This window comes from uncultured Agrobacterium sp. (assembly GCA_913777615.1).
Taxonomy (GTDB): domain Bacteria; phylum Pseudomonadota; class Alphaproteobacteria; order Rhizobiales; family Rhizobiaceae; genus Agrobacterium.
On the sequence record CAJYTK010000020.1, the window covers coordinates 1 to 55,406 of the forward strand.

The 55,406-nt window shown below is 58.5% G+C and carries 60 protein-coding genes and 1 tRNA gene (1 of these 61 running past the window's edge); 21 read left to right on the forward strand and 40 right to left on the reverse strand.

Annotated features, from left to right (window positions below; translation table 11 throughout):
- Positions 1-257: 257 nt before the first annotated feature.
- Positions 258-740: an Hsp20 family protein gene (locus QZ862_RS17535; RefSeq protein ID WP_296013917.1), complete on the reverse strand. Its 483-nt coding sequence runs from the start codon at positions 738-740 to the stop codon at positions 258-260.
- Between the two features lie 519 nt (positions 741-1,259).
- On the opposite strand from QZ862_RS17535, the gene QZ862_RS17540 reads away from it, so the two are divergent.
- Positions 1,260-2,201 (forward strand): alpha/beta hydrolase, encoded by a 942-nt coding sequence (locus QZ862_RS17540; protein WP_296101176.1) that lies wholly within the window; start codon positions 1,260-1,262, stop codon positions 2,199-2,201.
- Positions 2,202-2,219: 18 nt separating this feature from the next.
- Here the strand turns inward: QZ862_RS17540 and hisN are convergent, their stop codons facing one another.
- Together hisN and QZ862_RS17550 are read right to left on the reverse strand one after the other, a co-directional pair.
- Positions 2,220-2,996 (reverse strand): histidinol-phosphatase, encoded by a 777-nt coding sequence (hisN, locus tag QZ862_RS17545; protein ID WP_296101177.1) that lies wholly within the window; start codon positions 2,994-2,996, stop codon positions 2,220-2,222.
- A gap of 349 nt (positions 2,997-3,345) precedes the next feature.
- Positions 3,346-4,230, reverse strand: coding sequence for an N-formylglutamate amidohydrolase (locus QZ862_RS17550; RefSeq protein WP_296040327.1), 885 nt, complete (start codon positions 4,228-4,230; stop codon positions 3,346-3,348).
- A gap of 180 nt (positions 4,231-4,410) precedes the next feature.
- On the opposite strand from QZ862_RS17550, the gene cpdR reads away from it, so the two are divergent.
- From cpdR to QZ862_RS17605, 11 genes are all read left to right on the forward strand, one after another.
- Positions 4,411-4,773: a cell cycle two-component system response regulator CpdR gene (gene cpdR / locus QZ862_RS17555; RefSeq protein WP_027675545.1), complete on the forward strand. Its 363-nt coding sequence runs from the start codon at positions 4,411-4,413 to the stop codon at positions 4,771-4,773.
- Positions 4,774-4,854: 81 nt separating this feature from the next.
- Positions 4,855-4,929 (forward strand) — tRNA-Val (locus tag QZ862_RS17560).
- A gap of 227 nt (positions 4,930-5,156) precedes the next feature.
- A complete protein-coding gene (locus QZ862_RS17565; RefSeq protein ID WP_274103088.1) occupies positions 5,157-5,417 on the forward strand; it encodes a hypothetical protein in 261 nt (86 codons plus the stop codon).
- 59 nt (positions 5,418-5,476) lie between these two features.
- Positions 5,477-6,403, forward strand: coding sequence for a metalloregulator ArsR/SmtB family transcription factor (locus tag QZ862_RS17570; protein WP_296101178.1), 927 nt, complete (start codon positions 5,477-5,479; stop codon positions 6,401-6,403).
- Positions 6,404-6,575: 172 nt separating this feature from the next.
- Positions 6,576-8,087 (forward strand): alpha-N-arabinofuranosidase, encoded by a 1,512-nt coding sequence (locus tag QZ862_RS17575; protein ID WP_296101179.1) that lies wholly within the window; start codon positions 6,576-6,578, stop codon positions 8,085-8,087.
- Between the two features lie 44 nt (positions 8,088-8,131).
- Positions 8,132-9,232, forward strand: coding sequence for a sn-glycerol-3-phosphate ABC transporter ATP-binding protein UgpC (ugpC, locus tag QZ862_RS17580; protein WP_296101180.1), 1,101 nt, complete (start codon positions 8,132-8,134; stop codon positions 9,230-9,232).
- Positions 9,225-10,148, forward strand: a complete 924-nt coding sequence (locus tag QZ862_RS17585) for a sugar ABC transporter permease (RefSeq protein WP_296101181.1) — start codon at positions 9,225-9,227, stop codon at positions 10,146-10,148. The genes ugpC and QZ862_RS17585 overlap by 8 nt, the downstream gene beginning before the upstream one ends.
- Complete coding sequence (locus QZ862_RS17590) at positions 10,148-10,996, forward strand: carbohydrate ABC transporter permease (RefSeq protein ID WP_296076324.1); 849 nt, start codon at positions 10,148-10,150, stop codon at positions 10,994-10,996. The genes QZ862_RS17585 and QZ862_RS17590 overlap by 1 nt, the downstream gene beginning before the upstream one ends.
- 95 nt (positions 10,997-11,091) lie before the next feature.
- Complete coding sequence (locus QZ862_RS17595; RefSeq protein WP_296013933.1) at positions 11,092-12,411, forward strand: extracellular solute-binding protein; 1,320 nt, start codon at positions 11,092-11,094, stop codon at positions 12,409-12,411.
- Between the two features lie 194 nt (positions 12,412-12,605).
- Positions 12,606-13,859, forward strand: coding sequence for an acetylglutamate kinase (locus QZ862_RS17600; RefSeq protein WP_296013935.1), 1,254 nt, complete (start codon positions 12,606-12,608; stop codon positions 13,857-13,859).
- A gap of 14 nt (positions 13,860-13,873) precedes the next feature.
- Complete coding sequence (locus QZ862_RS17605) at positions 13,874-14,260, forward strand: ACT domain-containing protein (protein WP_296013938.1); 387 nt, start codon at positions 13,874-13,876, stop codon at positions 14,258-14,260.
- Between the two features lie 42 nt (positions 14,261-14,302).
- On the opposite strand, the gene QZ862_RS17610 is transcribed toward QZ862_RS17605, so the two are convergent.
- Positions 14,303-14,443, reverse strand: coding sequence for a DUF2256 domain-containing protein (locus tag QZ862_RS17610; protein ID WP_296101183.1), 141 nt, complete (start codon positions 14,441-14,443; stop codon positions 14,303-14,305).
- Positions 14,444-14,638: 195 nt separating this feature from the next.
- On the opposite strand from QZ862_RS17610, the gene QZ862_RS17615 reads away from it, so the two are divergent.
- Complete coding sequence (locus QZ862_RS17615) at positions 14,639-15,211, forward strand: DedA family protein (RefSeq protein ID WP_296101184.1); 573 nt, start codon at positions 14,639-14,641, stop codon at positions 15,209-15,211.
- A gap of 33 nt (positions 15,212-15,244) precedes the next feature.
- On the opposite strand, the gene QZ862_RS17620 is transcribed toward QZ862_RS17615, so the two are convergent.
- From QZ862_RS17620 to QZ862_RS17670, 11 genes are all read right to left on the reverse strand, one after another.
- Complete coding sequence (locus QZ862_RS17620; RefSeq protein ID WP_296101185.1) at positions 15,245-15,856, reverse strand: hypothetical protein; 612 nt, start codon at positions 15,854-15,856, stop codon at positions 15,245-15,247.
- A 14-nt stretch (positions 15,857-15,870) separates the two neighbouring features.
- Positions 15,871-16,101, reverse strand: a complete 231-nt coding sequence (locus QZ862_RS17625; protein ID WP_296040267.1) for a hypothetical protein — start codon at positions 16,099-16,101, stop codon at positions 15,871-15,873.
- Positions 16,064-16,498, reverse strand: a complete 435-nt coding sequence (locus tag QZ862_RS17630) for a hypothetical protein (RefSeq protein WP_296101186.1) — start codon at positions 16,496-16,498, stop codon at positions 16,064-16,066. The genes QZ862_RS17625 and QZ862_RS17630 overlap by 38 nt, the downstream gene beginning before the upstream one ends.
- Positions 16,495-17,082, reverse strand: a complete 588-nt coding sequence (locus QZ862_RS17635) for a lysozyme (protein WP_296101187.1) — start codon at positions 17,080-17,082, stop codon at positions 16,495-16,497. The genes QZ862_RS17630 and QZ862_RS17635 overlap by 4 nt, the downstream gene beginning before the upstream one ends.
- The gene (locus QZ862_RS17640; protein ID WP_296101188.1) at positions 17,045-17,290 is read right to left on the reverse strand and encodes a hypothetical protein; all 246 of its coding nucleotides are present in this window, start codon (positions 17,288-17,290) and stop codon (positions 17,045-17,047) included. The genes QZ862_RS17635 and QZ862_RS17640 overlap by 38 nt, the downstream gene beginning before the upstream one ends.
- Positions 17,291-17,442: 152 nt before the next feature.
- Positions 17,443-19,107 (reverse strand): hypothetical protein, encoded by a 1,665-nt coding sequence (locus QZ862_RS17645; protein WP_296101189.1) that lies wholly within the window; start codon positions 19,105-19,107, stop codon positions 17,443-17,445.
- A 14-nt stretch (positions 19,108-19,121) separates the two neighbouring features.
- Positions 19,122-19,538 (reverse strand): hypothetical protein, encoded by a 417-nt coding sequence (locus QZ862_RS17650; protein WP_296101190.1) that lies wholly within the window; start codon positions 19,536-19,538, stop codon positions 19,122-19,124.
- A gap of 144 nt (positions 19,539-19,682) precedes the next feature.
- The gene (locus QZ862_RS17655) at positions 19,683-21,347 is read right to left on the reverse strand and encodes a hypothetical protein (RefSeq protein ID WP_296101191.1); all 1,665 of its coding nucleotides are present in this window, start codon (positions 21,345-21,347) and stop codon (positions 19,683-19,685) included.
- A 135-nt stretch (positions 21,348-21,482) separates the two neighbouring features.
- Entirely contained in the window at positions 21,483-23,627 is a 2,145-nt protein-coding gene (locus tag QZ862_RS17660) for a hypothetical protein (protein WP_296101192.1), read from the reverse strand.
- Positions 23,617-25,098, reverse strand: a complete 1,482-nt coding sequence (locus QZ862_RS17665) for a hypothetical protein (RefSeq protein ID WP_296101193.1) — start codon at positions 25,096-25,098, stop codon at positions 23,617-23,619. Before QZ862_RS17665 ends, QZ862_RS17660 begins: the two co-directional genes overlap by 11 nt.
- A 17-nt stretch (positions 25,099-25,115) precedes the next feature.
- On the reverse strand, positions 25,116-27,209 hold the full coding sequence (locus QZ862_RS17670; RefSeq protein WP_296101194.1) for a hypothetical protein: 2,094 nt from the start codon (positions 27,207-27,209) through the stop codon (positions 25,116-25,118).
- An 11-nt stretch (positions 27,210-27,220) separates the two neighbouring features.
- Here QZ862_RS17670 and QZ862_RS17675 point away from each other — a divergent pair, with 11 nt between their 5' ends.
- Complete coding sequence (locus QZ862_RS17675; RefSeq protein ID WP_296040240.1) at positions 27,221-27,493, forward strand: hypothetical protein; 273 nt, start codon at positions 27,221-27,223, stop codon at positions 27,491-27,493.
- A gap of 166 nt (positions 27,494-27,659) precedes the next feature.
- Here the strand turns inward: QZ862_RS17675 and QZ862_RS17680 are convergent, their stop codons facing one another.
- A complete protein-coding gene (locus QZ862_RS17680) occupies positions 27,660-30,083 on the reverse strand; it encodes a hypothetical protein (protein ID WP_296101195.1) in 2,424 nt (807 codons plus the stop codon).
- Positions 30,084-30,415: 332 nt separating this feature from the next.
- Between QZ862_RS17680 and QZ862_RS17685 the strand changes: the two genes are divergently transcribed.
- Together QZ862_RS17685 and QZ862_RS17690 are read left to right on the forward strand one after the other, a co-directional pair.
- Positions 30,416-31,021 carry a hypothetical protein gene (locus QZ862_RS17685; protein ID WP_296101196.1) on the forward strand — a complete coding sequence of 202 codons (606 nt, stop codon included), beginning with the start codon at positions 30,416-30,418 and terminating at the stop codon, positions 31,019-31,021.
- Between the two features lie 104 nt (positions 31,022-31,125).
- Positions 31,126-31,689, forward strand: a complete 564-nt coding sequence (locus tag QZ862_RS17690) for a hypothetical protein (protein WP_296101197.1) — start codon at positions 31,126-31,128, stop codon at positions 31,687-31,689.
- A 40-nt stretch (positions 31,690-31,729) separates the two neighbouring features.
- On the opposite strand, the gene QZ862_RS17695 is transcribed toward QZ862_RS17690, so the two are convergent.
- The 13 genes from QZ862_RS17695 to QZ862_RS17755 all read right to left on the reverse strand — a co-directional run bounded on the left by QZ862_RS17695 (position 31,730) and on the right by QZ862_RS17755 (position 43,433).
- Positions 31,730-32,248, reverse strand: coding sequence for a hypothetical protein (locus QZ862_RS17695; RefSeq protein WP_296101198.1), 519 nt, complete (start codon positions 32,246-32,248; stop codon positions 31,730-31,732).
- A gap of 3 nt (positions 32,249-32,251) precedes the next feature.
- The gene (locus QZ862_RS17700) at positions 32,252-32,710 is read right to left on the reverse strand and encodes a hypothetical protein (RefSeq protein ID WP_112953551.1); all 459 of its coding nucleotides are present in this window, start codon (positions 32,708-32,710) and stop codon (positions 32,252-32,254) included.
- Complete coding sequence (locus tag QZ862_RS17705; RefSeq protein WP_296101199.1) at positions 32,707-35,322, reverse strand: ubiquitin-activating E1 FCCH domain-containing protein; 2,616 nt, start codon at positions 35,320-35,322, stop codon at positions 32,707-32,709. The genes QZ862_RS17700 and QZ862_RS17705 overlap by 4 nt, the downstream gene beginning before the upstream one ends.
- Before the next feature lie 4 nt (positions 35,323-35,326).
- The gene (locus QZ862_RS17710) at positions 35,327-35,908 is read right to left on the reverse strand and encodes a hypothetical protein (RefSeq protein ID WP_112358587.1); all 582 of its coding nucleotides are present in this window, start codon (positions 35,906-35,908) and stop codon (positions 35,327-35,329) included.
- A gap of 72 nt (positions 35,909-35,980) precedes the next feature.
- Positions 35,981-36,430: a hypothetical protein gene (locus QZ862_RS17715; protein WP_296101201.1), complete on the reverse strand. Its 450-nt coding sequence runs from the start codon at positions 36,428-36,430 to the stop codon at positions 35,981-35,983.
- Complete coding sequence (locus QZ862_RS17720; protein WP_112953544.1) at positions 36,423-36,866, reverse strand: Bbp16 family capsid cement protein; 444 nt, start codon at positions 36,864-36,866, stop codon at positions 36,423-36,425. Before QZ862_RS17720 ends, QZ862_RS17715 begins: the two co-directional genes overlap by 8 nt.
- 26 nt (positions 36,867-36,892) lie before the next feature.
- Positions 36,893-37,888, reverse strand: a complete 996-nt coding sequence (locus QZ862_RS17725) for a major capsid protein (protein WP_112953542.1) — start codon at positions 37,886-37,888, stop codon at positions 36,893-36,895.
- A gap of 3 nt (positions 37,889-37,891) precedes the next feature.
- Positions 37,892-38,602, reverse strand: coding sequence for a hypothetical protein (locus tag QZ862_RS17730; protein WP_296101202.1), 711 nt, complete (start codon positions 38,600-38,602; stop codon positions 37,892-37,894).
- Positions 38,580-38,876 (reverse strand): hypothetical protein, encoded by a 297-nt coding sequence (locus QZ862_RS17735; protein WP_062439578.1) that lies wholly within the window; start codon positions 38,874-38,876, stop codon positions 38,580-38,582. The genes QZ862_RS17730 and QZ862_RS17735 overlap by 23 nt, the downstream gene beginning before the upstream one ends.
- Positions 38,873-40,588: a portal protein gene (locus QZ862_RS17740; protein WP_296101203.1), complete on the reverse strand. Its 1,716-nt coding sequence runs from the start codon at positions 40,586-40,588 to the stop codon at positions 38,873-38,875. The genes QZ862_RS17735 and QZ862_RS17740 overlap by 4 nt, the downstream gene beginning before the upstream one ends.
- 1 nt (position 40,589) lies before the next feature.
- A complete protein-coding gene (locus QZ862_RS17745) occupies positions 40,590-40,805 on the reverse strand; it encodes a hypothetical protein (protein WP_296101204.1) in 216 nt (71 codons plus the stop codon).
- A gap of 405 nt (positions 40,806-41,210) precedes the next feature.
- Positions 41,211-42,722, reverse strand: coding sequence for a terminase (locus QZ862_RS17750; protein ID WP_296101205.1), 1,512 nt, complete (start codon positions 42,720-42,722; stop codon positions 41,211-41,213).
- Between the two features lie 165 nt (positions 42,723-42,887).
- Complete coding sequence (locus QZ862_RS17755) at positions 42,888-43,433, reverse strand: terminase small subunit (RefSeq protein ID WP_296101206.1); 546 nt, start codon at positions 43,431-43,433, stop codon at positions 42,888-42,890.
- Positions 43,434-43,592: 159 nt separating this feature from the next.
- On the opposite strand from QZ862_RS17755, the gene QZ862_RS17760 reads away from it, so the two are divergent.
- Positions 43,593-44,117, forward strand: a complete 525-nt coding sequence (locus QZ862_RS17760) for a hypothetical protein (protein WP_296101207.1) — start codon at positions 43,593-43,595, stop codon at positions 44,115-44,117.
- A gap of 530 nt (positions 44,118-44,647) precedes the next feature.
- On the opposite strand, the gene QZ862_RS17765 is transcribed toward QZ862_RS17760, so the two are convergent.
- From QZ862_RS17765 to QZ862_RS17805, 9 genes are all read right to left on the reverse strand, one after another.
- The gene (locus QZ862_RS17765; RefSeq protein WP_296101208.1) at positions 44,648-45,784 is read right to left on the reverse strand and encodes a Fic/DOC family N-terminal domain-containing protein; all 1,137 of its coding nucleotides are present in this window, start codon (positions 45,782-45,784) and stop codon (positions 44,648-44,650) included.
- A gap of 377 nt (positions 45,785-46,161) precedes the next feature.
- Complete coding sequence (locus tag QZ862_RS17770) at positions 46,162-46,722, reverse strand: hypothetical protein (protein ID WP_296014303.1); 561 nt, start codon at positions 46,720-46,722, stop codon at positions 46,162-46,164.
- Positions 46,719-47,129: a hypothetical protein gene (locus QZ862_RS17775; protein ID WP_296101210.1), complete on the reverse strand. Its 411-nt coding sequence runs from the start codon at positions 47,127-47,129 to the stop codon at positions 46,719-46,721. The genes QZ862_RS17770 and QZ862_RS17775 overlap by 4 nt, the downstream gene beginning before the upstream one ends.
- The gene (locus tag QZ862_RS17780) at positions 47,126-47,764 is read right to left on the reverse strand and encodes a hypothetical protein (protein WP_296101211.1); all 639 of its coding nucleotides are present in this window, start codon (positions 47,762-47,764) and stop codon (positions 47,126-47,128) included. Before QZ862_RS17780 ends, QZ862_RS17775 begins: the two co-directional genes overlap by 4 nt.
- Positions 47,757-48,248 carry a DUF1376 domain-containing protein gene (locus QZ862_RS17785; RefSeq protein WP_296014308.1) on the reverse strand — a complete coding sequence of 164 codons (492 nt, stop codon included), beginning with the start codon at positions 48,246-48,248 and terminating at the stop codon, positions 47,757-47,759. The genes QZ862_RS17780 and QZ862_RS17785 overlap by 8 nt, the downstream gene beginning before the upstream one ends.
- Positions 48,241-48,447, reverse strand: a complete 207-nt coding sequence (locus QZ862_RS17790; protein ID WP_296101212.1) for a hypothetical protein — start codon at positions 48,445-48,447, stop codon at positions 48,241-48,243. Before QZ862_RS17790 ends, QZ862_RS17785 begins: the two co-directional genes overlap by 8 nt.
- 331 nt (positions 48,448-48,778) lie before the next feature.
- Positions 48,779-48,910, reverse strand: coding sequence for a hypothetical protein (locus QZ862_RS17795; protein ID WP_296101213.1), 132 nt, complete (start codon positions 48,908-48,910; stop codon positions 48,779-48,781).
- Positions 48,907-49,137, reverse strand: coding sequence for a hypothetical protein (locus tag QZ862_RS17800; RefSeq protein WP_296101214.1), 231 nt, complete (start codon positions 49,135-49,137; stop codon positions 48,907-48,909). Before QZ862_RS17800 ends, QZ862_RS17795 begins: the two co-directional genes overlap by 4 nt.
- Entirely contained in the window at positions 49,130-49,645 is a 516-nt protein-coding gene (locus QZ862_RS17805) for a hypothetical protein (protein ID WP_296101215.1), read from the reverse strand. Before QZ862_RS17805 ends, QZ862_RS17800 begins: the two co-directional genes overlap by 8 nt.
- A gap of 84 nt (positions 49,646-49,729) precedes the next feature.
- Here QZ862_RS17805 and QZ862_RS17810 point away from each other — a divergent pair, with 84 nt between their 5' ends.
- Both QZ862_RS17810 and QZ862_RS17815 read left to right on the forward strand, forming a co-directional pair.
- Positions 49,730-50,329, forward strand: coding sequence for a LexA family transcriptional regulator (locus tag QZ862_RS17810; RefSeq protein ID WP_296014315.1), 600 nt, complete (start codon positions 49,730-49,732; stop codon positions 50,327-50,329).
- A 435-nt stretch (positions 50,330-50,764) separates the two neighbouring features.
- A complete protein-coding gene (locus QZ862_RS17815; RefSeq protein WP_296101216.1) occupies positions 50,765-50,932 on the forward strand; it encodes a hypothetical protein in 168 nt (55 codons plus the stop codon).
- A gap of 67 nt (positions 50,933-50,999) precedes the next feature.
- Here QZ862_RS17815 and QZ862_RS17820 read toward each other — a convergent pair whose 3' ends face one another.
- Positions 51,000-51,383, reverse strand: coding sequence for an acyl-CoA thioesterase (locus tag QZ862_RS17820; RefSeq protein ID WP_296014318.1), 384 nt, complete (start codon positions 51,381-51,383; stop codon positions 51,000-51,002).
- Positions 51,384-51,725: 342 nt separating this feature from the next.
- On the opposite strand from QZ862_RS17820, the gene QZ862_RS17825 reads away from it, so the two are divergent.
- Positions 51,726-51,932, forward strand: a complete 207-nt coding sequence (locus QZ862_RS17825; protein ID WP_296014319.1) for a hypothetical protein — start codon at positions 51,726-51,728, stop codon at positions 51,930-51,932.
- A gap of 63 nt (positions 51,933-51,995) precedes the next feature.
- Here the strand turns inward: QZ862_RS17825 and QZ862_RS17830 are convergent, their stop codons facing one another.
- Positions 51,996-53,756, reverse strand: a complete 1,761-nt coding sequence (locus tag QZ862_RS17830) for an ABC transporter ATP-binding protein/permease (protein WP_296101284.1) — start codon at positions 53,754-53,756, stop codon at positions 51,996-51,998.
- A gap of 414 nt (positions 53,757-54,170) precedes the next feature.
- Between QZ862_RS17830 and QZ862_RS17835 the strand changes: the two genes are divergently transcribed.
- Positions 54,171-55,406: the start of a transglutaminase family protein gene (locus QZ862_RS17835; RefSeq protein WP_296101217.1), read on the forward strand. 2,094 nt of this gene lie beyond the right edge of the window; only the first 1,236 of its 3,330 coding nucleotides appear in the window; the start codon lies at positions 54,171-54,173; the stop codon falls past the right edge of the window.

The following is a 55,406-nucleotide window of genomic DNA, read 5'->3' on the forward strand; positions in this document are numbered from 1 at the left end:
CCCGAAGGGCCGGTCATCTTTCCGCGAGGCTCAAAGGCGATCGGCTCGACCGTACCTTTGGGTATGCCCTTCGCCAATCGCCTTTGCCCTGACGAAAACCTGCTCCGGCAGAACGTTTCTATTTAACAAGGAAACGCTCTAAGGCGGCTGAGCGCGGCACGAGGCTCACGCCAGAGTGAGCTTCGCCCATCCGTAGACGCAAAAAAAGACGGCCCCCTTGCGGGAGCCGTCTTCTCATACTGCGCTAACCTCGAGGTTTAGTTCACCTGGGTTGGCGTTACCTGTGCCTCGATCTGCTTCGGTGCGTCCGAGACGTCGGTCGCAATCGCGATGCGGCGCGGCTTCATGGCTTCGGGAATGTTGCGAAGAAGGTCGATGTGGAGAAGACCGTTTTTCAGCGAAGCATTCTGCACTTCCACATGGTCGGCAAGCTGGAAGCGGCGCTCGAAAGCGCGCGTGGCAATGCCGCGATAGAGGAAGTCGCCCTCGGATGCCTTGGTGTCTTCGGCCTTCTCGGCCTTGACGGTCAGCACATTGGCGCGGGATTCGATGCTGATTTCGTTTTCATCGAAACCGGCAACCGCCATGGTGATGCGGTAGGCATTCTCGCCGGTGCGCTCGATATTGTAGGGCGGATAGGCCTGTGCCTGCTCGGGCTGGCCGATGCTGTCGAGCATCGAGAACAGGCGGTCGAAACCGACAGTGGAGCGGTACAGGGGGGAAAAATCAACGTGACGCATGGTGTCCTCCTTAGAAGCGACTGTTTGCGGTGGCGGCTCTCCATCCCATTCTGGCGATGAGAGAGACCTGGATACGGCCCCGTTCTGGCGACCGTGAGCAATAGGTGGGAATGCTATTTTGTCAGTTCAAGAGGAAAAATTTTCGAGATCGCATCACCTGAATGACGGCTGAATACGAGGTTCCGGATGCGTTCATTTTCGCACCGCTAGAAACGTCTCATCGAAGGCAACTTCGAGGGCGGAAGAGCATCGTCCCTTCTCCTTCCGTCCGACTGGCCGGAACCGCGACTGCTAAGACCGACGGTTCCGGCAATTTTTCTGATGGCGCATATTTCCTTTGACGCATGCGGGCGCTCAACCTATCCCCTTCAGATATCTCTACGGCATCGGCCCGGAAATCGGATTCGATTTTCACAAAACACGATGCGTAGATTTAAAGAGGATAGAGCGTCCTTTGTGCGTGTAAAAAAGCCGCAGGACGCTCTCGTGCGACCACGATTTGCCCCAGGCAGGATATCGATGACCGAAGCCATTCTCCATGAGACCAAAGGCAATACCGTGCCCGGCAACCACCATATCGGAATTTTCGAAGGTCAAGGCGGGAAGAAACTGCGTTATGCGATTTTTCGCTCGGAACAGACGGTCGCGCGCGGAACCATCGTGCTGCTGCACGGCCGCAATGAAACGATCGAGAAATACTTCGAGACAATCCGCGATCTGACGGCGAAGGGCTTCTGGGTCGCGACCTTCGATACGCGCGGCCAGGGTGGTTCGGAGCGGTTATTGAAAAAGGCGGATGCCGGTTACGTGCGGCGCTTTTCCGATTATCAGAAGGACGTGTCGCTGTTTCTGGAACAGGTCGTGCTGCCGGACACGCGGCTGCCGTTCTTCCTCATGGCGCATTCCACGGGCGGCTTGATCGCCTTGTCCATGGCCCCGCAACTCTCCAATCGCATCGAGCGCATGGCGCTCTGCTCGCCCTTTATCGCCCTGAGCGGCCAGTCCGTTTCGCCACGATGGGTCAAGACGATTGCAACAGCGCTGACCCTGACGGGCTTCGGCGGCAAGCAATTGGGCAAAGACCAGCGAGAGCGGGATTTCGACGGCAACCCGCTGACATCCGATGCCGAGCGCTTCGCCCGCAACATCGCCATGATCGGTAGCCACCCGGAGCTTTTCATCGGCAGGCCGACCGCTCGCTGGGTCTATGAGGTGATGAAGATCATGCCGAAAGTGACGCGGCAGGATCACCTTACCCACATCACCATTCCAACTTTGTTGTTGGCGCCGGTTCTCGATACCATCACGCCCTATGCGGCGCAGGAGGAATTGTCGCGCAATTTCCGGGCAGCGCAACTCATCCCGGTGATCGGCGCGCGCCACGAACTCTTCCAGGAACGCGACATCTATCGTGCTCAGGCGCTTGCGGCGATCGACGCCTTTTTCGCGCCGGAGGAATAAACCGGACTGGACAGAAGATCAGAGCCCGGAAAGCAGCGCGAGCGCCTCTTCATGCACGGCCTTGCTGCCTGCAGCGATGATCCGCCCTGCCTCTTCTGGCCGTGCGCCATCCCAGGTGGTGATGATGCCGCCTGCCTGTTCGATGATCGGGATGAGCGCACCGACATCATAGGGCTTCAGGCCGGATTCGATGACGAGATCCACATGGCCGGCAGCCAGCAAAGCATAGGCATAGCAATCCACGCCATAGCGGAACAGGCGAACCTTATCCTGCACCTTGCCGTAACGCTCGGCCTCCGTTGGCGTGAAGATATGGGGCGAGGTGGTAAAGAGAATGGCATCCGAAAGCGACCGGCAGGCCCGCGTCCTGATCTCTTTTTCGCCCTCAGGCCCCTTGTACCATGCCTTCTCCCCATCGGCGTAATAGCGCTCGCCGGTAAAGGGCTGGTCCATTAGGCCCATTCTGGCGCGACCGCCGGATTGGAAACCGATCAGCGTTCCCCAGACCGGCACGCCTGAAATGAAGGCGCGGGTGCCGTCGATCGGATCGATCACCCAGACATGCTCGCGGTCGAGCCCGATGCTGCCATGCTCCTCGCCAAGGATGCCGTGATCGGGAAAACGCTCGGTGATCAGTGCGCGGATTGCCGCTTCGGCTGCTTGGTCGCCCTCCGTTACGGGATCGTAACCGCCGGCCTGCTTGTTATCGACAGCGATACCGGTGCGAAACCGGGGCAGCGTCTCAGCCTTGGCGGCATCGGCGAGGCGGAAGAAGAAGTCGCGATCTGGCAGCATGAAAATCCCCGGCATCTGTAATTGGCTGGAGGATCACATAGCGCGGTTCTGCGCGACTCGTCCACTCTCCTTACGTGAGGCACCTATTGCCTGCAGAATAGGCATGCCCATGAAATGCCAGTCCACCATACATGCAAACACTTAAATGCTGCCTATAATTTATACAGGTAATTATAATGATTGACAATTGTGCATTTTTTTCTAGGATGGGCATCACAGTCTTTGACTGTAAATACCCTCCTTGGGTGTTTCCTCCCTAGACTTAACCGCGCGAAGGCGCGGTTTTTTTTTGCGCTCAGCCCAGAGCGGCGCGAGACGTCCAGGCGTCCTGTTCGGGATGAAAGAAGCTTTATTCGGCCGCAAAGGCCATATCGATCACATATTCCGAGACGAAACCCGCCATCTGACGCATGAAGATTCCCAGGGCCGATTGCATGGCCGGGAAATCCGCCGCCTTCAGAAAGGTCTTTTCGTCCACATAGAGTGCGCGATTCACCTCGATCTGCAACGCATGCAGCGAGCGGATCGGCCGGCCGTAATGCTCGGTGATGAAACCGCCGGCATAGGGCTTGTTGCACACGGCGTTGAAGCCAAGCTCTTCAAGGAAATGCAGGGCCGCGCGGGAAATCTCCGCAGAGGCGCTAGTGCCGTAACGATCGCCGATGATGATGTCGGGGCGGATGTTCGATCCGGCAAGGCGGATATTGCCAGGCATGGAATGGCAGTCGATCAGCACCGCCATGCCATGCGTGGCATGGGTGCGCGAGACGAGGCGGCGCAGGCACGCATGGTAGGGCTTGTAGATGCCCTCGACACGCGACAGCCCCTCCTCCACCGATAGGCGGTGCGCGTAGATATCCATGTTCTCCGCCACGATGCGCGGCACGGTGCCAAGACCGCCTGCAACGCGCATGGAGCCGATATTGGCGTAAGATGGCAGTGCGCCGTCGAACATGCGAGGATCGAGCTCATAGGGCTCGCGGTTGACATCCAGATAGGCGCGGGGGAAATTGGCCTTCAGCAGCGGCGCGCCGATATCAGGAGCGCACGCAAAAAGCTCATCGACGAAACAATCTTCCGAACGGCGAATTTCGTAGGAATCGAGCCGCGAGGATTCAAGAAAGGAAACGGGGTAACAGCGGCCACTATGGGGTGAATTATAGACGAAGGGAATGCTGTGCACCGCTGGCTCGCACACCTCGAACAGCTCATATTCGCCCGTCACCCAGTCCATGCCGTCCCGTTTACCATGTCATAATTCTGCCAGACGCATCATGTTGCCAGTTGCGCCAGTGCAAGTCCATACTGGCAGGCAGTCACCCTCTCGTGATTCTACCATTCACATGATATTTACTCCGACAATGGTACAATCGCGATAGGGTATCCCAATAATTCTGTAGTTACGGTCACTTATATGGTTCAGAAAATTCTTCTCGCCGAAGACGACAATGACATGCGCCGCTTCCTGGTTAAGGCGCTTGAAAAGGCCGGATACAAGGTCTCGTCCTTCGATAATGGTGCAAGCGCCTATGATCGGCTTCGCGAAGAGCCTTTCTCACTGCTTTTGACCGATATCGTCATGCCGGAAATGGACGGCATCGAGCTTGCGCGCCGCGCCACCGAACTCGATCCCGACCTCAAGGTCATGTTCATCACCGGTTTCGCAGCGGTTGCTTTGAATGCTGATTCGAAGGCGCCGAAGGATGCCAAGGTGCTTTCCAAGCCATTCCACCTTCGCGACCTCGTCGACGAGGTCAACAAACTCCTTGTGGCGTAAGGGTTTCAAAAAAACCTGTCACAAAATCGAAAAAGGCAGTTGACGCTTCATTCGGTTATGTGATTTATGCGCCGCAACGGAGGGCGTGTAGCTCAGCGGGAGAGCACTACGTTGACATCGTAGGGGTCACAGGTTCAATCCCTGTCACGCCCACCATCCGAATTCAAAGAAATCAAGGCCTTGCAAAATATTGCAGGGCCTTTTTCTTTATTGTCCCGCCCTTCCCCAGACAGCAATATACCGCACACAGGACCACGTCGCTGGCGTTCGAAGCAACAAGCCAGAATGCACCGTGGCGACGAGCCAGTGCGGCATGAGTTCCCTTCGCTCCGAGGATGAGTCCGGGCGCGATAGAAACAGGACTATGTAATAAAGGTAGACGAATGAGCAATCGCACCTCATCTGGGCTGAGGCGCTTCGTCAGCGCCGCCTCAGGTCCGTGGAAAGCAGCAATCTGCTTTTTTGGCGTCGTTGCAGCTCTGATGGGAATGAATGCCGTAGCGATCCTGTGCGGATGGTACACGCTCTCCAATCGCCTCGTAGCCTATACCGCTCTCGCTGCCGTCGGATTTTTCGTATCCGTGCTCCTGCAAGCCTATTTCAGCCTCACCGCCTCTAGACGGGATCGGGCAGACAGGAAGTAGCGACTTTTCAATTATCAGAAAGCGCGATACAAATCGGAAAATCCGAATGTAAAAGCGCCATGACGAAAAAATTCCTCATCATCGATCCCGAGACCGACCATGCCGTGTTGAAGGGCATTGCCTCGCCGACGCGAGCGACCATGCTGAAAATGCTGCATGACCGCGGCCCGATGAATGTCAACGACATGGCGGCGGCTCTGGAACTGCCGCAATCGACTGTTTCCACCCATATCCAGATTCTGGAAGATGCCGGCCTGTTGCAGAGCGAGACGCAGAAGGCGCGCAAGGGCAGCCAGAAAATCTGTCGCGCCACGGTGGAAGAGGTTGTTGTCGTCTTCAAGAGTGAGGTGCGTGAGCCGCGCAAGGACATGATCGAGGTGTCCATGCCGGTAGGCCTCTATACCGGCTTCGAGGTGACGGCACCCTGCGGGCTCTGTTCACCAGATGGTATCATCGGCCTTCTCGATGTTCCGAATGCACTTCTGGATCCGGACCGGATGAAGGCGGGGCTGATCTGGTTTACCCGTGGCCATGTGGAATATCAGTTCCCCAACAATGCCAAACTCTCCAACACCGCAATTCGCGAGCTTGAAGTGGCGGTGGAGCTGAGCTCGGAAGTGCCAGGAACCAGCGCCGACTGGCCGTCTGACATAACGCTGACCATCAACGGCAAGAAGGTCGGCGTGTGGACCTCGCCCGGAGATTTCGGCGATAAGCGTGGCGTCTATACGCCAGACTGGTGGAAGCTCAAGGGCTCGCAATATGGCAAGCTGAAGAACTGGCGCGTCGGACCGGACGGCACCTTCGTCGATGGCGTGCAGATTTCCGATGTGACGCTGGCCGATCTCGATCTCGCCAGCCATCACTCCATCCGCGTGCGCATCGGCATCGAAGACGACGCCAAGCATCCGGGCGGCATCAATATCTTCGGCAAGGGCTTCGGCAATTACGATCAGGACATCGTTCTGCGCCTGAAAATCGAATAATATCAAGAATTCCGATATTTAAAATAAGAAAGCGACATCAAGTTGTTAGAAATTACGGGTAGCTTCTTCAAGCGGCATCAGCGCTCTTCCGGTTGACCCTTACCGGATTTTCCGATTTATTATCAGCAATGGCGATACATATCGCTTTTTATGATATGAATGGGAGGAATGCATGAAGGTGTCGGTTGTGGCGCATCCGCAATTTGTCGTGGCGGATATTGATCCAAGACTCTACGGGTCTTTCATCGAGCATCTCGGTCGGGCGGTCTATACCGGCATCTACGAGCCAGCCCACGAAGCGGCCGATCAGAACGGCATGCGTCAGGATGTCATCGATCTCGTCAAGGAACTGGATGTTCCGATCGTGCGCTATCCCGGCGGCAACTTCGTTTCCGCCTACAATTGGGAAGATGGTGTTGGCCCGAAGGAAGAACGTCCCGTACGCCTCGATCTTGCCTGGCATACTTCTGAGAGCAACGAAGTCGGCCTGCATGAATTTGCCGACTGGTGCGTATCCGCCAACACCGAAATGATGCTGGCCGTCAATCTTGGCTCACGTGGTCTGGATGAAGCGCGCAATATGCTGGAATATGCCAATCACCCCGGCGGCAGCGAGTGGAGCGACAAGCGCATTGCCAATGGGCGCAAGGAGCCCTTCGACGTCAAGCTCTGGTGCCTCGGCAACGAGATGGACGGCCCCTGGCAGATCGGCCACAAGACAGCCGATGAGTATGGCCGCCTGGCCCATGAGACCGCCAAGGCCATGCGCGCCTTCGACAGCTCGCTCGAACTTGTCGTCTGTGGCTCGTCCAATGCCAAGATGCCGACCTATCCGGAGTGGGAAGCGACCGTTCTCGATCACACTTATAATGAGGTCGATTACATCTCGCTTCACATGTATTTCGAAAACCACGCCAATGATGTGGGCAACTATCTGGCGATGAACCAGAAGCTCGATGACTATATCATGTCGGTCGCAGGCGTCATCGATTACATCAAGGCCAAGAAGCGCTCGTCGCGCCAGGTCTACATCTCTTTCGACGAGTGGAACGTCTGGTATCACTCGAAGGAACAGGACAAGAAAACGCTTGCCGGCGCCGATGGCTGGCCATTTGCCCCACCGCTCCTTGAGGATATTTACAATTTCGAGGATGTGCTGCAGGTCGGCCTGATCCTCAACACCTTTATCCGCCGCTCGCATGTGGTGCGCATTGCCTGCCTGGCGCAGCTCGTGAACGTCATTGCGCCGATCATGACCGCGCCGAACGGACCGGCCTGGCGCCAGACGATCTTCTATCCCTTCCTTTTTGCCTCGCGCTATGGCCGCGGCAAGGCGCTGGACCTGAAGGTCAACAGCCCCACCTATAAGAGCGATGTGGCGGGCGAGGTATCCTGCCTCGACGTATCCGCCGTGCATGACGAGGAAGGCCGCTTCGTCAGCTTCTTCATTGTCAACCGCTCCGACAAGGAGATCGAGGCCGACTTCGACGTCGCAGCCTTCGGCAGCGAAAGCAGCATCGCCGATCACCAGGTCATGACCCATGCCGACCTGAAGGCCGTCAACACTGAAGCGAATATGAACAACGTCGCGCCGAAAAAGGCCGATACTGCAACGCTTGCCAACGGGCGGCTTTCGGCGCGTTGCGCTCCCTACTCCTACCAGATGCTCCGCATCAAGGTCTGACCGGCTGAGCCGGGAATGCCAGACGGGTCATGGGAGGAGAGACAATGACGGCAAGTATCGATATCAACAATGTGAGCAAGCACTTCGGCGGGCTGACCGTTTTCGAAGGGCTGTCGCTTTCCATTCCGGCGCATGAATTCGTCGTCTTCCTCGGCCCTTCCGGCTGCGGCAAGTCCACGCTTTTACGCATGATTGCCGGGCTGGAAAGTGTCGATGACGGCGAAATCCGCATCAATGGCGAACGCATCGACGACCAGCCACCGGGCAAACGCGGCATCGCCATGGTCTTCCAGTCCTATGCGCTCTATCCGCATATGACGGTGCGCGACAACATGGCCTTCGGGCTGAAGAACATCGCCGTCGACAGCTCCGTCATCGATGCCCGTATTGCCGAAGCCGCACGCATGCTGGAGATCGGCCATCTGCTGGAGCGCAAACCCGGGCAATTGTCCGGCGGCCAGAGGCAGCGTGTCGCCATCGGTCGGGCCGTCGTGAAAGAGCCAAAGGCCTTTCTCTTCGACGAGCCGCTGTCCAACCTCGATGCGGCACTGCGCACCCGCACCCGCATCGAGCTTGCCCAACTGCACCAGCGGCTAAAATCGACGATGATCTTCGTCACCCATGACCAGATCGAAGCCATGACGCTGGCAGACCGAATCGTCGTCATGAACAACCGGCAGATCGAGCAGATCGGTACTCCGATGGAGATCTACAATCGTCCCGCCAGCCGCTTCGTCGCCGGCTTCGTCGGTGCCCCGGCAATGAATTTCCTGCCCGTCACCATCGGCACGGATGCTGGCTTGGTGAGCGTCGAAACCGCCTCCGGCATCAAGATCGCAACCGCCATTCCCGCCGCAGGCATCGAGCCCGGCGCATTCGAACTCGGCCTGCGCTCGGAAGACGTGCGCATCACCACACCCGGCAGCGGCTCTGCCGAAGGCCTTGTGGATGTGGTGGAGCGGCTGGGAGAGCGCACGCTGGTCTATGTGCGCCTTGCCGACGGCCAGCAGCTTGTCGGCTCCGACAGCGGCGATAGCCGTGTTACGGTCGGCGACCGGGTGGCCCTCTCCTTCGATAGCACCAAGGCGCATCTCTTCGATGCATCGGGTCGCGCCTGGCATGCGCGGGAGGTGGGTCATGGCTGAAGCACTGACTGCACCAAATACAGCCCCAATCAAGCGAAGAAAGAGCGTCGACATCTACGCGCCGCAATGGCGAAACTTCCTCTTCGTCGCGCCCTATCTCGTCTTCTTCGTCACGCTGCTTGTCGTTCCGCTCTTCTGGGGAATCTGGCTGTCCTTCCACAAGGCGGATACATTCTCCTCCGGCCGCTTCATCGGCCTCGGAAATTATGTCCGCCTGTTCAATGACAAGATCTTCCTGCAGTCGATCTGGAACACCTTCTATTTCGTTCTCTTGACCGTCCCGTCGCTGGCCTTGCTCGGCCTGTTTCTGGCGCTCTGCCTTAACAAGCGCACCCGCAGCGCCGCCGTTCTCAGAGGCCTGTTCTTTTCGTCGTCGGTTCTCTCCGTCACCATCGTCACGCTGATCTGGCGGATCGTCTACATTCCCGATATCGGCCTTCTGTCGATGATTTTCGGCCTGTTCGGTGCTCGTGCCCCTGCCTTCCTGTCGGACCCGAGCCTTGCTATGATCGGCATCGCTATCGCCACCGTCTGGTGGTGCATCGGCCTGCCGATGATGCTGTTTCTCTCGGCCCTTCAACAGATCCCGCAGGATATCTACGAGGCCGCAGCCCTCGATAATGCCAACCGCTGGCAGACGCTGCGGTCCATCACCCTGCCCTCGATCAAGCGCACCTTCGTGCTCGTCGTCATCATCCAGATCGTCTTTCAGTTCCAGCTCTTCGGCCAGGCGCTGTTGATGACGCGCGGTGGCCCGAACAACCTCACCAAGCCGATCGTCTTCTATATCTACGAAACCGCCTTCCGCCGCTGGGATCTTGGCCTCGGTGCCGCCGCATCCGAAGTGCTTTTCGTGCTGATCCTGATCGCGGCCATGGTGCAATTTCTGGTTTCCCGCAGAAAGGCAGATGTGTGATGGCTTCGCAAAACTCCAACATCATCGGCAGATCCTTCGGCGACCGCGTTCTCTACGGCCTCGTCATCCTTCTGGCCATCGTCATGGCAGCGCCTGTCATTTACGTCATCGCGCTGTCCTTGAAAGACAACAATGCGCTGATGGTCGATCCGCATTCGGTCTTCCATCTGCCCTACACGATCAAGAACTATATCGACACGATCGGCACCTCCAGCGTGTTCCTCTGGGTGTTCAACAGCATCGTGGTGGCGGGCGGCATGACGATCATGACGCTGATCCTGTCATCACTTGCGGGTTATGGCTTTGCCCGGCTGAACTTCCCCGGTCGCGACGTGCTGTTCGTCCTCGTGCTATTGGGTCTCGCCGTGCCGGAACAGGCGGTGCTGATTGCCCGCCACCAGATTTTCAGCTGGCTTGGCCTGCACAATTCCTATCCCGGGCTGATCCTGCCGGGTCTTTCTTCCGCCTTCGGCGTGTTCCTGATGACGCAATACTTCCGCGCCATTCCGAAAGAACTGGACGAGGCGGCGATCCTGGATAATGCCAGCCGCTTCCGCGTCTTCTGGAAGGTGCTTTTGCCGCTCACAGTGCCGGCTCAGGCGACGCTCGGCATCTTCACCTTTCTCGGTGCCTGGAACGATTACTTCTGGCCGCTGATTTCGGCAACGAAGAAGGAAATGTTCACGCTGACCGTCGGCATCGCCTCGACGCAGATGAATTTTGCCCAGTCGCAAGGCATCGGCTTTCTGATGGCGCAGGCCGTGTTTGCCGGCGCCCCCATCCTGATCATCTATCTGTTTTTCCAGAAATATATCGTCACTGCCGTATCTGGGGCGGCGGTGCGGTGATGCATGACGCTCAGGCAGAGAGGCAAAGCCTGAACGAATGAGGATAAAACGCCGCTCGTTTGACGACGGCAAAACCTGAGGAGGAGGAGACTATCATGACTTTGAGGACATTGTTTCTCGCCACCATATCCGCAGCCGCGGTGCTGGTCGCATCACCAAGCTTTGCCGAGACCGAATTGCAGGTGCAGCGCTTCTTCGGCGCTTGCGATGCAGACTTTGGCAAGAACACCGATGTCAGCAAGGCGGTGGGCGAATGCGGCATCATCACCTCGATGATCAACAAATTCGCTGCCGACAATCCCGATATCAAGATCAATGTCACCACGGTGGAATGGCCGGGCTACGACCAGTTGACCGCTCAGTTCGCCTCGGGCGACGCACCGGATATCGTCACCATCCATGAATCGGTCCTGTCCGACTATCAGTCCAAGGATCTGCTGGTCCCGCTTGACGACATGCTGAAGACGGTCGGCGTGACGCCGGACAAATTTACCGACGCCGCCAAGGAAGGTGTCACCAAGAACGGCAAGATCTACGGCCTGCCGATCGACAACTGGACCATGCTCTATCATATCAACATGGACCTGTTCAAAACCGCTGGCCTCGTCAATGCCGATGGCACGCCGATCCTGCCAAAGTCGCCGGAAGAGCTGTTGGCCCAGGCCGAGCAGTTCAAGCAGAAGACCGGCAAGCCCTATTTCGTCCAGAACCTTGCCAATGAGACGGCGCTCTATGCCCGCAATCTCTACACCTACCTGTTCCAGCAGAATTCCGATTTCTTCGCTGATCCGAAGAAGGTGAAGTTCAACACGCCAGAAGCACGCAAGATCGTGGAGATGTACAAGACCATCTTCGAAAAGGACGACACGACGAAGGACCTTGATTACGGCGGCTCCATCAACGCGTTTCTCGGCGGTGAAGGCGGCGTGCACCTGAACGGCACCTGGATGGTCGGCGACTACAATGCCCAATCTGAAAAGCCGGGCACTGCGCTGAACAAGGGCGGCTATGCGGTCTATCCCTATCCGCAGCTCTTCCCCGGCGCCAAGGCGCAATATGCCGATGGCCACAGCTGGGCCGTCTCCAAGAAGGACCGCACCCCGGAGCAGGAAGCGGCAATCGCCAAATTCCTGAAATTCTTCGCCGATAATGATTTTGAATGGTCGCGCACCGGTCACCTGCCGGCCTACAAGGCGGTTATCGAATCCGCCGAGTTCAAGGCGCTGCCGCATCGCGATACGATTGCGCCGATTGCCACGCTTGGCAAGCCATTGCCGTCCGCCGTTCAGCGCCAGTTCGCCATCCAGGATATTGTCGGTGAGGAAATGAGTGCAGCAATCAGCGGCCAGAAGGATGTTGAATCCGCGCTGGCCGATATGGAAAGCCGCGTCAACGAGCTTCTCGCCAACCTTTGATCAGTAGACCGCAGCCCCCCTTTGCTGCGGTCTCTCGCGCCTCGCCTACCCTCCCGGGGGCGAGGCGCGAGATTTTGATGAGCGCATCGCTCTCTTTTTCGCCTTGATGGTCGATATGATTTGGAAATGGACAGTCTTGGTCCTATGGGTGAAACCCACTCCATCGCCCGAAACAATCAACGACTATGCCCAGAATGCAAAGCGACACCCGCCAGACAATCGTGCGTCTCCTCTCCACCATGGCAAGCGCCAAGGAGATCGACCAGTATCTGAAACGCTTTTCCCAGCTCGATGCCAAGCGCTTCGCGGTGGTCAACATCGATGGCGCGATCCTGCGCGATGCGCGCGAAGCGGAGGCAACAGCCTCGTCGCTGTCGTTTCTGCAACAGGTCGGCCTGACGCCTATTGTGCTGTTGGGGGCAGCCTCTGGCAATCGATTTGAGTTTTCGGCAGAAGCTTTGAATCTCAAGCTTGTCGAACTGCTTGAGCAGCAAGGCGCGCGCGCCACTTCGATTGCGGCAGGCATCTTCATGGCGCAAACGTCGACAGGCAATACTGCCAATCCTGTTGCAACCATCAGCGCTGTCGAGCTTGCACCGATCGAAGCCAGCCTCGATGCTGGATCGATCCCCGTCATCAGCAGCGTTGGAGAGACACCATCCGGCCAGGTCATCGAGATCGGCAGCGATGACGCGACCAGCGAGATGGTACGGTCGTTGCAACCGTTCAAGGTCATTTTTCTGACAAGCCAAGGCGGCTTGCGCCATGACACTGGCCGCCGGATCGATTCGATCAACCTGTCTACCGAATACGACCAGTTCGTCGGCAAGACCTATTGCGACGGCGGCTTCACCTTCAAGATCGAGCAGATGAGAGAGTTGCTGGACGTCTTGCCGATGGAGTCTTCGATCTCGATCACCAACCCGGCCAATCTGGCGCAGGAGCTTTTCACCCATAAGGGCTCCGGCACGCTGATCCGCCGCGGCGAGCGCGTGCTGCGCGCCACCTCCTGGGAGGAGCTGGACCTGACCCGGTTGCGAGCACTGATCGAATCCAGCTTCGGGCGGCCCGTGGTGGCGGATTATTTCCAGCGCACCCGCCTGCTGCGGGCCTATATCAGCGAGCATTACCGCGCCGCCATCATCATGACTGAAGAAGATGGCGTGCCCTATCTCGACAAGTTCGCTGTCCTGGACGAGGCGCAGGGCGAGGGCTTGGGCCGTGCGGTCTGGAAGGTCATGCGCGAAGAGACACCGCAATTGTTCTGGCGCTCGCGCCACAACAACCAGGTCAACATATTCTACTACGCCCAGTCCGACGGCTGTTTCAAACAGGAGCGCTGGAAAGTGTTCTGGTGCGGCCTGACGGATTTCTCACAGATCGAAAAATGCGTGGCCCATTGCGCGGTACGTCCCACGACCTTGATCGACGCTGAAACCAGACAGTAGAGGGACGAGGCGCCATGCCACATTCGATAAACCTGCGCATTGTTCCCGGTCTCTACGGCGTCGCACGACTTGCAACTGGCGCATCCGTCCCGGACTGGTTCAATGGGCCCGGCTTCTCCGCCCTGGTGAGAAGCGATGATGAACTCACTCTGATCTGCCTGCAAGACCGCGTGCCGGGGGACATCGAAGCCGAGCCGAACTGGCGCTGCCTGCGCAGCCTCGGCCCCATTCCGTTTAATGCCACCGGCATCCTTCAGGCACTGATCCAGCCGATCTCCGAAAATGGCATAGGCGTATTCGTTCTCTGCACCTTTGACGGCGAGCATATTCTCGTGCCGGACAGGGATTGGGACCGCGCAGAACGTCTTCTTGAAGAGGCAGGGCACGTCTTCGTTTCGTAGTGACGCTCTCATCACTTCGTCAGGACGGGCGGGAGCGAACCCTTATTTCGCTTCGCGGCATCGCTGGGAGCAGAATTTTACGGTGTCCCAGTCCTTCGCCCATTTCTTGCGCCAGACGAAAGGCCTGCCGCAGACCGGGCAGATCTTCGAAGGCAGGTCCGATTTTTTCCGATGTTTCGCCATCCGCTCCTCCAGTCCCACGCCTTACGGCATCACTCGCCGGCTGGATCACGAAACGATAAGGCAGCAGATCCCTTTACGCGCCGACACACCGAAAATACCGAGGACGAACAAGGGACAGGCGCGAAACCAGGATGCGGTGGCAACCATTTATGCCCCACGACAGTCTTACCATCGACCATTCATCCGGAAGACATCATGGCCTTTGAACACTTCATAACCGATTACGGCGTTGCCGCCGTTCTCATTGGCTCCGGCGTCGAGGGAGAGACCGTCGCATTTCTCGGCGGGGTCTTGGCCCACAAGGGTCTGTTTCCCTATTGGCAGGCCGCCATGGCAGCCGCCATTGGCTCATTCCTGGCAGACCAGATCCTGTTTTTTCTCGGACGCTATGCCAGCGATTTTAGAGCGGTGAAGCGGCTGACGGCAAAGCCCGCAATGAGGCGCGTCACCTCCTGGCTGGAACAGCACCCCAACGCTTTCATCTTTTTCTTTCGCTTCGTCTATGGCATTCGCACCATCAGCCCGGTCGCAATCGGCCTATCCTCCATTGCGGCCGCCCGCTTCTTCTTCATCAACATGATTTCCGCCGCCACTTGGGGCACCGTCATCACCGCCGTCGGCTATGGTTTGGGACAGGCTGTCGAAACGCTGCTCGGCAGACTTGCGCTCGGCCATCATATGGCGCTCGTCTTGATCCCCTGCATCCTCATCATCGCGGCAATTGCCTTCGGTGTGCATCATTTCGCCAGATCTTCGGAAAAGACATGATCGGCGCCACATGCCGTACGTGACTTTGAGGAATTACTGAGGCTGAGCTCGCCTCTTCTGTTCGTCGATCTGCCGCTGCTGATCGCTGAAGCGTTGATCGTAATCGGCAAAAGCGCGATCAAGCTCGGGACGCGGGACCTGCGCATCGCGCAAATCCTTGATTTCTGTTTCCAGTCGAATGCGGTCCTCGGAGCCGCGCTGTTGTCGCCACTCCATTTCCTGGCGCGTCACCATCCGCTCGGTCATGGCCACGATGCTCTGCTGCGTGGTTTCGGCCAATCTGGCGACAGCCGTCTGCGCCAATTCGGAATTTTTCAGGATCGCGGCATCGAGACGGCTCTGGTCCTTGCTGAGTGTGCCATAGACGAAGGCGCTGAGTGCCGCCAGGATCGTGAACGACACGCCAACCGCCGACCAGACGACGGGCCATTGGGTACGGCTGCGCTCCGCAAGGCTGGCAGATAGGCCGGAGATCGACGTGCGCATCTCATTGGCAATTACCCCCATGGCGTTTTCCACCTGCTTAAAACCAGAGCGCATTTCCGTTTCAAGATCGCTCTGCCTGCGCCCCAGGTTGGTGACGCGCTCGCCAAGCTGTGCGGTGGCGGCATCGCTATAGGCGCGGTGGGTTTCATGGCCGTTCATGTCTTCAAGTCCTGTCATTGCCTGATACCACGCTCCACGCCCTGCGGCGTGGTCGGGTCGAAACGTGTTTTCACGCCATCGTAAAAGGAGGCGCATCGCCCGGTGCGTCGGTCAGCGAGATCGGCCGCAACTTCCCATCGCAATTGCGTATTGCGCGGCTTCTCGATCCCGTATTTCGGCACGACCCTGTCCATCGTCTGACGGCACTCATCGGGCAGATCCGGAAGGCGGATTCCAGCGGCCATCCTGCCCCGCGCGTCCGCGGCTGCAATCAGCCGCGCCTCTTTGCCGGCACAGCCAGAAACGATCAGCATCGCTCCAGCGGTAATCGCCATCATCCATCGTCTGGTTGTCATTGCGGATCGCCTCTTCGAGTTCAGTCTGGCGTTTTCGTTGGGTAAGAGCATCGGCCACCGCACGCTTGCGATAGTCTTCGAGCGCCTGGGCGCTCGCATTGCGCTGGCGCTCCAGTTCCGCGGCCTTTGCCTCGGCGGCGGTCTTTTCCGAGAGAAGCACATAACCTTTCAGCAGTGTCGCATCATGCGACGCCAGCCACAGCCGGAAGCCGCCGAAGGCCAGCAGGGCCACGATGATAAGCGCTGCAAATCGCGCCGGAAGCGAAGTCGGAAAAAAAATACTCATAGGCCGCTCACGCAGAGTTCCGCCTCGCCAATGCGCTGCGCGTCGCCCATTTCCCGACGGTTGACGAGGCCGCGCACGATCTGGCCACCGGCACGATTGAAGGCCGTCTGCGCCTCACAGGCCGCCCGCCACTGCCCTGCCTCAACGCGCGCCTTCGCCGTCGACCGGCACCAGGCACCGACACCAAAATTATAGGCGCCGGAGATCATCGACGCACGAACGCTCAAAGGTGCTTTCGCCAGGTTCGGAGAGCATGTCATGATCGCCTGATAATAGTCATCATGGACGCGGCGCAGAAGCATGTCGCGACACTGCGCCTTCGTCTTCGTCATGCCGGGACCGACACCTTTCGTCTCGCCATAACAGATGTCCCAGATTTTCGCGTAAGGGTCCCAATGGGACTTCAGCACCAGCCCCTCCCAGGGGATGATGGCCTTCTCCACTGCCAGAATGACGGCAGGATCCATTTTCGCCGTCGTGGCATAACGATCATAGGCCGTATAGCCACCGGCAGCGATACTGGCGAGCACCGCCGCAAGCGCAGCCTTACCCCGCCGTGTCGGCGTGATCCTGTTGATCGGCATCGACAATACCTTTCTGAGCAAGAATACGGGAAATAAAGGCCGCGCAGGTCGCGACCCCTGAAAGCGCGGCAAAAACGCCGCGCGGAATATCGAGATTTTCATCGATGATCGGCAGAAACACTTCGAGGCCGGACAGAAGCCCGGCAAGCACGAGCAATCGAATGGACCAGGCGCGTTTCAGCACCTGCCGCCAATTGGCAATCAGCATGGTTTTTTCCTTTGAAGAGCGCCTGGCCGTTGTCACGCCACGGCGTGAAGCGGTCTTGCCTTCGCCGCTGTCGAATGCCTGAGGGTCTAAGAGAAGCTCAAGGATTGAAATGCGCCGTCGGGACGCGATGACCATGTCGGTCAATGACCAGATTACGCAGACAGCTTTGCTTTTTCACTATCAGCTAGCTTCGTGGCCAGTTGCCTGACCAGCACCGGCATGGGGTGCAACCCGTCGCCGTAGTTCACCGGAATTTGATAGAGCCGCGCACCGATGGGAAAGACGGTCGCGATCGCCGACTGCAATTTCAGCGTGTCACCTGAAATCTCAGCGATGACACTGCCCGATCCCAACAGTGTCGTCCCATCCGGCGAGTAGACGCGAAGCTGCTGCTCTGGTTGATAAAGCGAGCCATCCGCCACCTGAAAGGTCTGATAGGTCGCGGTGCCATCCGTTCCAGCCTGTTCCGTGAGGCTGGACCACGGAAGTTCATCATACATCGGAGGCTTGGCAAGCCCCGCAGAACCTTGCCACGCCGCCAGTGTATCGATGGCGGCATCGGCGACATTATCCTTCAGCGCCAGAAGGTCATTGCGAAGCCGCCACTTGCCGGATGCATCCGTGCCGTCTGCCGGCCACACATTGTTTGCGCTATAGGACACGGCGTTGGCGTCGGTGTATTCCTGGCTATTGGCAGCCCGCCCCAGTGGCACGAGATGAACGAGCCGGACACCGGGATAGCGCGTGCGAAGGCGTGACGCCAAGCCCGTAACGCGGCTCCACCAGGTCGCGTAGGACGTTGTCGTATCGTTCTGACCCATTTGATTGAGGATCGCCGTAAAGGGCAGCTTCCCGTTATTGAAAGCCTTCACCTGATCGAGAATCTCCCAGCGGCGGGTAGCGATGGAAGAGCCGCTGCCTGTCAATTCGCGTAAGCTCGCCGAACCTGGCATGCCAATTACCAGATGCGGAACCCGGCCGACGGTGTCCTTTCTATCAAGCCATTTTCGCAGATAACCGAGATTACCCCGTGCATCGGCATTTGGACCATACTCCTGACGGGCCTCGCCGATGCTATCTGCCACAACCAGAGCGACAGGACGTCCATCCCAGTCTCCCTTGGCGACCATGAAATCCGGGCCATAATGCTGATATTGCGCCTGCTGGCCATAACCGGCTTCGCCCGTTGAGCTGATGAGTGCGGAGGTGCTCGCCGCGTCAGGCGTGGCCTGGAACGCCTGTACCGCGCCGAGGCTTGCGCCGCCCCAGACACGCTCGCCGCGATGATGCTGGACACGATAGACCGGCCAGACTTTGTCACCTGCGCTCGCGACATGGTAGACAGTCCAAAGCTCAACATCACCCTCCGCATCGACATCGCCAGGGATCGTGATCTCGTCCGTCCAGATGCCGTTCGTCTGATCCGCAATCGTTACACCGGCACTGCCCCCGTTGAAGGTGACAGGATAGAACTGCCCTCTGTAACGCAGGACAAATTCGTCGATTATGACAGAATTTCCCGGAGTACCGAGCGTGCCGGTGACGATCGTTTCCTGCGGAGAATTCCCGCCCTCCGTGGATGCGAAGCCCGAGAAATGGAACCTGAAGGCGCGGGTCTTGAACTGAGGACAGCCGACCTTGATTTTCGTGCAGATGTATGTGTTGTTGGCAAGAGCCGTGTAGATCGCGCCGGACGGCATACGCGCACGTGTCGCAAACACCATGTAACGATCAGGATCCACCGGTGGCGCAACACCACTCGTCTGGACCACACCCATTCCGAGAGCCAAACCCAGACCCGTCATTTCACCGCTCATCGCTTAAACCCCCATCAGGAAACCGCATAAAATGAACCAGCCGCGGTTCCGAGGGATATCTTCGTTATTGCGAGCGGCAGGATCGTGGGACCGACAGCAAAGGTGAATTGGATATCCGCACCGCCAAAAGTCAGCGTCGCCGTGCCGGCCGTCGTAATACTCGCGAGAATGCCTCTACCGGGCGCTCTTGCCATATTGTTGGTGTATGCCGCAGCGCTGCTATAGCCGCTATTAGCCTTGTCGAGCGCATCCTTGTCTTCGGTTGAGAGGGCTGTTGGAACAGACTGCGCGGAGGTCGCTCGCCCTGGAGGCAGCGCTTGCGCTGGGTTGCCAGAACTGTCGAGAGAAACAGAAACGACAACAGGAGCACCGGCATCGTCGCCGCGCGCATCCTGATAGACGACAGTGTCGAATTTCTTGATAAGGCTCATGTTTGTGACCTTTTGTGTTGTGGCTGAATTGGACGGGAACCAGTTCTGAGGGGGCAATTAACTGCAAGCGCGCTCTGCGACAAAAAGTTAAGTTGCTATAGCCAGCAAGAGGAAAGCCGACCCTGTTCACGAAGTACCGCTGAGTTACCCCTTCGCTCTCACAATCATCTGCCATTTAGCAGGATTGATCAGGTATGGCGCACCACCTATTTTCTGGTTGAAATAGACACCGCCTGAGGAAAAGATGATCATTATATTGATCCTAGTCTTAGATACCGTAATACCGTGGCCGCCATAGTTATCGGGAAGCGAGGGCGCTACGTTCACGACATCTCCCGGCGAATATCCGCCTTCGGTCTGCATGTTTACGAAATCCAGCGTGATCCAACTCGGAAACTTCCCAAGCGAATGTTCGACCACCACAATGCCGCTTCCAATCACAGTTTGCGGAGTGCTGATGAACGGTGCATCTGCCTCCAACGCCGAGAGGCGTGTAAGCACGGATTGAACTTTGTTGGCGAGCGACGTAAAATCAGCGCTTCCAGGCGCCTGATCGGCGGCGTATGCCTTGATCCAGTACGAAAAGGTTTTGTTGACCGGGCGCGTTTCCATTGCTGTTCGAGCGACCCTTGAAGCGCTGAATGATAGGGACTCACCGTTGTTGGAGCCTCGTCCAACATCACCTGTCCCGTTACCCGCTCCGCGTGCAAAGGCGCCAGTTGCGGTAGTACTAATGGACGGAGCCTGTGAAAGCTCGCCAGTGATGTTCTGCAGCGCATCCTGCTGCACAGCGCCAAACACACGCCCGCTATCCACAAGCTGCCCTGGCCTCCAACCGCGCGGAAAGTACCCTCCCATATCCTCGATAATCGGATCGCCTTCGCCGTTGGTGCTTGCGCCATTGGCGAGCAACCAGGCTCGCAGTTGCGGATAGGCTGGCGTGCAGGGCGCACCGTTCATCAGCAGAAATCCGGCTGGCGGGTTGTTGCCGTTGCCGGGCATCATCATGACGCCACCAATCGGGAGGCCGAATACCTCTTGCAGCTTGGCAAAGGTCTGCTTCTTGATCGTCCAGCTATCGCCGCTATCGGCAAAACCGAACTCATCGGCCATTGAAGGCGTCGCCTTCAATGGGGCGTTGCGCACAGCAGCAGACCAACCGGCGATAACGGAATCTTTCGCAGCTTCTGCCTTTTTGGCCTGATGCAGTGCTGAATACTGGCCCGATCCCGGAACCACCTCTTGATTTTCCGGCGCGCTCGCCCACCGTTCCGACAGGCCAGCCGCTTGAAAAGCCTCTTCAACTCTGCCAGCAGCATCGCTAGAAAACTGGCTCGCCTCATCGCGGCTTTGCTTTGCGCCCTGCGCATAGCCCTCTGCCGCAGCAATCTGCGTCATGGAAGGCTTTTCCTGTCCGGGCTCAACAGTCAGCGATCGCTCCGTCGCCTCCTTTACCGACTGGATTTGCATAACCATCTGATCAAGCCGACGCTCCACAACTTCAGGATAGTAGGCCCCCTGGTTTTCCAGTGATGTCTCCTGGGTGAGCGGCAGTCGCCGCACCAGCGTCAGTGTCTGGCCGGCCAGCAGCGGCGTGGCCTTGATGACATCGCCGCCGGTCTCGCTGCCAATGCCGGTGACGGAATAATCGCCATTGTCGAGAGAAAGATCGGACACGTCACCCGAAGCGGAAATCAGAACCGCCCGAATGTGCCTGGCATCGAGAATCTTGAATGCATAAGGAAAAGTCCTGGTTGAGCCGTTGCCGTAAAACGGCCCGGCCACGCTCACTTCGCTTGAAACCGTCATGGTTCACTCCATAAAAAAAGCGCCTTCGCAGGCGCCTGTCATTTCGGTCTGTGTGATCACTGTTTGAAAACGCGGGCGGAAAATCACCCCTCCATCGTCGCCGTTGTTATCGACTGGCAGAGCATGCTGCAGCCGTTAAAGAAACACCTCCCATTGTGGGTCGCCATTCACCGCACCCGTACCAATGGCTGCGGCTTTCGCCAGCCACTCCTCAGAAACGTCAAGCACCAGCCCAAGCGCGGAAAGTCCTGCGGTAAAATCGAAACCTGCGCGTGCCGTCATATCCGAGCTTGACGGCACATCGCCCCATCCAGCCTCGAAGGCGTCGAACAGCTGGCCAGGCTGAGATGTCATACCCGCTCCATACTCGGCTTTCGCTCCGAGAAAGAGACCCATCAGCGCGTCGAAATCGCCGTCCGTCTCACTATCCCCCGCGCTCGCGGTCGCGACGAGGACTTGGGCGATGACCGCCGGCATGGCAATTCCAGCCATATAGACGGCAAACAGACGCGGCGCGCCGGCATAACCAAAGTGCCCCATGATCGGCTGGAGATTCCCGCCGACGAGAGACGCCTGACCGTTAAAATAGCTGTAAAACAGAGCGAACAATGGCATGAAGGTCTCACCTTCTGTCGACGTTTCGGTGCCCGCAATTTCCTGGACAAGACTGTCGGCCTTCAGCAGAGCATCGGCCTGCACCATACCCTTGGCAATTGCCTCGTCATAAGCCGAGTGCCAGGCAACGACATTCAGAACGGCTCGAGCGCCGCTTTTCAGAATGTCGCCATACACCGCTGCCTTTTGTTGAAGGAGCCCGCCGTTCTCCGGCTTGACCACCGCGTCTGCGAGACGAGTTTCCATTTCCCGACTGCCCGCGCCGATACGCGCTTTCATGATGGGAGAAAGACGTGCCGCCTCTTCCCGCATCGCCGCGCCCTCACCTTGGCACATGAAACGGATGAGCGCCGCCTTCAGCCGCTCAGGCGCAAGCTGCCGCAGAGTGGAGAACCCGCCCGTCGCCAGTGCGGCCGCGTTGACCATATCCAGGACCATGTTGCGAACACCCGGCTCACCACGTATCCGCTTCAATGTGCCAAGCAGCGTTTGCCCTTCCGGCGTTCCTGGCAGCCCACTCGATACCGGTTGCCGAACGATGCTCAGCCATGGACCGATCACCGTCTCGAAAATCCCGGGCGCCACCTCATCCAGTGCGAAGCGGATCTCCGGACGGCCAATCATCTGAGCCAACGGCTGAACAACGGGCTCGAGATGGATAAACCTCAACAGCCGATCCACATGCGCTGGCAACATCAGAATATCCAATGCGATCGATCGTGCGTCATCTCCGGCCGGCAAGCCAAGGAAAGCCGGCCAGCGGGCCGGAAGCATGGATGCGGGATTCTCACCCTGCTGCGAACCTTGCTTCATGCTGCCCCTGTCCAGCATATCGGTACTCACTTCGAACACCGCTGGAATGAAGCCACCCTCATAGGTGCCGAACGGCGTCCTGATCGCGGCAGGCAAGACCGGTCTGAAGGAAAATCCGCATATCTTGCGGTGTGCCTCCTGCGCCGGACGCTTAAGCCCATCCATCACATCCCAAATGGCTTGCGCCGCATCATGATCGGCCTTGGTGACGGTACCCTCTTTCCACATCCGCAGAAGAAAGCCATCCCATCCAGCCTCCCAGCCGCGCCCGGCCAGAAGCTTTTTCCGATTGCTGTCGTTGCCCATGTGCAGAAGCGCATGAAATAGCTGGCCCTTGTTTTCGAATATGTATCCAAGCTCCGGTGCGCTGATCGCCGGCCCGAAAAACTCAGCCTTGCGCGGCTCGATAATTGCCCGGAGGGCACGAAGATGAGCCGCCTTTTCCTTTTGGTACAGGTCGAATGCGTCTCTCACTGGCTGAACGATGTAACGCGCATACACGCCCTCCATCCCTTCATCCATATCCAGCGCAAAAACCTCGACGCGCCGCATCGCCGCGGCAAAAGAAAGGGGCGAAAGAGCGCCTGCACCAACAGCCTTGAGCCTGCGTTGAAGTGCGGCATTTCGGTCCCCGCTGCGCGTCTCCACAACCGCCAGGAGCGCGCTAATAACGGAGTCGCGATCCTCCCGCACTCCCTCGATCTCGATGCTTTTCGCAGCCCGGCCAACCTCCTCGACATTGTCGATCGCGTCATGAACGGCATCGAACTCTGCAACCGTCAGATCACCGAACACTCTCTCTTCAGCCCAGGTATAGACCTCTTCGGCTTGTGAAACCGCATTATAGAACAAGGTCGCCCTCCTTCATTTGCTCGAGCCAACCGTCCATATCGAAACGAACGGGCATGCTCGCCAGTCCAAATTTTGCGGCAAGCATGCGTATCGCCTTTCGGTGATCCGCCTCCTCACCCGCCGTCCATTCGTCATCCGTGGCGTCCAGCGCCGCCATCCGGTCGATCAGCCTTTCGAGCTGATCAGCCTTGGCGGAAGCCGCCATGTAAAAATGGCAGGCCATCAGCTGTCGGCGCTTTGCCTCCGCCGCTTGGCTCAGATCGTCCTTGGCAAAGGCACTCGCCGCCTCGGCAGCGGTCTTGCGCTCCGCCGCAAGGTGGCGGTCCGAATCTGTCGCGCTGGATATCTTCAGCGCGCTGAACAGCCGGTGGACATTCCCCTCCACCTCGTAACGCGTAGTCGCCTCACCGCCCGAAAGCTTGCTCAGCGCATTCAGCTCCGCCAGCAGAAACGCCCGGCGTTTATCCCCATGCAGCGCCTTCAGCGCCTCTTCTTCCAATTGGCCGTCAAGCAAAAGATCGCCATGACGCTCAACCATCGTCCGCTCGGTCAGAAGCTCGATGGCAAGTTCGATAGGACGCGCCCGCACCAGCGCCTGCAGAAACGTCCGGCCACTGTCAAACCCATACATGCCGGCGGCAATGTCGGGGTGAATGCCCTCACGTCCGGCAAAGGCATTGGCATGGTCCAGCTCGCCCTCGCCTCCATCGGAAGGAGAAGAAAGCGGCTTCAACCCAAATTCCCGCTGCAGAACGCCCCTGTCCAGCTTGATCCGCCCCACCGGCCTGCCATCGAAATCCGTGCCAAACCGCAATGCCTGAATGGCACGGTAGATTGGAACAGCCTGCAATGTCCGGGTGGCGTTCTCTTTCATCGTCTCGCGCTCCTTGCGATACCAGTCCTGGCGCGCGAGAAAGATCGGCTTCATCACCTGACGCCGCAGCTTCTGATGCGCCTCATCATCGGCCTCTTCATGAAGCCGGCGCAGGCGCCGGTGCTCATCCGCGGAAAGCCCCGCCGTCTTCCGGCCCATAAACAGCATGCCCACAGACATGTCATCGCGCGCCTCTTCAATCGCCGCATGCGTTACCAGCATCCGCAAAAGCACATCGCGAATGTCAGGAGAAAGCGTCAAATCAAGACCGCGCAATGCTCCATAGACATGCAGAAGCCACTCGGCGAAATGCTCGAAAACAGTGCGAAGCGCCACCGAAGGCGCCTGACCCTCCAGCAGATACATCTCGAAGGCATGGGCAAAATGCGCGTGGATCGTTCTTTCGTCAGCACCAGAAACTTCTCGCCCCCAGTTGCGCAGACTATCACCCATCTCCTCAACATCGGCATCCGTCCGGCCTATTTCAGGAAGCGTGCCCAGAAAATACCGGCTCGTCCCACGAAGAAATGTGCCAAGCTCGACACTTTCAAAAAGCCGGATGAGGGATGAGTTGTGATCGGGTTCAACAGCGTCCATCGAATCCCTCCTTCAATTTATCGCCCGTTTCGTTCCAACGTCTTTCGACGCTCTGGCCAGGGCATCTCGCTCGGTATCACGGGGCCTTGTCGCTTGAAAATCTCAGGCGACGGACTGGGCGATTCCAGCCTGACCACAGGCGCGGTGGATGATTCCAGTATCGCCTTGAAGCGCTCTATAGGCATGCCCGCGTCAGAAGCAGCCGGTGAGGAAAGCGGCGGCGGAGAGGCCAGAGTTCTCTCACCCTTTGACGAAACGCCATTCCCGTCGGGCGTAGGAACGGCAGCAGCTGCACTATTAAAACCACTGTCCCCTCTAGAAGGACCAACAGCCGCCTGCCCCAAAGCACCATTGGTCGAGGACGCGCCAGCCGGCGGGTTTTCCCGCAAATAGTCTTCGCGCGTCCGACCGGTCTTAGCCGATCTCACCCCGCGCGTGGCATCCAGCGCAACAGCCCCAGACTGCGCCTGCTCCGGAAGAACGCCGGAATGCGGCAGACGCTGAACATCCTGCTGACGCTCCTGGTGCGCAATTTTTTGATTTTTCTCCTGAACTCCCCGCACGGCCTCGGCATCGCTATTTGCCGGGGATGAGCGCTCGCTCTCACGCGCTCTCGACGCCTGCACTTCGGCAAGCGTCTTGGCACGTGGATCGAAGCGCATATGAGGCAGCAACGCTGAATCGTATTTCCCCCCCGCCAAGTGCGTCGCATAAGTAGAAAGACGTAGTTTGACGTCTCCACCGCTGGAAATGGCTACATTCAATTGCGCGTTATCGAAACCGGGCAAATTTCGGAATGCCGTGCTCGTGTCATCACCACTGTTTCGAAAGACGTCGCTAAACTTTTTCCCCTCTATGTGAAGCGTCTCGATCGGCGTATCTTTGGTCACCACGCGTAGGTAGTCGTCAAATTCTTCTGGATGAAGCGCACGAACCTTGGACGAAGTGGCATGCTCTGATATTTCGGTGAGCGTCTGACCCTCGGCTTCCGGCTGCCCGGCCTTTCCGCGGGGCTGACCGAAAGCGTGCTTTACGACCTTCGGGACACCTTGAAACATCACCGACTTGGCCACGCCTTTAACAGTTGCACTCGCTACATCGTCGGTTAAATTTCTCTTTGAATTATAATAATGCTGTTCAATTGCGTTCTGCCCGAGCTGTTTCAAAGAGTCCTTAGTCCCGCCCCAAGCAGTTTGGGCCGCAATTTCAAGGCCCACTCTCTTCCAACTCTTACCCCCTTTCCCCGAATTACCGCTCGTCCCAGCATGGCCTCCCTGTACATCGTTTTTTCCCTCGATCCATTTATCGACTGGGACAGCGTCCAAACCACCTAACAAAGCTCCCCACCTCGCTACAGTCGTTTGAGTTCTCTCATCGGCTCCCGCCTTTCGTGCTTTGCCAGCGGCCTCGCCAGCATTCGCGAAGCCATCGAAGACCGGACCCAAGGCCGCTCCGGCGATTGGAATCTTGCTCACGGCGAAATTGGGGAGTTCATCACCGATAAGCTCGCCAGCTTGTCTGGCCCAGCTGTCCTTCCATTTCTCCCTGGCGCGAAACGTTTCTTCGCTGGAATCCTGAATCCACTCTCCGGTAGACTGAAGGCCTTCTGATACAAAATTGAGCCACCCTTCCTCGCCAGGGGCTTCGTTCGGACCCGGCGGCGTGTAGATCATTTGTCCCAGTCCCTCGGTGACAGTGCCTATCTTTTTCGCGCCTGATCCGAGAGCACCCTTTCCAAACTCAATGACATCGCCCGGCCCGCGGGTTTCAGCCAGCCACTCCCAGGCCCCTTCCCCCAGTTCGATTGCCTCATCTTTCAGGTTAACGTTGGAAAGCCGCTCCCAAAATGAAAGTTCGCGCAATTCCCCCTTCGCGGCCTCTGCGTTCTTAGGCACTTGGACCCAAGAACACAGCATGGGATTTTCCCGGAGAATTTGCTCTTTGATACGAAGATTGATCTCATTAGAGGACCAATCGGCGGCCTGCTTGGCGGGCTTATTGAGAGCGGAGAGGTCAAACTTACCCTGACGTATCATCTCCTCATACGCCGTCTGCTTGACAGTGGCCCCGGCCTGTGTAGGGGTCCTGTCTCGATTTTCTTCTGGGGACATGGGGGTCTCGCTTGAAAAGAATATTTTTCGCAGCACTCTGCACGACGGTCGTCGCGGCACTGGTCACGGGACAGTTTGATTGGGATCCGGCTAGATTTTCCGCGAGCCCTGGCCGGGTCGTCGGAGAGTGGGTTGGGACCGTGCTCCCCACCTTCGCAGCAGGTTCAATCGTTGGCTCGATCGTCTATTGGGTACGACGTCGTTCGAGTAATCCCTGGAAAGGCGCGCTGGCAGCAGTCATCACCTGCTTGATTCTTGAAGCACTCTCTATCATGGCAGGATGAACCAAAAGCCCAGGCCTAAGCTTAGAGCCAGTGGGTAGACCTGGTAGGGCAAAAGGCGCGCGTGACGGTCGCGACATTTTTCAGGATGTCCCACTATGGGCCGCTGAGCCTTCGAATGTCGAAAACGTCACCTAAAAGTCGAACGGCCAAACCAGGAGAACCAGCATCAATCCGTCCCAATGGTTTCCATCGCCTCGGCGCTGTACTGCGCTTCGATCTCGGCTCGTGACGGCGCCTTGCCGTTTTTCTTCATCAGCACCTTGAAAAGCCGCGCCCGCTCGTTTGGCGGGATCTTGCCATAGCGCGCCGTAAGTCTGACGTCAGATCCCTCCGGCCTGTCGTCATTGTCGAACATATAGCCGCTGCCAACCTGATCTTCGCCGTCGTCGATCACCCTCATTGGAGACAGACGAGCACGTTTCTCCGTGTAGATGACTTCCATGGCGAGCATGTTGATCATTGACTGCCTCTCGGCAAAATTCGGATATTCGCCCTTACGCTCCACCCACTGGTCGATCTCGCGTTGCAACCGCGCATTATAGCGCAGCGTCTGGCGGGGTGTGTTGATCCCCGCCTCCTCCAGCGTCAATCCGGCTTCCTGGAACGCCTGCTTGTAAAATGTGCCATCGCGGTCGGCCTTTGCCTCGTCGGCCCGGATGGAGCCTTGCTTGTCCGCCAGACCCTTCCATTGCTCCCGGGAAAGCCTGTTGATGATCTCCGGTCCGGTAAGGTCCATCTTCAGAAACTGCCGGGGATTGCTCGCACTCATGATTGAAAGCTGATCATGGAGATTGGGATTGGCTTTTACCCTGCCACCCTGCGCCTCGCGCTGCTTGACGCCATCGACAGCATCCGGGCCGGCCGCGAGTTTCAGGTCGAGCGGGATCTGGGACAAGGGCATGTTGTCCATGATCATCTGGCACATCTGCATCTTCGCAGCGTTGGCAGCCGCACTCTCGGCTCTGCCACTCTCCCGGAACATCCCCTTCACATAACGCAGCGTCGAAGACTGCAACTCCGGGTCTTCAATCTGCCGCACCCTTCCTATCGCTTGCGAAAAGGGCAGCATTTGACTGCGCGCTGCAACCCCGTCCCGCGCCGCAACAAGAGTGCTGCCGGCACGTCCGAACGCCTCCGGTGCGGTGGAGGATGGGTCGGTCTCATAGGGAAACCGCAGACCATATTGTTCGGCATTGTCGTGAAGCCAGTCGAGAACCTGAGCCGGAGCCTGATCCAGCGGCCGCCCCTCATAGGTCAACTGGATGCTGCGCCCGGCAGAAGTGGACGCAAGAGGCGCGCGCGACCTTGGGTCGCCGAAGCTCACCCCCAATCCCTTACGGATGCGCTCTGGCGCATCCTCGATTAAGGCCTTGGTGTTTTCGGCAAGGGCATTGTCAAGCGGAAGCGCGTCGCCGGGCCGATTGGGCTTTGCCGAGATTGAAACGAGAAACGCTTTCGCCCGCGTTGGTCCGCCGCGTTGCGGTTCTTCCTCCGCGGCACGGTTCACGCCACCTGTGGATGTCTGACCGGGCCGAGCCTTCGCGTCCCCACCGTCAGCGGTGTTGCTGCTATTCCTCTCCGTTCTGCCAACCGTATCCTTGCCGGCATCAGCGGTTGGATTCTGAGCGGCATCGGCATCGCCTCGCGTGCCAACATCCTTACCAGCACCAGTCTCAGCCTTGCCGGGCGAAGCCTTATCCACAGCGCCCGTCACAACATCATCAGTCGCACCGGCAGAGGTCCGTTTCTCGGAAACGATCTCCAAGGCAATCTGTTTGCCCTTCTCATCGATTGCCAAGGGCCTGATCTTGTTCTCCAGGTCCGCCCGCGCCTTTAGGTCCAGCTGCGCACTGTTGGCCTTCAGATACTCCATCGCCGCGGTCGCCCCACCAGGCTTTCCAGCCATAGTCATGGCGACCCCGGTGTGAAGTCCCGTTACGAAGTCCATGGCCTTGGCCACGATCACCTCCGGCGTCCAGCCGTTCAGCTTACCGAGATTGTGGATTTCGGTGACGCCGGACGTCACGGCGGAATTGATCTGCTCAGGCTTGTTGTACCCGGCGATCGCCTGATCCTTGGCAAGAGAAAGCCTGCCTTCAGCGGCCTTGCCCACCCATTCCTTCTGTCCCTGCGCCCTGTGCTTGATGGCAGCTTCCAGGCCGGTCGTCACCACAGGAGCGACCATCGCCTCATATCGTCCCGCCGCCAGCGGATCTTTCGGCTCAAAGGTCTTTTGAAGCTTGGCAAGCGCCTCTTCATAGCCGGGATAGCCTTCGACAGCGCTTTGGCCACTCGTGTTGAGATAACCGTTTTCGCCATGCTCCAGCGCAAGCTTTGCCCGCTCGAAGGCAGTCTTGCTGTCCTTGGCGGTCGTGTCGGCCTGAAGGTCGCGCAGCTTGCTGGCAGCCTCGGCCATTTTGCCAAGTCCTTCGCCAAGAGACTGCATGCCCCTACCCACCTGCGCACCAAAATCATTCTCCGAGGCCTTCACCGTCAGTGGCTGCTGGAGGATCGGCCGCTGAGGAACGCTGCCCTGATAAACAGGCACGGCTGCCTGGCGAAAATATTGTCTGACCGGCACCTCAGCCATGGCTCACTCCATAAAAAAAGGCGCCCGAAGAACGCCTGGCAACAACTAATCTCGTTATTTTGTCAGAACAGGCCGCAGCCAATGGCCGAGCCCTCACCCGCGGCGGTTCTGCGCATTCTCACCTGTGAGAACACACGCCTAAGCATGTCGCGCAAAAGTGGTCACCGGTTTTGCGATAACGACATGCGACAAAACAAAGAGCTAAAGCGTATGAGCGAATCTGAAAGATCGCGACACGCTTTAGCTCGAAGAAACGACTCGACAGCCTTTTCAACTCCTGCGCAAATATCCAGGTCTCAAACCAATACTGCACCCGAACAGCAGGCCCGCACATGAAACTGGCAACCGCCGCCCTTCTTCTGGCCTGCATGCCTTTCGCCGCCGCCGCGCAGGACGCATCGAAGGTAAAAGACCCGATCCTTTGGGGCGAATTTGGCACCTGGACGGTTCAGATGGAACCGGACCTTGGTCATGCTTGTGTCGTCGCATCCGAGTTTGACACCGGTCATATTCTGGTTTTTGGACGCTATTTCAAACCGGGTAAGCCCGGATTTTTCATTTCCTTTCAGAACGAGAAATGGAAGTCATTGGTGCATAAAAAAGTGTACTCCGTCAGTGTCGGCTTTGATGAGAAAGAAACCTGGGACACAGAGAGCGGAGCCTACGTCCAGGGATCCACCCGTAGACTTGCGATGAAAACAGTCGCGCGCGCTTTTTTTGATGAGTTCAAGTCCAGCAAGACCGTCAAGATGTTTTACGAGGACAAGGAGATCGCTCGACTTTCCCTGAGCGGCGTCCAAAAGGCTGTAGAACAAATGGACGCCTGTCAGCAGACGACGGACGAACTCTTGAAAATCTCCAGAACGGAGTCCGACACATCCGATCCCTTTGCCAAGAAACCCTCTACACAGGCCTCAGACGACCCCTTCGAACCGTAATCGGGTGGCAATAGCCTCTTGGCAGTCGATGAACGCGATGGTCAAACAGAGCCCTCACAACCGCATCCGGCACAACAACCATCCAGCATGATCAGGCAAAAGACATGTATAGGCTCTTGAAACACACCCTCCTCGTCGCATGCCTTCTCTATGTGCCATTCAGCCCCAATGCCGCTCCTGTTGAATGGGGAACCTTTGGTAACTGGTCGGTGGCCGTGGAGCCCGATCGGAATTTTGGCTGCTATGTGGCGCTTCGCTCCGAGGGCGATACGATCCTGCATTTCGGCATGGATCTCGCGACGGAATTTCCAAGATTCTATCTTCTGTTGAGGAACGAGAAGTGGAAATCACTGGAAGACGAGAAGGTCTACCCGCTGCTCTTCACCTTCGATTCAAAGGCACCTTTGGAGGTGGACGCCATCGCATCGGTGAGCGAGACATTGCAGGACCTGAGCATCGGGAAGATGGGCGGCAAATTCATGCTAGAGGCTCAAAAAAGCACTCAGTTGCGCGTGACCTATGCTGAGAAGGACGTCGCAAACTTTCAGCTCGAGGGAGCAACCCAGGCCATTTACGAAATGCGCGCCTGCCAGGAAAAGACAGAAGAAATGCTCCGGAAAAGCGCTGAAGATGCAAAGCAACAAAACCCGTTCGCCAAGAATCCTTAACGGATAATGGCATTTTGCATCGCCCGGTAGCGACAAACGCTTACGTACCCGATTTCGGCTTGAACAACGGACTATCGCCAAACACCTTGCTCGCTCCGGTCAGCAGCGTGCCAAGCGCTTTCAGGTTGCCGCCCTTGCGGGTGTTCTTGGCATTCGCCCGCGCAAGGCTCGCCTCCGCGCGGCCATTGGCCGCCGCCACGTCGAAGTCATAGGCCTCGTTTGCGGCGTTGCGGCGAATGGTCAGCGCGTCGATCTCGCCAAGCGTTGCAGTATCGACCAACAGATCAAGCGGAGAACCGAATGTCAGGTCCACGCCATTGGCGGCCATGGCTGCCCTTTGCTGTCCGGCAATCTGCGCGCTCTCCTGGCGATTCTTCTGCTCTTCCAGCTTGCCGAGGTCCAGCGCGTCACGCGCCCGCCTCTCGGAAAGCCGCACATTCATGTCCGTGACTTTCGCGTTATATTCGGATGCGGCGGCACTTGCCTCCGCCTCCTGTTTTGCGCCGGCCGCACCAATCACGGTCGAGGCGGCGCCAAGGATCAGACCAAAATCACACATGCCTCAAGCCTTCATCTCAAAAATACGAAAAGGGCGCTGCTCATAGCCAAAAGGCTGCGGATCGGAAAGCGTGAAGCCCAGCCATTGCAGCCACCGTTTGGAAACCACATTCCGGTCATCGACGACATTCTGCAGCAGCGTGTAGCGCTGCCGCATCTCAGCCACCCAGTGGAGCGAGCCGCGCAGAAAGTCGCGCGCATGCCGCTCCAGCGCATCGGTCCCCAGCAGCCACGGCGCACCGGTCCGGGTCAGGATATTCGTCGTGCCGCAGCCGAACATCAGCTCCGGCACATCGTCGAACAACACGGTATGGGCAAAGTCGGACCGCTCCAGCGAGTGCAACAGGGCAGAGGCCGGTCCGCGTCCCACGGCGGCGAACACCTCCTCGCGGTCGGCCTCACGCATCCGTGGCGCAATCACATCCACGTGGTCGCGGTTCGCCTCGATCACCCGAACCGTCACGCTGCCACCCTGAGATCCGGCATGATGGCCAGAACCGTCATCGGCAGCGGATCGAACTGCTTGATGATCATCGTCCCACCCTTCGTCCAGTCCGCCGTCGGCGTCAGCTCCACATCGCCGGTCGCAAGGCGGATCGCCTCGCTCCAGTTCTCGAACTCGCGCTGCTTCAGCTCCACCAGCGCGTCCTCGGCAGGCCCGGCCCAGATGCCGCGGGTCTTTTCCACCCTGAGCGTGATATTGGCGATCGCCTTGTTTCTCGCCTGCACCGTGCCAAGCTCGCCCACATTGCCAAGGTCGATATCGAGCGTCCTCAGTTCCGCCTCGTAGGCCAAGCCCACATGCACCTTGGAAGCGGCAATCGGCAGCGTCACCGTACCATTCGTCACCACCAGATCGCGCACCACATTGCCATCCGCCAGCGCCACCAGCACCTTGCCCTCCAGGTGGTGAAGCCCACGCATCGTCTTCGTCGGCGTGCCCTCATAGGAAAGCCCACTATCGACGAAGAACGCATCTTCGGACACCGCAAAGAGGCGCGAATGCATGCGCTCGATGTAACGCTGCGACTTGCCATCCACCGTGCGGCGAATGACGAAATAGACCGCATCCTCATCACCTTCGGCCACCACATTCACCGCCTCGAACTGGCCGTCCGTCTCATGCCGCGTCCAGGCCCACACCTCATGCTCGCGCATGTAGGTCAGGCTCACGCATTGGCCATTGTCCAGCACCACCCAGACGATCGAATAGGGCGACTGCGCAAAGGCCCAGGACACAACCTGCCGGCCTTCGAACAGATGGCGCGACATGATCGTCAGATCCTGGCCAGTGAAATTGTCGTTGGAAAATTCATAGGAATAGTCGCGAATAACCCCGCCCCGCGCCAGCGCAAACAGCATCACGTCGCCCACCGCAATCGGCTGCAACCAGGATGACCCGCGGTTGCTCTGCTTCTTCACCACCATATTGACCGGCGTCATGATCTCTTCACCGCTACCGGCCACGTTGAACTCGTTCGCGGTGGTGAACACCGCCATGCCGCGAGACTCGCTGATCGCGCGGATCTGGTTCTTCTCCTTGGAACGGATGCGCAGGGTAATGGCGTCACTTGCCTTCACCGGCGAGGCCGCGCCGAAATTCTCATAGTTGGCGGATTGCCCGAGCCAAAGCCCCGCCGGCACATTCGCCGTGCCGCCCATGGCCAGCCGCTGCTCGTAAAAATTCACGCAGGCCGGATAGTTGCCAACACTGTTGAAAGGATTGTTCCCTTCCTGCGGGCCGCTCGCCAGATCCGGCGTGATATTCTCATCGGTAAAGCTCGTCGTTTCCGTCCTGCCCACATAGCCATAGCGGCCATTGTCCAGCCGGTAGACCACATAGCTTCCCGCCCCCGGCGTCGCTGTCCAGAACAGCACATTGCGGTTGCCGCGATAAACCATGTCGTTGCGCAGCGTCGCAGGCTCGGATGGCAGGCTTTCTTCCCCCGTCTCGTCGGAGATGGCCGCCACCACATATTTCATTTCCTTGCCATAGACGATAGCCCCGGAGACACCCGTCGGCACCGGCGGTGCGCCCGTTGCGGAGGCTGAGGGGATGGCCGTTCCATCCCCCTGATACTGCGTCTGGTCGATCTCGATTTCCGCAAGCGGCGTTTCGGCCAGAATGCCGGTATTCGCGTCAGAGCGGTAGATGCGATAGAGGGCAGCGCCGGTAGAGGCGTTCCAGGTCAGCCGGACCCGGCGCCCGTCCTCATTCTCATATTGAACCCCGACGGTGACGCCGGCAGACGCCGCACTCTCCGCGCCCGATGCGCTGACTGCCGACACGCGGTAGCCAATATTGGCAACCGAGCCGGTCTTGCGCTTGAAGTACACGGTCCCCTTCACCCCCGTCGGCTTGGCAATCTGCGGCACGAAGGTCAGCGACGAAAACAGCCAGTTGGCATCGCCAAGCCTGGAAAGCTTCATCGGCGGATGTGCCTGATGCGTCAGATACATCACGTCGTTTTCCTGGGCAAAGACCACACGCCGCAACTCCTCCGCCGTATAGGGCGAGGCAATCTCGTAGACGCGCCGCGCCGTGCCGCCACCCGCATAGGCCGGCATGCCAAGCGTGGAGAGAGCCACACCCAGCAGGTCTTCCAGCTGATACGTATTGGCCGTCACATTGCGGATAATGAAATTGCGATTGTTCAGCGCACTCATGCCGGCAACGCCGGAAATGAAAACCTCATCGCCATTCGCAAAGCCATGCGCTGCGGACGTCACCACGCCATTTGCGGCAATGGAAACGCCGGTAATCGCCTTCGCCGCTTCCAGCACCGGGCTCCCGGCGCGATAGACGCGCATCTTCAAATGGGAGAACTCCAGATTATAGGTCTGGTCCGTTTCCGCATCGAAGATGAAGGGGAGCAGAATGGCAAAGCTCGACCCCCGCGTCCGGCCGATAAATTCCAGCCCGCTGCGGTTGGATGCACCGCCATGCGGGTGAATGAAAATGTTCTTCGCCACCTTCAGACCGGACCGATATTTATCCACATCGACCCGGGCCCACAGCGCCGGGCTCAACTCGCCGGAGGTAAAGGCCGGCTGCATCACGCGCAAAATCGCCATGGTCTCAGCCCCTCGCCGTCATCAGTGTGGAACTGTCGGTCCAGCTCGATCGATTTTCATCCGCATCCGCCTCCTTCGCCGCCTCGAAGGACGAGGCCGCAATCTGGTAGGCATCCTTACGGGTGGATTGGTCGGAGGTCAGTGGAATAGCGATCTTGGCAGACAGCGCCCAGCTCAACGCCTCTTCGAAAAGCGGCGGATAGCGCGCCGGGTCATCGAACTGCCGCACGAATTCCAGCTTCGCCGGAGACTGATCGCAAAAGATCAGCCCCTCAGTCGCATGATAGGCCACATCGTCTGCATCGCCTGGCAAAAGCACGGCCGGCACGATGCGCAGCGGCTTCAAACAATTCTGCGGCCGCGCATAGGCGTGGCGCCAGCGCTCAGGGCGCGGATTGGCCACCTCCGCCAGATCGACCATGGTCTTGGCAAATTCCCATTCATAGGATTGCAGCAACCGGTCGCGCGTCAGCGCATAGTGAAGCTTGCAGGTGCGCGCCTCGGTCGAGGGCTCGTCTATGTCGGAAATGGTCTTCTTGCCGATATTGGACAGCGCAATGTTGCAGATGCTGGTAACGGATGACATTCGCTTCTCCAAAATAGAAAACCCGGCTCTGGATTGAGCCGGGTTCAACGTCTTAAGCTTGATCGACAGGGATCACCCCTGGGTCGCCTTGTCCTCAAGTGCGGCGATAATCTCGGCCTTGGTCGAAGGTGTCGCTTCGCCCAGAATCTTGCGCGCCGCCGCCTTGAAGGTCATGAACTCGACGCCCGGATCGCCCGCCATCTTCACCACATCCGCCGCGGTCTTCTCGGCAGAAGCAACGGGCGCATTGCGCGTCAGCCGCTCGATTTCGGCATTCTTCTCGGCGATCTCCGCCCGAAGAGCCTCGATTTCGGCATTGTCGACATGGGCAGTGCCGATGCCCTGGCGCTGATCCTCCGCACGCTTGCGTGCTGCCACCTGCAGCGCCAGCGCTTCTTCCGGCGAAATCTCGCTCATCCAGAAGGGCGAGAAATGCGCCTCTGTGGCGATCTCGAAAACCTCGCCTTCTTCGCGAAAATGCCCATAGACACCGGCCCGGGTCGCCATCACGGTCTTAGTCATAATTATTGTCCTCCGAGGCGGCCACCACACCGGCGGTGATCTTGCCCGCCGTCAGCGGACCGGTCGCAACCGTATAGGCAAGACGGGCATAGCGCTCGTCGGCACCGCGCGGAAAGAACTCCAGCGGAAACACATAGCCCGCTACAAGCGAGGCCTTGGGGATCGCGCCGGAGGTCCAGGCCACTTTGGGCGAGGAAAACGCCTCATTGTCGTCGGTCTGCAGATCGACGGTCAGCGTCGCCGCACCGGCGGCAAGTGCGGTCTCCACCATCTGCAAGCGAAGATCGACCTTCTTGCCGCGGCCAAGATCCTTGCGGATCGCGGCAGCGGCACCCACCGGTTTGCCCGAAGCGCCGAAGTCGATGACATTGGTGGATACGGTCGAGGCGGTGATCGCCTGCGCATCCGAGAAGAGATTCTGTGCGTCAAAAATCATGGAGTGTCACCTGTTTCAGACCGTCCTCAGACGATCTGCCCTTCTGTTTCGAGAATATTGTCGTCGCGGCGAATCGGCACGCCCAGGAAGGAGACGATCGGCTTGCCCTGGCTCTGGTCGAGCGTCAGGTTCACATTGGTGCGGTTCATTGCCTGCTTGTGCAGGAAGGTCTGCACCGTCTTGCTGGCATAGATCACCGTCTTGCCGTTCGGCTGGTTCGGGTTCTGCAGCGCGTAATAGCCGTCGATCATCAGGTTGATGAGATCGGCACCGCCCGCCGTCGGGTTGGCGCGAAGGTCAGACACGTCGATATTGGCGATACGCGCCACGCCGCGCCAGTCGCGCACGGAAAGGCCGATATCCTGCTGGAATTTCTCGCGGTACACATCGTAGAGCGAGCCATCCGGCAGTTCCTTGGTGGTCTTGCCCTTGTCATCGCGCTGCAGACCGGCCTTCGATCCTTCCGGATAAAGCAGGTGAACGGAATCCTCACCCCAGGTGACGAACCAGATGGAGGTGTTGTCCGAGCCCGTGCCGCCCGCATCGACGATCTGGCGGCCATTGGCGGCGGATTTGGAATTGAAGCGGGCATGCAGGCCGGTAAAGCGCTCCGGGTTAACGTCGATATCGCCATAATAGACGGTAGAGCCCAGCATGTTCGCCATGCCCGCAATATGGGCCTTGGCTTCATTGAGACGAAAGCGCGCCGGGTTCTTGGCGATTTCGACGAGCTTGGCGTCGACTTCGGACCAGTCTTCCAGCATGCCGGTCGCGTCCTTCACCTGCGCCGTCGTGCCCTTGGTCGGCAGAACGCCCTTGTAGAGCTTGCGCCAGGTGGGAACGGGAAGGCCGGTGCGCACCGTCGTCAGATGCGACGAGCCCATGTTGCATTCGAAGATCGGCGCGTCTTCATACATCGCGTTGAACTGCACCAGCATGTCGATGATGGTGGAAATGTCGTCGCCCCAGCCCTGCTTCTTCAGGTCGGAAAGGGTGGGATACATATTGCCGATAGTGGCCATGTGTTAACCTCGTGTCGTTGATGTTGTCGCTCCATACATCGCCTGTTCGGGCGAGGTCGGAGGGGCTGCTGCGGTTTCCGACGATGCGGGCTTGTCATCACTGAGAGCGTTGCCGACACGGGCCAATAGCCGGAAAAGTCCGGGATGGTTGCCAATCCCGATTTCGACGAGATCGCGGCGGAGAGCATCGTCTCCGAACGTCGCAATCACGCGGTTTGCGTTGTTGAGGCTGGTCGCGAGATTATCGCCGCCAAAGTCCCGGTCGGCGCGGATTTCCTGCTGCCAGTCGGAGGTGATCTTCTGGTGGCGCTCGCTCAGCGCGTCATATTCCAGCTTGCGCTGCTCGGCGATCACCCCGGCCAGACGGCTCGCCTGACCATTCGTCAGGCCAAGCTCCTTCATCACCGGGGATGCGCGGTCCAAGAGCGCCCGGTCGAGTTCGATGCCACCATCGAGCTTGATGTCGTATTGACCATTTTCAGGCACCAGATCGGCGGCATCGCCCGGTTCGGGAGACAGATTGCCACCCTCCCCTTCGCCGCCCTCTCGCCCTGCCCCCTTCTGACCGGCGACAAGCGGCTCCGCCGCCCCGTTCAGAAGCGTCGCATCGGCGCTCTCATTGGCGTTGGCATTGCCGCCATGATCCGGGGCAGCGCCCCAATCGGTATGGCCTTCCGGCGCAAAGGCGGCGCTATTCATCCACTGTCTCAGCATGCTCTTCCCTCTTGCGCTTTTCCGCGCGTCTGTGGGCCTCGATCATCATCTCGGCATAGGCGGTGGGTTTGATCTGGTTCAGCTGGTCGATGATGGTGACGCCGATGATCCGGCGACCGATGTGAATGCCGGTCTCGCCATTCACCACATGCGGCGCGCCATAGACGTTGCACTGGCAAAGCACCCACCAGAGAAATTCGCGCGCACGCGGCTCCGCCAGCACGAACTCGGTTGCGAGATCGAGCGCCTGTTCCTGCATTGTTTTGGCTGTCATCCGGCAATTCCAAGCTTGCGCAGCAGTTCCACCGGCCCGCCATTATCGTCGGTGGCGGAAAGCGCCTGTGCCGCCTGCGCACCATCCTTCAGTGCTGGTGCCAGCTTGGCGGCGGCTTCCGTCGTCTGCGCCGCCTGTTGCTGTTGCAACCGCTCGTCGCGGATCGCCTTCACCTTGTCGTCGGAGCGCACGATGGTGGAGACCACCCCGATCGCATCGCCATATTCGTCGATCGCCTGGTCGACATCGAGCTTGTCCACCGCGTCGGGTCGCGCACCGGCAAGATTGCCGACGAAACTCACCATCCGCTCGATAGAGCCGGTCGAAACCGCAAGCTGCGCCTGGTAGAGCGTCGAGATATTGTCGACATTCAGCTCCTCGCCCTGCAGATCCTGCGGCGCGTCCGGCAACTCGTCGTCATCGTCTAGCTGATAGAACACCCAGTCCGCCAAGGGCTGGATCAGCTCGTGATGCTGTCGCTCCACCGTTGGTCCAAGCTGCTGAAGCTGTTCTTCCTTGCGCTGCGTCAGCTCGAACTGGTTGCGCGGCTGAACCCCCTCCATCGTGCTGATCGCCATGAAGAGATCGGCATAAAAGGCCCGGTCCACCCGGCGCTTCGCCTCGTCGATATCGGCGGCCAGATCACCGAGCGGCACATTCACCTCGAAGGCACGGCGATAGGCGGCAGTGCCAACACTCTGCTCGTCCACGAAAGTCACGGTACCAGGCAGCGAGGAATTGCGCTTGTTGCGAAGCGAGGTCGGCGCCACCAGCGGCGGGCGCACCTGGTGCTCGATGCCCATGCCCTTCCAGCGCTGCTCGGTCTGCAGCATCTTTACATCCGGCAGCGCATCCATGCCGGGGCATGTGGCAGCATAGACATCCTCGCCCACCACATCCCAGCGCGGCGCAATCAGCGGATTGCGGTCGAAACCGCTCACCTCCAGCATCTTGTCGCGGTCCTGGCCCGCTTCCCAATAGTTGGACATGAAAGGCTTGTTGGCCTTGGTCGGGCGGGCGGGATCGCGGGCGGAACGTGGCTCGATGGCGTTGAACACCTCTACCACCTCGTCGTAATTGCCCCGGTCCCAGAGGTTCTTGATGGTGGAGGACACGTTCGACCAGTCCATATCGCGGAAATTGGGCTTTGCCACCCAGCGCCCGACGATCTGCTCCACCGTCATCCACACGCGGCGATAACAGGTATCGACCCGCATGCCATACTGGCTCTGCGCCAGCCAATATTGCCCGACCGGCGGCAAGATGCCGTGCAGGCGGCGCCCGGCGCGCGTCAGGATCAGGCAGAACTGCCCGAACAGAAGCTCGTCGCCATAACCGGAATGAAGACAATTATATATATTCGAGACGGCCAGCCGCTCACGCGCCCGGCGTGTCGCCTCATAAAGGTAATCTTTCACAGGGCCGAATTCGCGCAGGTCCTTGTCCGTAATGCTGTAGCGCATCCAGGGCCGCGTGGGAGACGTCAGCCCAGCCTGCATACCCGATTGCGCCACGCGATGGGCAAGCTTCGGCGAATTGTCGATGATCTTCTTGTTGCCGTTGATCCCCTTCGGGTCACGGGCATCCCCCTTGCGGTAGCGACCGGGAACGATAAAATCGTTCAACTCCTGCCACTGCGCCTCATAGGGGTTGCGCTCCTTCTGCAACGCCTTCAGGCGCCGCTCATGCCGTTCGCGGATCGTATCGGCCATATCAGCCTCCCAACAGGTTTTTCTTGCCGCTCGTATCCAGCGCACCCACGCCCTGAACCCCGGTCAACATCGTGGACGTCGCCGCCCGCAACCGATCCCGCGTGCGCCGCCCGGCCCCATTCACCGTCTGGACATCCGGCTCGCGCTGCGCCGCATACTCGATCGGCAACTTCGGATCCTCCGGCTTCGCCACCTTGGGAGACTTGAAAACACACATCGCAAAACCTCGAATTGAAGACAGACAGAGCAAGCCCCGCGCTGCGGGCCCTTCGGCTTAAATTTCATGGAAACAATCACTTAGGGCAGAGCACCCACCCTGCGTCTTCCGCGGGCTTGACCCGAGGACCATCGGCATCGCAACAGACGCAACGTTCCGGATTGCAGAGGACTACTCCCGAACGACCCTCATCCCTGTGCTCGTCACAGGGATCCAGTCAGACCAAATCCTTGGTCTGGAAAAGCTCTTTCGCCACGCAGACGCGCGGCGGCTGAATTCCTGTGACATGCTCGGACTTGATCCGGGGAACAGGAATGAGGCAGGGAAGAACCTTCGCCAAAATATGGCTAGCAGACGACATCATAGAAACGGCGCTACACCCCCGCGCATCAGATGGCACACCCCTCACCCAAACGGATTATACCCATCCCCATCACCACCATACCCGGTCTCCCGGCTATGATTATACCGCTCATCCCCCCGCCCCTTAGGCAAGACAGGCCGGGCAAAGGTCAGTCCAAGCGCATCCGCACGGTTGGGAGAAGGAAGCCCCCGCGCCTTCATGTCTTCCTTGCTCTCGATCTGCAGCTTGCCATCCACGCGGGCCACAAGCTCAGGGCCGATCAGGTCGTGGTAGAGAATGTCGTCGCGCGCATCGAGCGCACCGCCCTGTTTCAGCCAGTCGCGCATGCCCTTCCACATTTCGGCACGCTTGTTGAGACAGCCGCGGTCGATGCTCTTTTCGGCGAAACTGACGAGCTGCCATGTGCGCCCCAGCGTCACGCCGGCGGAATAGATGCCGGTGCCGTGACCAAGATCGATGAACACCGCATCGGCCTGCAATTCATCCTCGAAGCGCGCCACGTGGTTTGCCACCAGAATGTCGTTGTCGTTCTTCGGCATGGTCATCAAAAGCCGGGCATAGAGCCCCTGGCGCAGATAGATCACCAGCTCGTCGTCACCCGTCCAGGCCGGATCGACACCGATGATCTTCGGTGCGAAATCATATTGCTCCTTGCGAAGATGCACCTTCTGGGCAGCATCCACATCCTCGGTGGAAATGAACTGCTTTGCCGATGTCGATGGAAACATGCCGCGCACTCGCACTTTGACGAAATCGCTGTCCTCGCCGTAATCGCTGACCCATTCGGCAAGTTTCTTCTTGTTGGTACCGGGCACCGTGCGGCTGTCGATCTGCCGTCTGATCCAGCGCCGGCGATGCCGGCGGAAACACTCGCGAAACCGCCCGGTATTCTGCGTCGGATTGCCAAACACGATCCAGATGATGATGGTGTTCTCGTCGGTCAGCGCGCCTTCGGCCACTTCCCAAACACTGTCGGTAATCTTCGACGCCTCATCGAACATCAGAACGATAATCCGGTCCTTGTTGTGCAAACCGGCAAAAGCCTCGGTATTGTTGGCAGACCAAGCGACGAAATCCAGCCGCCACAAATCCGCGTGTCCCCGATCGCGCGACTTGATCGACATGGCCTGCGTCTCGAACCAGTGGCTGGTGATCGAGGAGCGGAACCACTTGCCCACTTCCGGCGATGTCTTGGTGCGCAGCTGCGTCTCGGTATTGGCGGTCACGACGATCTTGCAATCGGCAAAACACGACATGGCCCAGTTGGCCATCATCCCCATCTGCGCCGATTTGCCGATCCCGTGGCCGCTCGCCACCGCAATCTGCAAAGGCTGGTAGCGGTTCTCGCTGTTCAGATGCTGACGGATCTCGTCATTGATATCCGCCTGCCAATCCCGCGGCCCCGCGATACCGTCAAGCTCGCCCTGCTCCCAATCCCACGCAAACCGCGCCCAGCCTTGCGGATCATACTGAAACCGCGCCGCCGCCTCGATAATCTCCGCATCGAGATCGGCATCCACACGGCCCTTGCTCGCCTGCTTGGCATTGCCCATGAACGATCTCCCGGCAAAGCCTGCAATGTCTGATTTGAAAGGCCGGCGCTGCATATCTCGGTAAGCACTGACACGCCCCAAATTTCGACGGGGCGCCTGTTCAGCAACGGCAGTCGTCAAGGACAGTCGCATCGCCGGCACCGTCACCCTTAGCAACGAAACCCGTTAGCCCAAAGCTCGCGCCTTGGCCCGCGCCAACCGCTCGGCCAGCGACCCACTAACCTCGACCTCGACCTTCTCCCGAAACGCCTGCACATCAATATGCTTGCCAATCAGCTCCAGCCGCTTAATCCGGTCACTGAGTTTCACCTGCGAAACCCGCCCGATCGCCTCGCGGCTCTCGCCACGCCCCTCGAACAATTCCTTCACCTCAACCGCCGCAACCATCCCCTGCCGCCAGATCAAAGGCCACTGATCGACGGGCTTCAGCCCGCCATTCTCATCGTAAAGATCGGCAATATCCGCCAGCGCCTCTTCGGCAAGACGCGACAGCAACCAGTCCGCATGGATTTGCGTGCGCTTCGAACGCTGCTCCTTCGCCGTGTCAATTGCGTCTCTGACCGCCGGAGTCCGCAACAGCTTCCACGCTGTCTTATCCGGGTAAGAGCGGCTATACCCTGCCCGGAGCGCGGCTTGGCTGGCATTCAGATCGACAAGATATTCCTCAACGAAAGCCTGCTGCCTCGGGGTCAATGGCCGTGGTGTTGTCATAGGAGCTGGTCTCAGTGAGGCGTTACGGTGAGGCATGCGAAAGGCAGAGGAGAGCGCCACCTGCGACAGCCAAATCTCTGCACCAGTTCACTCATTGTTTATTGATTACGTAGCTCCCGCCATGCATTCTCAGATAGGCGATTTATACCCAGGACACTCATGAGTACGTGGCTACAGATTCTGCCTGCTTTAAGCGGCTTTGTTGGCGTTATAGTTGGCTCCGGTTGCTCGCTTATCGGTCAGCACTGGCAACGACGACATGATGTCACCCAGCGAAAGCAATCGATCTCCTTTGCTATCGCAGCAGAAATAGAAGCTTACATAGAAATAGTCGATCAGCGGGAATGGGTGCAACTTGCCGAAGTTTTGATCGCGCAGGCTATAGATGGACGTATCCCAAAAGTGGAAAATTGGCTACCTGAGCAGGAACAAGCAAAGGATCCGTTTCCTATATTCGCGTCCAACATGGCTAACATCGGAGTGTTGGGACCCATCACTGGCCCTTTAGCCAAATTCTACACACGGGTTGTCGGCATAAGAACGACCGTCACGAGTTTGCAGCTTGGAGTCTATGACGATCTAGGCCCAGAGGGTATAGCGGGAGTGATCCGCCGCGAGGTTGATCTCTGGTTAGAGACGGTCGTTTTAGGTCGAAAATTGGTCCAAGATTTACGTGCTTTGTAGAAGGATAGAAAACAACCGCTGGAGTTATGATAATACCTCACTTTTAAAGAGGACTAGAAACTTCAAGCTGAACGTCTTCGTGCGGAGCTGACCGAAGACCACCCTAACAAGACAGATGCTTCAATGAGCCAGAAACGCAAAAAGCGACCCGAAGGCCGCTCCCAAATACAATTCTTCAAATATGAAGACATGTCATTTATCGCTATTTCGGGAAGAAAAGTCAAACGCTAAAATCCTCAAAACTCAAAAATCTTCTAAAGCTCTGAAAAATATATTTTAAAATCCACTGATCCAAAGGACGATTTGTATAGAGAACCCGCTTTGACGGCTGGTGCGACATTCATCGTCAGTAGCGGCAGGCATTTCGAGCATCCTGCCGACAAGGCGTTCGGCATATCGGTGATGAGAGCCGGAGATTTCGCGGCGGAATTGACGAGAAGGAGACAATCAACATGAGCACCTATCTCCTCAGATTTTGACCTTTGCTTTCACGGCCTCTGCAAGCGGTAGCAAAGGTCAAAAGCAGACCATTAGTCACGAACGATCTGCAAAAGCGGCTCAAAACTATAGAGCGCTGGCCGTCGACCGGCAGCAGGCTCAAGAGTCCGTATCAGCCCGCGTTCGGACAAGATGCGCGTGAACCGGTGAGCGGAGGGTCCAGGAATTCCAGATTTTTTGGTGAAAACGTTATTCCTGAAAACTGGACGCGAAAAAAGGAAGTCCAGAGCCGCTGTGCTCCACTGCGATGTCAGGAGTTGCGGAAACTCTTTTTTCAGCTCTTCGTAAAGGTCGCGAATCCGTTCGGCTGTTGCCAGGTTTTTTTGCGCCTGGGCTTCCAAGGCTTCGAGAAAGAAAATGATCCACTCGGTCCAAGCCCCCGACTTGGACACGTCACGCATAAGATCGATATATTCATCGCGGCGATCTTCAAAATAGCTACTGATATAGAAGTGCGGCGCGGAGATCGCTCCGGCTTTCCAAAGCATGAGGGTGATCAACATCCGCCCAATTCTGCCATTACCCTCTTTGAACGGATGCAGGGCCTCGAACTCCAGATGAGCGACTGCCGTCTTGATGAGAATCTGCCAGTCATCCGAGTCGATGAACGCGAAAAGACGATCCATGCCATCTTGAAGTTGTTCGGGTCGCATTGGCACGAAATGAACTTTGCGGCGCATTCGATCGGCGAGATAATTTTGCTCCGTCTTATACTCGCCGGGGGATAGATGCGCGCCGCGACCGAAACCAAGAAGAACGCGATGCGCGCTTTTTACGAGAAAGCCGGACAGTGGCGCTCCCTGCTCCATACTGCGCTGGGCGGCTGACAGGGCGCGAGTGTACAAAAAGACCTCAATCGCTTCATTACGATAGTGGCCACCCGTCTCGTCACCGCTTTCTTCCTGATCGGCTTCATATCGCAACACTTCGTCGAGCGTACTGACCGTGCCTTCCATACGGGAAGACACAACGGCTTCTTGATTTCTCAAGGGCGCCAGCAGAATCTCGCTATTATGCATGCTCTTGAGCATTTGATCGTAGCGCGCCAGAGCAGCGGATGCGGATGCCACCGTCGTAATGAGTCTGCCAGCATCGATGGACCGCGGTGGAAACTGATCATAGTGATATTCGACCGCTTCAGAGAGGTCCAAGCCTGGGCGCTGCGCCATTGTGATGTCCGAGTTTCAGGATTCTTGACGTATCAGCTACGATGTAATGCCTGATCACGGAGCCGTTGTCTATCAAGAATGGTTATTTTTGATAGACAACACGGTTTGATGTGCATCTGTATCACTCAAACCCATTTGATTTTCAAAATACCGGATTATTGATAGTCAAATCCTTTTGCGTATCACGCATGCGAGACAAGCCGGTTTGTCTTTCAAAAAGCGACAATTTTGAAAATCAACCTCTTCTATGCACCGGATCGTTGTTCATCCGGCGTGGGAAGCCACTTGAAGCTATGTAAGGGCTTCTCGCATAGCCCATAAAATTGGCGTGGCGAGGGCGACGCGAACGCCGCCGCCTTCAAGACTTTTCACCCCAATCACACCCCAAAAAACCGCGCAAGCACATTGCACACCACCCGCAAGTCCCCCAGCATATGGTGCTGCCGCTCGCCCTTGATCACGCAGAAATCCAGCGCTGCCCAAAGGTTCTGCCGTAGCTCGTTCTGCGCGGTCTGGACGGTCTTGCGGCATCCGTCATAGCGGGCAATCACCGCCTTGCACCATTTCTCGTAATCCTCGCTGATCGTCTGGGAGGGCGTGCTGCGCTCGCTCCTGTCGCGTTCCCCATCCGGCGCCTTGATCGCCATCATATAGGATTGGCGCAGTTCCAGAAACCGCACCGCGCCCTCATACTGGTCGTCGCTCAGGCCGTCGCGTTTGCCGAGCATGTTCAGCGTGCCGATATAGGTTGCCGCCCGCGGATCACGCGCTTCTTCCATGGTCACACCCATGCGGCTTGCCCGCGCTTTCAGCGCCACGCTGTCTGCTGGCGCGTGGGCGCGGCCGGATCTTGAGATGCGCCCATTCGGCTCGCGCGCCACATTGATCACCTTGCGCCGTCCGCGCTTCTGCTTCAGTTTTTCGGCCTTGCTGGTCATGCTGCTTGTCCTTCCGATGTTGCGTCACAAAGTTCGTTTGATGTCGTTTCTGCGGGCCAGTGGGCAGCTTCACACGCCGCCGCTTGTGCCTTCGCCTTTCGGTAGAGATGCAGAATGGAGGTGTGGTCGCGGCGCATGAAGCGGGCGATCTGTGGGTAGGTCTTGCCCAGCGCATCGCGAAAATGCACCACCATCTCCATCCGGATCCGCACCAGCCAGCGGGCGCGCACGTCGCTGCGCACCAGTTGCAGCGTGGCGTCCGGGTGCTTTTCGAGAACAAAGCGCGCCGCATCCGCCATGCTGTCGCGGGCGCGCGCCTCCAGCGGGCTGACGAGGCGCAGAAACCCGTCCACGCGGCTCGTCTGGATCAGGGTGAAACTCAGCTGTGTTTGCGGATAGAGGCTCATCGTCTGTCGTCCTTGCCGATGCGTGTCTTTGAAATCTTCGAAGGGTGCTGCGGCGTCTTTTTCATCGCATCCAGCGTCGCCTGCACCTGCGGGTCGAGAGAGCCATGCAGGAACCCGACCCTTGCCGGGGCCCCGGCACGCGCCTCAGCCACAATCGCCCTCACCCGCGCTTTCACCGCAGGATCAGCCCGCTCGATAGCAATCAGCGCCCGCCGTTTTTCATCCGCCGCACGATCGAACAGCCGCGAGGCCTCGGTGCGCAGCGCATAGCGTTCGGCGTGAAAAGGCGCGATGATGGCTCTGGCCTGCTTGCCGAACTCCGCGCAGGTCGGCACGAACTGGCCGGTATGGTTGGCAACCCGCCCGGCCATAAAATCATTGGCCGCCTCGCACACCGCCCACTCCGGCAGATCGGCGCAAACCCCGCGAAACTCCCGGCCAAAACCCGCCACATCCATGCCCGGCTGCGGTCGAAACTGGCCAATCAGCCGCAATGCAGTATCGCGAACGGTCTCAGCTGCGGCAGGCGCCAGAAGCCGGTCGATTTCCTGCACCCGCAGGGCAATCTGCCGCGCACGCTCTCGATATCGCTCCGGCAGCCGGTCGAACTGATCCTTGGCAATGAGGTCAAACATCCTGGAAAGCCTCCATCAAAACATCGCGGGATGATTTTTTCGGCGCGACCGCGCCTTTAGAAAAATCGCCAGATTTTTCTTCTATGGCTGTGACTCTGGAAGCAGTGCTTCGGCTCTGCGCCCGCAATGCCTTCGCATCGCTGTTTTTCTCAGCCTTCCAACGGGTTACGGCGCTATCCCTGGCTTTCGCCTTGCGCTCCATGGCCTTTTCCCGCTCCAGCCGAAGGCGCTTCTGCACCCATTTCTTCCGCCGCTTGTCGAGCTTCCAGAACGCCATCACCACCGGCTTCATCGCCCGCCACTTGGCCGGCGAAACCTTGGCCTGCAGCGCCAGCAACGCGTCGTCGTCAACAAGCGAACAATCGGGAGAGCGCCAGGCCTGAAACAGCAGCAGCAGATAGGCGCCATGCTGCTCGGTGGTCAGATGCACCGTGTCGGCGAGATACGCATCGGTCCAGAACGGCATGAAAGGCAGGTTAGCCATTGGCATTCTCCGCGCGCATCGGCGGCGTGCCCCAGGCGTCCTTGCCGGGGTGATACTTGATCACCGCCACATTCGCCGCCCGGCTTTCTTCGCGAAGCCGGGCAAGCTCGTTGTAAACATCGGCTTCCGTGCGCCCCAGAATGTAGGCGATCTCGGCGGTGTCATATCCGGAGCGGAAAAGTGTCAGTGCCTTGCTCATGCGTCATCTCGCTTCTCGCCATAAGGCGGCAAAGGTCTCCCGCCGTCTGAACCGGTGGCGCAGACGTCAGGCTTGGTCTTGGCAATGGTGATCTCCCGCCGCACCGTCACGGCGCGGTCGAGGCGCGTAAGGCCGAAAGCTCGGCGCTCCGGCTCAAAGTCTGCCTCCCGACAAGCACATCCAACCGTCCACTTGGGACGGCAAAGGCTTCGAGGTAGGAAGGGGTTGGGCTGACGGCCCGGGGAGGATAAGCCGTCAGCCCGCTTTTGATCGCCGGAGAGGAGAAGCGATCAAAAGCTGATATGCAGTCATGCGGCAAACACTCCGGCCTTCACGCCGCCAGCCGTTCCCGGTTGATGCGCTCCATCTCGCAAAGAAGCTCGGCCTCCAAGGCCTCGATGTCGATGCGCACATCCCCATCGTCATGCGTCGCTGCAGGATGCGCAGTGCTGCTTGTCGTCATAGCCGCGCCGCCTCTTCGATTGTCAGCAGCGCGCAGACTGGGCGGGCAAAGGTCACGGTGATCCTGATCAACGTGTTCCAGTCCGGCCCGCGCTCGATCAGGTCATGCAGCTCGTCCAGTTCCTCGATGGCATATTCGACATCGACGACACCCGCGTCGCTTCGATATTCGGCCACCGCCTTCCAGCGCGCCACGCCCAGACCGGGCTTTTCCAGAACGTCAGTCATGCTCTTTCCCTTCCCGTATTTCGACCGGCGTCACCGCTCCGCACGCGTCGCAGAACCGCTCGATCTGGTGTTCGATGGAAAGCGGACGCCGGCATTCGCGGCAGCCGATGTAACTCTGCTGAAACGCGGCGCGGCGCGCCTGCGTGGATGCTTCGATACGAACGGAACTCATGCGCGCAAATCCTCCTTCAAGGGAAAGCCCCGCCTTCGCCCCGCCCCGATGCCTGAGAGCAGACGGCCCGGCAAAAGACGCTTCCGCCTTTCGCCTCAGCGCGTGCCGCTCACCAAAGACATCGGGGCGCAGGTCCAGACGAGGGACAAACCCATCCCCCGCCATTCGCAAAGCAGACACCGTCTCACCCGCAACCGCTTGCGTCGCGCAGACGTGCCCGGCGTCGGGCAGCGGCGGCAAAAGCAACGGCTTGTCACAGCTGCTTGCCGCAGCAAGCCCGGCTTGAAAGCCACCTGCCTCGGCGGCATGGTTGATGTGATGACGAAATCTGTTCATACAAGAAAACTAGTAAAAATCCAGGCGCCCGTCAACTAGTTTCCTTGTGTGCTTTTCCACAAGCGTTCTGGTAATAACTAAGCCATGGGAATTATTGGCGAAAATCTGAAGTCGATCAGGAAGATCAAAAATCTTTCGCAGGCGAAAGTTGCGGAACTGTCTGGCGTCAGCCAGCAGCTCATCTCGCAGCTCGAGACCGGCTTGACCGAAAAGACCACGGAGCTTCCCGCTCTCGCCCAGGCGCTCGGTGTCGGCGTCCATGAGCTCGACCCATCCTACACGCCGGATGCGGAGGGCATTCCCACGTTAAGCGTGCCCTATCTCGCCTGGGTCAGCGCCGGCGCCATGATCCGCGATGACATTGCCGATGAAGCGCTTGGCCTCATCCGCGTGGCGGATTTGCCGGCCTCCGGAGACTGGATCGCCTTGAAAGTCATAGGAGATTCCATGGATCGGATCTCTCCGCCCGATTCCGTCATCTTCGTCGATCGCAGCGACCGCAACCTCGTACCCAATGGCTGCTATGTCATTTCAGACGTGGAAGGCAACGCCACATATAAGCGCTACCGCTCAGGCCCCATGCGCTTCGAGCCGGTTTCGACCAACCCGCAGCATGAGCCGATCTTCCCGGACAACGATCCCATCATTGTCGGTCGCGTCCGCCGCTCGATCATCAACATGTAAACCATTTGGGAGGACTGCCCTCCCGATCCTGGACCACCCCCGCCTGACGGCGGCTACCACGCAAGGCCCTGCGTTCCCAACGCGATTCTCTCTTTGTTCTCATATCTACTAGTTTTCTTGTTGACATAGCTACTAGTATTATAGTAGACGTTGCTCGCTCATCAGGGGGTAAGACGACTCGGGGATCGAGCAGTGAATTCTCCAGCGAGACAGCGATGACGAGGAGGTTCTCCCATGACCGCACCTGGCTACATCATCGGAAAAGACGAGATGCTGCTCATTGCCACCCGCTGGCGCGATGGCGATACGGTTCTTCTGGAAATGCCCGTGCGCCTTTAAAAGGCGCAAGAAATCCAGGCCCTCATCGATGAAACAACCTCCGAAAACTGCACGGTAATTGGCGTCGATCTTTACGACTTCAAGGCCAAGAAGGGCATGTCCATCGCCGAGGATTTCGATCTCCGCTCCTTCACCGAGCGGGAGGAAGACGGCAGGGAAGAAGAGGCACGCGACGAGATCGCTCGACACCGCCGCCTGCGCCACGGCACCGGCCTCTACAACACGCTGAACCATGTGCAGCAGGACATCCAGTCGCGGGCGTGATCAGGACGCCCCAACCACTGAACGACATCGCCAACACACGCAGCCAAGCACATCGAAGGCAAAACCCTCACCCCTTCACCGGCCTCGGGTTGCCCGCCTCGTCCACCGCCACCATGATGAAGATCGCTTCCGTCACCTTGTCGCGGGATTGCTGCGAGTGGCGGCGCGTCCAGGCCTCGATCTTCAGCGTGATCGATGTGCGGCCGATCTTTTCGATACGGGTGTAGACGCACAGCGTATCGCCGATCTTGACCGGCTTCTTGAAGATGATCTCGTTGACGGCAACGGTCACGGTGCGCCCGCCTGCAGCGTCATTGGCGCGAACGAATGCGGCAAGGTCCATCTGCGACATCACCCAGCCGCCAAAAATATCCCCTGCGGGATTGGCGTCGGCCGGCATGGCAAGCGTCCGCAGTGTCAGTTCCATATCGGTAGGGGGTTGGGTATCCATGAGCTTAAACCTCTTGATCGCGCACCTCCCAGTGCCGCGATACCCTATTCGCCCGCCCCCCGAAAAGAGCCATTTCGTCGTGGCTGGTTTTCGTTTCCGGCATGCCGGCCTTGGCACGCCTCAACAACACCGCATGTTGAAATCGATCCGCGCCAATAACAAGCCTCGTGTGCGGATGTTGCTATGCGCACATCGAAATAGAGCCGCATGTCACATTCCGCCGAATCGCATTAATACTGGGGCGCACAAGTTTCGGTAACGCTTCATTAACTATAGTGGGTCAATCTCTTAATGAATTAGCGTGTGTTCACATACTTCCAGATGCAGGGCGGGGCTCTAAAAATGGCATATGACTGGAGTGGGAATGACATCAAGCAAAGGCATTATGACCGCGTGATCGTGGCTGCCTTGCTTACCCTTGTATCGATTGCGGTCACGGCACCTTTCATGCTGCATTTCGAAACCGACATGACGGCGAAAGCGCAGGCCGAAAACCGCGCGCCGATCATCATCGAAGAGGCCCGGACTATTCGCCTCGCGCGGTCTTGACGCGAGTATTGACAGCAAGAAAGCGCTCAGACAGCGGGTTCGGACAATAGATCGAGCCCGTCTTTACAGCTGCTGCTCCAGATCCAGATGGAGCGTTCGCGGCGACATCGTTTCCATAAAGGCTTCCGATCGCCCGATATAGACGACCGCCGTGTCGCGCATGCCATTCAGAACCGCCACCAACCGGTCGATCGTGTGCTTCTCCAAACCTTCCAGAAGATCGTCGATGAACAGCCAGCGCGGCTTCAACAGCAATGCATTGGCCACCCGGATACAGGCTTGCTCGTCGGAATCGAACTTCTGGTCCCAGCGGATCGCGTCGTTCATCTTCGGAATGATGTGGCCAAGGCCACAGGCTTCCATGGCGGCCAGAAACTCGTCTTCCTTGAACTTCTGCGGCGCACGCGGATAGGACAGGATCTCGCGCAAGGGTGCCGCCGGCATGTAGCCGTGCTGGGCAATGAACAGTATCTCTTCGCGCGGCGGTACGGTGATCTTGCCGCGCCCCCAGGGCCATAGCCCGGCAATCGCGGCAAAGAATAGCCGCCGGTTCACGCCCTGGTCGCCATTGATCATCACCCGGTCGCCAACCGCAATTTCCACCGGGTCTTCGCGCAGGCGGAAGGTGCGCCGTCCATCCTGCCCTCCGGCATCGGGAATGATCTCGATGGCCGAAAGCCGCACGATATCGGTGGCCACGCGCTCCACCTCGATGGCATTGCCATGGCGCTCCACACTGTCCATCTGGATCAGCGCGTGACGGAAGATCGAAACGCGCTGCAGCGTCGCCTTCCAGCTGGCGATCGGGCCGAAATTGTCGATATACCAGCGCAGCGCCACATTCACCTGGTTGAAGGCGCCCACCGCCATCATCAGCCCACCGAAGGTCAGGTTGCCGGAAAAATAGACAGGCGCGGCAATCAGGATCGGCGCGACGATGGCAAGCCAGCCATAACCGGCAGACACCCAGGTCAGATGCGTCAGCGCCATGGCAAGCCCACGGATCACGCCCAGCACCGCGTCGATATCGCCGCGAATGCGGTGGCGCTCGTTCTTTTCACCGCGCGAGAGCGTGATGGCGGTGAGGTTTTCGCTGGCGCGCATCAAGGAGAAGCGAAGCTCGGCTTCCTTCGAGTAGCGCTCGGCATTCAGTGGCACCAGCCGGTAGCCGACAAGGTTGGAAAGCAGCGAGGCAGAGCCCGCATAAAGCAGCGCCGCCCAGACCATATAGCCCGGTATCGCCACCATCTTTCCGCCGATTTCCAGGGCAAAGCCAGCGGAAAGCCCCCAGAGAACGCCAATGAAGCTGACGAGGATGATGGTGGCGTTGACGAGACCGATGGCAAGTGCCGTGCTGCTTTCGGCCAGGTTGCGCACATCGTCATGCAGGCGCTGGTCTGGGTTGATGGCAATGGTGCCGAAGCTTGCAAGCTTGGCGGCGCGGCCGGGCTTCAGCCACTGATCCACCATGTCTTTCGCCAGGCCCTCGCGCATGTTCAGCGCTGTCATCTGGTTCAGCCAGGTCTGGAACACGTTGAGCAGCAGCAGGCAACCGGCAATGATGGCGAACACTTCGAGTTGGTGGATGAAGGCGTTGATATCGCGCCGCTCCAGCGCGTTGTAGAAGGGCGCATTCCACTCGTTCAGCTTCACCTGCCCATAGGCCGTCACGAGGATGATGGTCAGCAATCCGCAGGCCAGCAGGATAAGCCGTCCGCGCACGGGAGAGCCCCAGAACGCATTGCCCATCATGCGCAATTGCGAGCGGAAATTGAGATCGAAAAGCGCATAAGCGGCTTTCTCTTCCGGAGAATTTCCCTGCACTGTCAATGGACCGCCACTTTCTGAAATCGTCGAATCACAACAGCTTACAGCAATCAACTGTCGACCTCTCGGATGACAGCAATATCACTCCGCCCGCCCTTGTCCACACAACCCCGAAGTGTTGCCTGAAATACCGCCGCATCGAATGCGCTACCGGGTCGAAATGTTCCTTGCATTATTTGCGTGCATTGCACAAAGTCGATGCAACAGAGGGGGCGGAACAATCCGCAAATGCCGGTAAATAAAGGCGAAGGGCGAGAACGCGATGATAGTTTTGAAATGGCGTGAGACGATCTGGATGTGGGACTGGGCGAAACACGCAGACGATACGGTCAGTATCGCCGAGGCTTTTTAACGAAGTCACCCGCCAAACCGGCCACGCCATTTCAGTATCATAATCGGGACCTCGCCCTCATGTCGATCAAGGCCAGCATTTATCACCTGACGCATTACAAATACGACCGGCCGGTTCGGCTGGGACCGCAGATCATCCGGCTGAAGCCCGCGCCGCATTCGCGCACCAAGGTCATCAGCCACTCGCTGAAGGTCACGCCCTCCAATCATTTCGTCAATCTGCAGCAGGATCCTTACGGCAACTTCCAGGCTCGGTTCGTCTTCCCCGATCCGGTCACCGAGTTCAAGATCGAGGTCGATCTCGTCGCGGATATGACGGTCTACAATCCTTTCGATTTCTTCGTCGAGGAAAGCGCCACCAAATGGCCCTTCGATTATCCCGAGACGTTGAAGGACGACCTATCGATCTACCGCAAGCCGGAAGAGACAGGCCCGTTGTTCGATGCGCTGATGGCGACCATCGACAAGACCCCCGGCCAGACGACCGTCGATATGGTCGTCGGCATCAATGCAAGGCTCCAGCAGGAGATCGGTTACGTCATCCGCATGGAGCCAGGCGTCCAGACACCGGAAGAAACACTTCTGTCTGGCAAGGGCTCTTGCCGCGATACCAGCTGGCTTCTGGTGCAGGTGCTGCGCCGCTTGGGTCTCGCCGCCCGCTTCGTGTCGGGCTATCTCATCCAGCTGGCACCGGATCTGAAGGCGCTTGACGGACCATCGGGTACGGAAGTGGATTTCACCGATCTGCACGCATGGGCGGAAGTTTATCTGCCGGGTGCTGGCTGGGTCGGGCTTGATCCGACGTCCGGGCTTCTCACCGGCGAAAGCCATATTCCGCTGTCGGCCACCCCCCATTATCGCAATGCCGCTCCCATATCCGGCGGCTATTTCGGTGAGGCCAATACCGCATTCGACTTTGACATGAAGGTCACGCGGGTGGCCGAACATCCGCGCATCACCAAGCCGTTTTCGGATGAAAGCTGGGAAGAACTGAACGCGCTGGGCGAGACCGTGGACCGGGTGCTGACCGCGCAGGACGTGCGCCTTACCATGGGCGGCGAGCCGACCTTCGTCTCCATCGACGATTTTGAATCGGAAGAATGGAACACCGGCGCCGTCGGCCCCACCAAACGGCAAAAGGCGGATATTCTGATCCGCAAGCTGCGCGAGCGCTTTGCCCCCAATGGCTTCCTGCATTACGGCCAGGGCAAGTGGTATCCGGGCGAAAGCCTGCCGCGCTGGACCTTTTCGCTCTATTGGCGCAAAGACGGCAACCCCGTCTGGCGCAATGCCGAT

What these genes read in the sequence shown, in the direction of transcription:
- QZ862_RS17535 (WP_296013917.1), bottom strand. Translation starts at nt 740, where the DNA reads ATGCGTCACGTTGATTTTTCCCCCCTGTACCGCTCCACTGTCGGTTTC.
- QZ862_RS17540 (WP_296101176.1), top strand. Translation starts at nt 1,260, where the DNA reads ATGACCGAAGCCATTCTCCATGAGACCAAAGGCAATACCGTGCCCGGC.
- hisN (WP_296101177.1), bottom strand. Translation starts at nt 2,996, where the DNA reads ATGCTGCCAGATCGCGACTTCTTCTTCCGCCTCGCCGATGCCGCCAAG.
- QZ862_RS17550 (WP_296040327.1), bottom strand. Translation starts at nt 4,230, where the DNA reads ATGGACTGGGTGACGGGCGAATATGAGCTGTTCGAGGTGTGCGAGCCA.
- cpdR (WP_027675545.1), top strand. Translation starts at nt 4,411, where the DNA reads ATGGTTCAGAAAATTCTTCTCGCCGAAGACGACAATGACATGCGCCGC.
- QZ862_RS17565 (WP_274103088.1), top strand. Translation starts at nt 5,157, where the DNA reads ATGAGCAATCGCACCTCATCTGGGCTGAGGCGCTTCGTCAGCGCCGCC.
- QZ862_RS17570 (WP_296101178.1), top strand. Translation starts at nt 5,477, where the DNA reads ATGACGAAAAAATTCCTCATCATCGATCCCGAGACCGACCATGCCGTG.
- QZ862_RS17575 (WP_296101179.1), top strand. Translation starts at nt 6,576, where the DNA reads ATGAAGGTGTCGGTTGTGGCGCATCCGCAATTTGTCGTGGCGGATATT.
- ugpC (WP_296101180.1), top strand. Translation starts at nt 8,132, where the DNA reads ATGACGGCAAGTATCGATATCAACAATGTGAGCAAGCACTTCGGCGGG.
- QZ862_RS17585 (WP_296101181.1), top strand. Translation starts at nt 9,225, where the DNA reads ATGGCTGAAGCACTGACTGCACCAAATACAGCCCCAATCAAGCGAAGA.
- QZ862_RS17590 (WP_296076324.1), top strand. Translation starts at nt 10,148, where the DNA reads ATGGCTTCGCAAAACTCCAACATCATCGGCAGATCCTTCGGCGACCGC.
- QZ862_RS17595 (WP_296013933.1), top strand. Translation starts at nt 11,092, where the DNA reads ATGACTTTGAGGACATTGTTTCTCGCCACCATATCCGCAGCCGCGGTG.
- QZ862_RS17600 (WP_296013935.1), top strand. Translation starts at nt 12,606, where the DNA reads ATGCAAAGCGACACCCGCCAGACAATCGTGCGTCTCCTCTCCACCATG.
- QZ862_RS17605 (WP_296013938.1), top strand. Translation starts at nt 13,874, where the DNA reads ATGCCACATTCGATAAACCTGCGCATTGTTCCCGGTCTCTACGGCGTC.
- QZ862_RS17610 (WP_296101183.1), bottom strand. Translation starts at nt 14,443, where the DNA reads ATGGCGAAACATCGGAAAAAATCGGACCTGCCTTCGAAGATCTGCCCG.
- QZ862_RS17615 (WP_296101184.1), top strand. Translation starts at nt 14,639, where the DNA reads ATGGCCTTTGAACACTTCATAACCGATTACGGCGTTGCCGCCGTTCTC.
- QZ862_RS17620 (WP_296101185.1), bottom strand. Translation starts at nt 15,856, where the DNA reads ATGAACGGCCATGAAACCCACCGCGCCTATAGCGATGCCGCCACCGCA.
- QZ862_RS17625 (WP_296040267.1), bottom strand. Translation starts at nt 16,101, where the DNA reads ATGGCCGCTGGAATCCGCCTTCCGGATCTGCCCGATGAGTGCCGTCAG.
- QZ862_RS17630 (WP_296101186.1), bottom strand. Translation starts at nt 16,498, where the DNA reads ATGAGTATTTTTTTTCCGACTTCGCTTCCGGCGCGATTTGCAGCGCTT.
- QZ862_RS17635 (WP_296101187.1), bottom strand. Translation starts at nt 17,082, where the DNA reads ATGCCGATCAACAGGATCACGCCGACACGGCGGGGTAAGGCTGCGCTT.
- QZ862_RS17640 (WP_296101188.1), bottom strand. Translation starts at nt 17,290, where the DNA reads ATGCTGATTGCCAATTGGCGGCAGGTGCTGAAACGCGCCTGGTCCATT.
- QZ862_RS17645 (WP_296101189.1), bottom strand. Translation starts at nt 19,107, where the DNA reads ATGAGCGGTGAAATGACGGGTCTGGGTTTGGCTCTCGGAATGGGTGTG.
- QZ862_RS17650 (WP_296101190.1), bottom strand. Translation starts at nt 19,538, where the DNA reads ATGAGCCTTATCAAGAAATTCGACACTGTCGTCTATCAGGATGCGCGC.
- QZ862_RS17655 (WP_296101191.1), bottom strand. Translation starts at nt 21,347, where the DNA reads ATGACGGTTTCAAGCGAAGTGAGCGTGGCCGGGCCGTTTTACGGCAAC.
- QZ862_RS17665 (WP_296101193.1), bottom strand. Translation starts at nt 25,098, where the DNA reads ATGGACGCTGTTGAACCCGATCACAACTCATCCCTCATCCGGCTTTTT.
- QZ862_RS17670 (WP_296101194.1), bottom strand. Translation starts at nt 27,209, where the DNA reads ATGTCCCCAGAAGAAAATCGAGACAGGACCCCTACACAGGCCGGGGCC.
- QZ862_RS17680 (WP_296101195.1), bottom strand. Translation starts at nt 30,083, where the DNA reads ATGGCTGAGGTGCCGGTCAGACAATATTTTCGCCAGGCAGCCGTGCCT.
- QZ862_RS17685 (WP_296101196.1), top strand. Translation starts at nt 30,416, where the DNA reads ATGAAACTGGCAACCGCCGCCCTTCTTCTGGCCTGCATGCCTTTCGCC.
- QZ862_RS17690 (WP_296101197.1), top strand. Translation starts at nt 31,126, where the DNA reads ATGTATAGGCTCTTGAAACACACCCTCCTCGTCGCATGCCTTCTCTAT.
- QZ862_RS17695 (WP_296101198.1), bottom strand. Translation starts at nt 32,248, where the DNA reads ATGTGTGATTTTGGTCTGATCCTTGGCGCCGCCTCGACCGTGATTGGT.
- QZ862_RS17705 (WP_296101199.1), bottom strand. Translation starts at nt 35,322, where the DNA reads ATGGCGATTTTGCGCGTGATGCAGCCGGCCTTTACCTCCGGCGAGTTG.
- QZ862_RS17710 (WP_112358587.1), bottom strand. Translation starts at nt 35,908, where the DNA reads ATGTCATCCGTTACCAGCATCTGCAACATTGCGCTGTCCAATATCGGC.
- QZ862_RS17715 (WP_296101201.1), bottom strand. Translation starts at nt 36,430, where the DNA reads ATGACTAAGACCGTGATGGCGACCCGGGCCGGTGTCTATGGGCATTTT.
- QZ862_RS17720 (WP_112953544.1), bottom strand. Translation starts at nt 36,866, where the DNA reads ATGATTTTTGACGCACAGAATCTCTTCTCGGATGCGCAGGCGATCACC.
- QZ862_RS17725 (WP_112953542.1), bottom strand. Translation starts at nt 37,888, where the DNA reads ATGGCCACTATCGGCAATATGTATCCCACCCTTTCCGACCTGAAGAAG.
- QZ862_RS17730 (WP_296101202.1), bottom strand. Translation starts at nt 38,602, where the DNA reads ATGCTGAGACAGTGGATGAATAGCGCCGCCTTTGCGCCGGAAGGCCAT.
- QZ862_RS17735 (WP_062439578.1), bottom strand. Translation starts at nt 38,876, where the DNA reads ATGACAGCCAAAACAATGCAGGAACAGGCGCTCGATCTCGCAACCGAG.
- QZ862_RS17740 (WP_296101203.1), bottom strand. Translation starts at nt 40,588, where the DNA reads ATGGCCGATACGATCCGCGAACGGCATGAGCGGCGCCTGAAGGCGTTG.
- QZ862_RS17745 (WP_296101204.1), bottom strand. Translation starts at nt 40,805, where the DNA reads ATGTGTGTTTTCAAGTCTCCCAAGGTGGCGAAGCCGGAGGATCCGAAG.
- QZ862_RS17750 (WP_296101205.1), bottom strand. Translation starts at nt 42,722, where the DNA reads ATGGGCAATGCCAAGCAGGCGAGCAAGGGCCGTGTGGATGCCGATCTC.
- QZ862_RS17755 (WP_296101206.1), bottom strand. Translation starts at nt 43,433, where the DNA reads ATGACAACACCACGGCCATTGACCCCGAGGCAGCAGGCTTTCGTTGAG.
- QZ862_RS17760 (WP_296101207.1), top strand. Translation starts at nt 43,593, where the DNA reads ATGAGTACGTGGCTACAGATTCTGCCTGCTTTAAGCGGCTTTGTTGGC.
- QZ862_RS17765 (WP_296101208.1), bottom strand. Translation starts at nt 45,784, where the DNA reads ATGGCGCAGCGCCCAGGCTTGGACCTCTCTGAAGCGGTCGAATATCAC.
- QZ862_RS17770 (WP_296014303.1), bottom strand. Translation starts at nt 46,722, where the DNA reads ATGACCAGCAAGGCCGAAAAACTGAAGCAGAAGCGCGGACGGCGCAAG.
- QZ862_RS17775 (WP_296101210.1), bottom strand. Translation starts at nt 47,129, where the DNA reads ATGAGCCTCTATCCGCAAACACAGCTGAGTTTCACCCTGATCCAGACG.
- QZ862_RS17780 (WP_296101211.1), bottom strand. Translation starts at nt 47,764, where the DNA reads ATGTTTGACCTCATTGCCAAGGATCAGTTCGACCGGCTGCCGGAGCGA.
- QZ862_RS17785 (WP_296014308.1), bottom strand. Translation starts at nt 48,248, where the DNA reads ATGGCTAACCTGCCTTTCATGCCGTTCTGGACCGATGCGTATCTCGCC.
- QZ862_RS17790 (WP_296101212.1), bottom strand. Translation starts at nt 48,447, where the DNA reads ATGAGCAAGGCACTGACACTTTTCCGCTCCGGATATGACACCGCCGAG.
- QZ862_RS17795 (WP_296101213.1), bottom strand. Translation starts at nt 48,910, where the DNA reads ATGACGACAAGCAGCACTGCGCATCCTGCAGCGACGCATGACGATGGG.
- QZ862_RS17800 (WP_296101214.1), bottom strand. Translation starts at nt 49,137, where the DNA reads ATGACTGACGTTCTGGAAAAGCCCGGTCTGGGCGTGGCGCGCTGGAAG.
- QZ862_RS17805 (WP_296101215.1), bottom strand. Translation starts at nt 49,645, where the DNA reads ATGAACAGATTTCGTCATCACATCAACCATGCCGCCGAGGCAGGTGGC.
- QZ862_RS17810 (WP_296014315.1), top strand. Translation starts at nt 49,730, where the DNA reads ATGGGAATTATTGGCGAAAATCTGAAGTCGATCAGGAAGATCAAAAAT.
- QZ862_RS17815 (WP_296101216.1), top strand. Translation starts at nt 50,765, where the DNA reads ATGTCCATCGCCGAGGATTTCGATCTCCGCTCCTTCACCGAGCGGGAG.
- QZ862_RS17820 (WP_296014318.1), bottom strand. Translation starts at nt 51,383, where the DNA reads ATGGATACCCAACCCCCTACCGATATGGAACTGACACTGCGGACGCTT.
- QZ862_RS17825 (WP_296014319.1), top strand. Translation starts at nt 51,726, where the DNA reads ATGGCATATGACTGGAGTGGGAATGACATCAAGCAAAGGCATTATGAC.